This window comes from Rhodococcus sp. WS3 (assembly GCF_003797085.1).
Lineage (GTDB): Bacteria > Actinomycetota > Actinomycetes > Mycobacteriales > Mycobacteriaceae > Rhodococcus_F > Rhodococcus_F globerula.
The window spans coordinates 2,468,880-2,516,137 of sequence record NZ_RKMA01000001.1 but is presented as its reverse complement, the minus strand read 5'-3'; the positions used below and the strand labels follow the sequence as shown (position 1 = coordinate 2,516,137).

Below are 47,258 nucleotides of genomic sequence, written 5' to 3'. Positions count from 1 at the left end.
GAGGCGGGTAAGTCGGTTGTTCTGACCTACCAGGTGAAGATCAACGACGGTGTTGCCGGCGGCGTTCTGATCAACAACAAGGTCACGGGTACTGCGAAGCCGCCGACCGGTCCGGAGATCACTCCTCCGCCGGTGACGACCGAGCATCCGGTGAAGGTTCCGGGGTTCACGGTCGCGAAGACTGCGGATCCGGTGTCGGGTACCAATGTTGCTGCTGGTCAGACGATCACGTACTCGGTGACGGGTGCGAACACGGGTAACACGACCCTTGATCCGGTGGTGTTGACCGATGATCTGTCGAAGGTTCTCGACAACGCGGTGTTGGTGGACGGTTCGCTCAAGGCAACTGTCGACGGTGTCGACGCGACTGCTCCGACCCTGTCGGGTACGACGTTGAGTTGGACTGGTGCACTCGAGGCGGGTAAGTCGGTTGTTCTGACCTACCAGGTGAAGATCAACGACGGTGTTGCCGGCGGCGTTCTGATCAACAACAAGGTCACGGGTACTGCGAAGCCGCCGACCGGTCCGGAGATCACTCCTCCGCCGGTGACGACCGAGCATCCTGTGGTGTCTCCGAAGATCGCTGTGGTGAAGTCTTCTGATCCGGTGTCGGGTTCGAATGTTGTTGCCGGTCAGGACATCAAGTACACGCTCACGTTCACGAACACCGGTAACGGTGCGGGTGAGGTCGCGCACTTCGACGATCTGCGTGGTCTGCTCGACGATGCTGATCTGGTTGCGGGCAGCTTGACTGCTGATGCTCCGTTGACTGCTGCGATGGTCGGTGCGGATGGTTTCTCGGTGACGGGAACCCTTGCGGCCGGCGAGAGCAAGACGGTGACGTACACCGTCACGGTCAAGGCTGATGCCGATCGCGTTGCGGCGAATGCCGACAACACGGTGCTCAACTTCGTTGTTCCGGGTACGACTCCTCCGGTTGATCCTCCGGAGGTGTGTGATCCGGCGACGGCGCTGTGCACCGAGCATCCGGTGAAGGTTCCGGGGTTCACGGTCGCGAAGACTGCGGATCCGGTGTCGGGTACCAATGTTGCTGCTGGTCAGACGATCACGTACTCGGTGACGGGTGCGAACACGGGTAACACGACCCTTGATCCGGTGGTGTTGACCGATGATCTGTCGAAGGTTCTCGACAACGCGGTGTTGGTGGACGGTTCGCTCAAGGCAACGGTCGACGGTGTCGACGGTGCTGCTCCGACCCTGTCGGGTACGACGTTGAGTTGGACTGGTGCACTCGAGGCGGGTAAGTCGGTTGTTCTGACCTACCAGGTGAAGATCAACGACGGTGTTGCCGGCGGCGTTCTGATCAACAACAAGGTCACGGGTACTGCGAAGCCGCCGACCGGTCCGGAGATCACTCCTCCGCCGGTGACGACCGAGCATCCGGTGGAGGGCACTCCCGCAATTGAGGTACTGAAGTCCTCTGATCCGTCCACCACAAACCGTGTGGTTGGCGGCCAGGAGATCACGTACACACTCACGTTCAAGAATGTGGGCACCGCGGATGGTGAGATCAGCTTCTACGACGATCTGACCGATGTTCTCGACGATGCAGTAATGACGAAGGATCCGGCTACCACTTCCACGCTGGTTGTTTCGGGTGTCGTTGACAACGTCTTCACGGTCACCGGAAAGCTGGCCAAGGGTGAGAGCGCGACAGTGACATACACCGTCAAGGTCAATCCTGAGATCGGAACGTTGTCGGGTCCCGGATTCACTCCGGGTGTTCTGAACAACTACCTGGTGGTTGGTGGCGAGAACCCGCCGGTGGACTGTGTCCCGGGCGACGCTCTCTGCACCGAACACCCGATAGACCCGCCGGAGACCACCACTACGGTGCCGCCGACGACCACCACGACGCCGCCGGTCACGACGGAGCCTTGTGTTCCTCCGACGACGACCACGGTGGTTCCGACCACCACGGCTGCGACGACGACGGCTAGCGCGACCACTGCCGGTGATGCTGATGTGACCGGTACGGAGGAATCCACCACTACGGAGGAGACCACCACGGACGAAACCACGACAGAAGAAGTTGTCGCGGAAGAGATTGTGGATCCGTGTGGCGTGACGACAACTACGCCGCCGACGACACCGGTCACGACGGACCCGCCGACCACGACGCCGCCGACCACGACGCCGCCGACCACGACGGTGCCGGTTACGCCGACGATCATCATTCCCCCGATCGTCGTTGTTCCTCCGATCGTCATCCCGCCGACGGTTCCGGGTCAGCCGGTTACGACCACGGTTCCGGGACAGCCGAAGCCGCCGACAGCAACCCCGGGTCAGCCGAAGACGACGACGCCTGCTCCTAAGGGTGGAACGATCAACTCGGGTGGTGGCGCTGGTGAGAGTGGCGTGAACACCACGTTGCTTGCAGCGGGCGGATTGGTTCTGCTGCTGGCGCTGGGAACGGGTGTTGTTCTCCTGACGCGTAGGCGTCGCGAGGATGGTGACAACTGATTCTCGTGAGAATCTGAGGTAAACGACGTGGGGCAGATCGCAGAGTATGCGATCTGCCCCACAGTCGTTTTCGTGGAGTGTTACGAGCCGATCCGAGAGCCGTCCTTCTTCCAGGCGGCGACTACCGACGGGCGAGGCTGGGAGGCGCCGCCGTCGGGCCAATGGGAAGCGGGGCTTTCGATGCTGGCATCGTCGGTTTCACCGGGGTGCTGGACGCAGACGATGACGCGTTTCTCGTCCACGATGGGACCGCAGGTCTCGGCGCCGACGGGAACAGTGAGGAACTGCTTTGTCTCACCCCGATTTTCGCCTTCGAGGACGACGCTGAACAGTCCGTCGTTGGACTTCAGTGCATTACCGTCCGTCGAGATCCACAGGTTGCCGTGCGGGTCGAAAGCAAGGTTGTCCGGGCACGAGATCGGGCTGACCTTGCTCTTGTCGAATCCACCGAAGTAGGTATCAGCTGTAGCCGGATCTCCGCAGACGAGAAGAAGATTCCAGCCGAAGGTGGTGCCGGCGTGATCGTCGGCGATTTCGAGGACCTGACCGTTCTTGTTGTTGTTCCGGGGGTTTGCCTCATCGGCCGCTGCGCCGCCGTCGACTCCGCGCTTGGTATTGTTGGTCAGCGCGACGTATACCTTGCCGCTCTTCGGGTTTGCCTCGAAGTCTTCGGGGCGATCCATCTTCGTTGCCCCGACCTTGTCACCGGCCTGGCGGGTGAAAACGGCTACCTCTTCGGCGCTCATGCCGTCGACCAACGATTCGCCCTTACCGTCTTCGCCGGTCCGCAGGATGGCTACCCACTCGCCGGTTCCGTCGAACTTACCGTCCGACGGCAGCTTGCCGGTTCCGTCGATCTCGCCGGCAGAGTTTCCGCTGAGCTTTGCGACGTACAGTGTTCCGGCGTCGAGCAGGGTCATGTTGTGGCGCATGGCCGCTTGGCTCTTACCGTCCTGCATCTTTCGGCTCGAGACGAACTTGTACATGTAGTCGAAGCGCTCGTCGTCACCGCTGTAAGCCACGACTGTGCCGTCGGAGGTGATGTAGATGGTGGCGGCTTCGTGCTTGAAGCGGCCGAGCGCGGTGTGCTTGACGGGAGTCGAAGACGGATCCCACGGGTCGACCTCGACGACGTATCCGAAGCGGTTTACCTCGTTGGGTTCTGCCACCAGATCGAAGCGCTTGTCGAAGCGTTCCCACTTACGTTCAGACGCACCACCGGCCAGGCCGTATCGCTTCAAACGTGGCGCGACAATGGGATCGGTGACGGCCTCCGCATTGGCGAAGTACTGATTGAAGTTTTCTTCGCCGGAAAGAACGGTGCCCCAGGGGGTTACGCCGCCGGCGCAGTTGTTGAGCGTGCCCAGAACCTTGGTGCCGGTCGGATCGGCGCTTGTCTTGAGGAAATCGCTGCCTGCGGCAGGTCCAGTGAGAAGGAATTCGGTTGTCCCGGTGATGCGACGGTTGTTGGCGCCGATTTCGGGAACCAGCTTGCCGGACCCGGAGTCGCCCTTGACCTGTACGACGGAGAGTCCGTGGCTTGCGAGGCCGATCTTGACCTGCTCTTCGGTGGGGTTCTCGGCGTCGTAGCCGCGGAACATTGCCGGTTCGGTGGAGTACTCGTGATTGACTACGAGCAGATAGGTGTTCGGCTGCCCCTCGACGGGCAGGAGGCCGGCGAAGTCGTTGTTGAATCCGAACTGCAGCGCCTGTGCTGCCGCGGTCTGGTTCTCGAAGTCGAAGGCCGGTGCTCCGGCGAGAACGGCGTCACCCCAGCGGATGACGACGCCCTGTTCGTACCCGTCCGGGACGGTAACCGCATCGGCTTTGTTGGGGGCGACGGCGGTGAAGTTGGTGCCGGCCGGCGTGCTCCCGGTGCCACCGTCGCTGCTGCCTGCCGAGCCGGTTCCGGGCGCGGCTTCGGCTGTTCCGTCCGAGCAGCCGGCGAGTGCGCTACCCGCCCCGACTGCCAGCACAGCCATGCCACTGCCGCGCAACATGCCGCGTCGGCTCAGGGCAGCGCGGGCGATATCGCGGAAGTACGCACCTTCCGAGGTGTTGGGCACCTCGTGCGAGCAGGCGTTTCCACACTTGTACTGGCAGGTGATCGACGCGCGTGAGGACACACCGTCGTGTTTGACAAACAGTGCCAAAGGCTTGATAGCCACCGTGAACTCCCGAGATTCGTTGAATGGTCTCGGGAACCGTAGAAGCCGTAAGCGAGGGTAAAGGAACGTAATAATGAACGGCAAAACAACGAGGCGACCCTTACCTGTAATTCATGAGGCGTCCCCGCGGGGACGCCTCATGACATTTGTCATCGCCGATCCGTGACAGTGTCACCGTAGGTGATGATGCTCTGCACTGTTTTTGGCTCAGACTTTCCGCGAGGCTTGGTGGCATGAGAGAACCACATGAAGGAAGCCTCCTGACGGACCTGATGGACATCGGACCAGCGCCCACGATGGGCCGTGAACTTGTTGTGATCGTTGTGAATATCGCGCTCATCGGAGTGGTGTTCGCGATCATCGGCTCCAATCCCGTGTTCTGGATTCTTGTTGCTGCTCTTGCTGTCTATGCGGGTATCCGATTCGCCATCGGGCTGCGCGGCTGGAACCGATCGGAGGCTGCGCGATGAAGGGCGATCCGGTTATCGAGGTTGAGGCCATGTCCCGGCGCTACGGTTCCGGAAAAGACGCGTTCTACGCGGTCCGCGATCTCGAACTGACTGTCGCGGAGGGTCAGCTGTTCGGACTGCTCGGAACTAACGGCGCCGGAAAGACATCCAGTCTCGAAGTAATCCAAGGACTTTCGCGGGCAACGGACGGATCGGTGCGCGTGCTGGGTATGGATCCGGTTCGGGAGCGCCGAGAACTCCGTCCGAGCTTGGGCATCATGCTCCAAAAGGGCGGCCTCCCTCAAGATCTCACAGCTCGCGAGAGTCTGTCGATGTGGGCCGGAACCTGCTCGAATCCCCTGCCGGTCGACGAGGTGCTCGAGCGAGTCGACATGCGCGATCGCAGTGACACCCGCGTGAAGTTCCTCTCGGGCGGCGAAGCGCGTCGACTTGACTTGGCTTGTGCCATTATCGGTCAACCGCTGGTGCTGTTCCTGGATGAGCCGACGACGGGTCTCGACCCCGAAAGTCGGCGTAATACTTGGCAATTGATCGCGGAGTTGAAGTCCTCTGGCGTCACCATCATGTTGACGACGCATTATCTGGACGAGGCCGAGTCGTTGTGTGATCAGTTGGCGATCATGCACCGCGGAACCGTAGTGCGCAGTGGAACGGTTGCCGAGGTGGTGGCGGATCATCCGGCGCAGATCAAGGTGCGCAGGCCGGATCTCCTGCTTCCGAACCTGCCTGGTGCCGAGATGCGCGTCGAAGGTGACGTGGTAGTCATCACTACTGCCACCGTGCAGGAAACGCTCACCGATCTTCTGATCTGGGCTCAGCGCAACAACGTGGCTTTGTCCGGGCTGGATGCGCGGGCAGCATCCCTCGAGACCGTATTTCTGTCCATAGCAGATCAATTCGACCATCACGTCAAACTCGAAGGGGCGCCGGTATGAACCGCATAGCAACTCTCTCTCGTGCGGAGTTCACCCTTCTGGGCCGAAACCGTCTGTTGCTCTTCAACGCTATAGTCCTACCTCTGATCTTCCCGATCGGAATTCTGATCATCTCGCGTGAGGGTGGTCTGTCCGACACAGCGGTAGCGTCGGGCCTCGAGATCTTTGCTCTCTTCCTGCTCGTGTTTGTCGTGTTCTACAACCTGCTGTCGGTGTATTCGACGCGGCGCGACGAACTGGTGCTCAAGCGTCTGCGCACAGGGGAGTGCAGTGACGCCGAGATTCTGGCCGGCCCTGCAGTGCCGTCATGGGTGCTGACGGGCCTGCTGACGGTGGTTGTAGGGATTGCCGTGGTGGTTCTGGGTGGGCGTGTGCCGGCCAATCCCGTACTGGTGCTGGTGGCGTTCATCGGTGGCGCCGCCGTATTCACCGCGTTGGCGCTCATCACCTCCGCGGTAACACGCAATGCGGAAGCCGCGCAGATCACGTGCATGCCGATCCTCATTCTGGCAACTGCGGGGATGTCGAGCATCAGAAATGTCGTGCCGGACAACATCGCTCGCGTTCTCGACTTCACTCCGATGGCTGCGATTCTCGATCTCGTGAATCTGGGATGGGTGGGGCGTACGTCGTCCGAACTGGCTGACGACGGCGCCGTCGCAGCGAGTTTTGCAGACACTTTCGTATCGGCCGGTCAACCGCTATTGGTTCTGGTCGCGTGGATCGTCGGGTCGGTACTGATCGCCAATGTGTACTTCCGTTGGGAACCTCGCTCTTAGAACTCTGAGAAGGTAGTAGGCATGATTGCGGAGAGCTTCGGACGCTGGAATCCGACCCGAACGTGGCGAACGGCGTCCAGTGTCGACAAGGTTCGCCTGTACACGCGTCAGTCGTTCTTTGTCCTCGGCATTTTCTTCGGGATATTCGGCGGTATTACCGAAGCGGCCATGCATCGCTACCTCGGAGCGCTCTTCGTTGTGATCAGCGCGGCCGCAGCCGTTGTCGCAGTGGATCGCATCCCCGAGTTGGGTGGGACCAGCACCGCATCGGTGAAGGTGCCAGTGGTGGTCATGACCGTGGCGGCGCTCTGCTCTGCGGTTATTGCCTTACCGGCTGACGACGCGGGGCAGGGTCCGTATTTCTGGCTGGCGATGATCGTCCCGGTGCCGTTTGCGGCTTTGGTGTCGTGGCGATGGGTGATGCTGGGAGCAGCCGTTGCTGCCGGCGTGTGTGCGCTTGCCGGGCGACCCGAGATCGGCATCCTGGTGGCATGTGTGGCGGGTTTCATGACCTTCACGGTGCAGCTGTCGGTATGGCTTTTGCGGATGGTCACCGAACTTGACGAGGCACGCGGAGCCGCGGCCGCACTGTCGGTAGCCGAAGAGCGCCTCCGCTTTTCGCGTGACCTTCACGACGTGGTCGGTCGTGCGCTGTCGGCAATCGCGGTGAAAAGTGATCTGGCAGCTACATTGTCGCGTCGCGGGGACGATCGCGCTGCCCAGCAGATGGACGAAGTGCGTGATCTCGCACAGGAATCCCTCGCCGAGGCACGTGAGTTGGTGCGCGGCTACCGATCCATTGCACTGGCGTCGGAGCTGGCGGGTGCGCGATCACTGCTCGAGGCGGCGGGAATTACCACCGACATTCGCGGATCTGCAGATGCCCTGCCCATCGAATTGGCGGAAACCGCAGCGTGGGTTGTCCGCGAAGGCGTGACGAACATACTGCGTCATTCTTCCGCGCAGCAGGCAGTTATCGAGGTAACAGGTGAATCCGTGTCGATAGCCAACGACGGTGCAGTGCAACAACGCGCAGGTGACGGTACCGGTGTGAATGGGCTACGGGAACGCGTCACAGCTGTTGGTGGCATCCTCGAGGTCATCCACGATGAAGGTACCTTCACGCTGACCGCACATTTTTCTTCCCCGATCAAGGAGTCTCGGTGACCGAGCCGATCAAGGTATTGCTTGCCGACGACGAAAATCTCATCCGATCCGCACTTGCGATGATGCTCTCGCTCGAGGACGACATAGTTGTTGTGGCCGAAGCGGAATCGGGAGAAGCAGCCGTTGTCGCCGCTGTGGAATTTCAGCCGGACGTTGCCGTTTTGGATCTTCAGATGGCCGGTATCGACGGGATCGAAACGGCGCAGGAGATCGCACAATCCGTGCCGGGATGTGCGTCGATCATTGTGACGAGCCACGGCCGTCCGGGCTACTTGAAGAAGGCGCTCGCGGCCGGTGTCCGGGGATTCCTTCCCAAGACGACGTCGGCAACGACCCTCGCGGAAGTGGTTCGCAGCGTTCACTCCGGTGGACGATACGTCGACCCGTCGTTGGCAGCCGAAGCGATCGGCGCCGGTGATTCACCGCTGACACCGCGGGAAGCGGATGTGCTCGAGTACGCGGCCGACGGTGCATCCATAGAAGAGATCGCGACCCGCGCACACCTGTCGGCGGGCACCACACGCAATTACTTGTCTTCAGCCGTCACCAAACTCGGTGCGGCCAATCGACATGAGGCTGCGGTGATCGCCCGCCGACAGGGGTGGATTTAGGGCCGATGGCCCCTACAACACCTGCGACAAGAACGCCTGCAATCGTTCCGTTTCCGGATCGTCGAATAGCTGTTCCGGAGTTCCTGTTTCGACAACGGCGCCACGATCCATGAATAGCACCTTGTCGGAAACGGAACGGGCGAAGCCCATTTCGTGAGTCACGACCACCATCGTCATGCCGGATTTCGCGAGGTCTGCCATGAGGGCCAACACGCCCTTGACCAGTTCGGGGTCGAGGGCCGATGTCGCTTCGTCGAAGAACATGACCTCGGGCTTCATGGCCAAGGCCCGGGCGATCGCCACACGTTGCTGCTGGCCACCGGACAGGTTGCCCGGGCGGGAATCCGCCTTCTCCCGCAGTCCCACCAGTTCGAGCTGCTCGAGGGCCAATGCGCGAGCCGCGTCCTTGGACAGTCCCTTGAGCTTGTTCGGTCCTAGCGCGATGTTCTCGGCCACCGTCTTGTGCGGGAACAGATTGAAGTGCTGGAACACCATGCCGATGCGCTGTCGCAACTCGTCAGGGTTGTCCTTCAGGACGGACTTCCCGTCGAGGAGAACGTCACCCTGCTCGGGCTCGTGCAGGCGGTTCAGCACGCGCAAGAGCGTCGACTTGCCCGATCCGGACGGCCCGATGACGGTGACGGTATTGCCGGCGTCGACGTGGAGGTTGACGCCCCGCAGGACCTTGTTGGTACCGAAGGACAGGTGCAGGTCCGTGCCGGTGAGGGAGACGGATTTCAGTTCAGAGCTGGTCATGTCCTCAGCCCCTTTCCACGACGATGGCCTGCTCGAGCGGATCCAACGTGCCGGAAGTGTCGGCGCGTCCCGTCCGGAGGCGATTGTCGATGTAGTTGACGAGGTGGGTCAGCGGGATGGTCAGCGCGAGGTAGAACAGGCCGGCCGCGACGAGCGGTGACAGGTTTCCGGTCTGGGCGTTGAGGTCGCGTCCCACGGCAAAAAGTTCGCGCTGTGTGACGAGCAGTCCGAGGAAGTAGATCAGCGACGAGTCCTTGATCAGCGAGATGAACTGATTCATCAATGCAGGCAGAACGCGTCGTACACCCTGAGGAATGACCACAAGCGACATGGATTTGCGGTAGCTGAAGCCCAACGCGCGAGAGGCCTCGAGCTGGCCAGGTTCGACGCTCTGGATACCCGATCGGAAGATCTCGCCGATATACGCCGACGCGAGTAGCGACAGCGCCGCGACGCCCAGCCAGTACGGGTTGCTGCCGGTGATGTTCTTGACGATGGGGCCGACGCCCAGGCCGACGATCAAGATGATGACGACGGCCGGCAGGCCGCGGAAGATGTCCGTGTAGACGCGCGCCGGCCAGCGCAGCCAACGCGTCCGCGAGATTCCCGCGACTGCCAGCAGCATGCCTAATACGGTGCCGATAACGCCGGACGCGAGCGCCAGAATGATGGTGTTGGGCAGACCGGTCTTCAGGAGATCCGGGAACGCTTGCTTGTACAGCTGCCAGTCGAAGAACGTGTCCTTGAGCTGCTGGAACGTCGACTTGGGCTGGTAGGTCGTCGTCTCGTCCGTCGTGGCAGGCTTCTCGGCCGCGAGGGCGGCGAAGTCCGGCAATTCAGGCGTCGCGGCGGCCTTGGAGCCGGGCTTCCAACCCTCGGGAAGTTCGCGCGGAACCCAGTCGGAGTAAAGCTCGGCCCAGGTTCCGTCGGCGATGACGGCGTCGAGACCCGAGTTCAGGGCGTCGATGAGTGGTTGGTTTTCCTTGTTCACTGCCCAGCCGACAAAGTTGTTCACCGAGAAGGTGTTCTGGATGATCGACGTGGGATCACCCGGGGCGATGGCGCCTTCGGCCTGCTGTGACGGTGCGACCCAGGCGTCGATCTGGCCGGATTTGAGGTTCGCGTACGCGGTTGCGTAGTCGGGGAACTTCACCGGATCGAGCTTCAAGGTGTTGACGACGTAATCGTCCTGAACCGTTCCCTGTACGACGCCGATGCGTTTGGACGCGTCCAGATCGCCGAAGCCGGTGATGGGGCTGCCGTTGGGTACGACGAGGGAGAAGTAGCCGAAGTCGTAGCCGTTCGTGAAGCCGACGGTATTACGACGCTCATCCGTGGTGGTGATGGACGAGGAGCCGACGTCGAAGCGGCGTCCGGCGACCTGCGCGAGCAGACCGGCAAACTCGGTGCCGACAAACTCGACCTTCAGGCCCAGCTTGTCTGCGATGGCTTTGAGGAGCTCGTTGTCATAACCGGTGTACTGATTCTCGGAGTTGACGCAGATGCTCGGCGGCGCGTCGCCGAGCGTGCCGACGGTGATGACACCCGGTTTGATCAGGTTGAGTTTCGAGATGTCGATCTGGTCGATCGGGGTGACGGTGGCCGTGGTGTATCGGTCTTCGGCGCCTGCACCTGCGGCTGCGTCCAGGTTTGTGGGCGCTGCGGTTGCAGCTCCCACTCCGGGAGGCGCACACAGGTCTGTGGGGGCTGCCGATGATTCCGAACTGCTCGAGCACGATGACAGAGTTAGCGCCAAGAGTGCGGTGAGGAGCAGTGCCACCACCAAGCGGATCTTCGCTGCGACGGAGGAAAACATGCGAGCAGCGTAGTCCTAACCGTAGCGATCTCCGGGTGGAAGAACGCTTGCAGATTTCGGACATCAGGCTTCTGCACTGGGCGCACGCGTTCAAATCAGCGTGATTTTAAGTATCGGCAGGTGCGAGAAATGGTCAGACTGCTATCGACAGAGTATCCATTGCTTCGGTGAGGCGACGCAGGTGAGCGGGCGGCGACTCGATCAGTGGAAGGCGCACGCCGGAATACGGGATGATTCCGAGTTCTGCCAGGGCGGCCTTGGCCATGACCGCACCTTGGGACGTGCGCATGATGGCGTCCACGATCTCGAGTAGCGAGCTTTGGACAGCGTTCGCGGAGCTGAGGTCGCCGACCCGGACGGCGCTGATGAGTTCGGCGTTGCGGTCGGCGAGGACGTTGCCCACGACGCTGACCACGCCGGTGGCGCCACACGCGAGGTAGGGCAAGTTGAGTTCGTCGATACCGCAGTAATAGGCCAGGGATGTTCGGGACATGACCGTCATTGCTTCGAAGAGGTCCCCCTTGGCATCCTTGACCGCCCGGATCAGGGGGTGGTCGGAGAGTTCGATGAGTGTGGAGGTTTCCATGGCGACGCCCGTCCGTGCGGGAACGTCGTAGAGCATTACGGGCAGTTCGGTGGCGTCTGCAACCGCGACGCAGTGGGCCACGATTCCGGCCTGAGTCGGCTTGGAGTAATAGGGGCAGACGAGTAGCAATGCGTCCGCTCCCGCTGCCTCGGCGTCGCGGGCACGTCGGACGCTGTCGGCAGTGTTGTAGGTGCCGACACCAGCGATCACCCGAGCCCGATTGTTCGACTGTTCGCTCACTGCTCTGACCAATCGCGTCATTTCGGGTTCGGTCAAGGTGGGCGACTCGCCGGTGGTTCCACCGACGACGATGCCGTCACATCCGGTGCTCAACAGGTGGTCGACGAGACTGGTGATGCCCGTTTCATCGAGCGTTCCGTCGGGGCGCATCGGAGTCACCATGGCGACGAGGTTGGTGCCGAAGAGTAGTTCGGCGCGGTGCTGCGAGATGGTCATGAAGTGATCGTGCCTTTGGCGATACCTCCGGTCCAGCGATGGTTTTTTCGCGATATTGCGTAGTCTGGCTTCATGATCGATGTCGGAGCTTTGCGGGCGCTGCGGTCGGTGGCCGCTCTCGGAACGCTGGCGCGAGCCGCAGAGGAACTCGGGTTCACAGCGTCGGCGATTTCGCAGCAGATCAAGAGGCTCGAGCGTCAAGTCGGTGTACCGGTGCTTGCGACTGCAGGCCGCGGAGTTGTGCTCACTCCCGCAGGGCAGGCCATCGTCGATTCGGCGCCCGATGTGTTCGACGCACTGGAGCGTTGCGTCGAAGCGGCACAGTCGGTTTCGGACGGTGCGCCGCGTGGAGTACTCCGCGTAGCGGCATTCTCGACAGGAATCCGGGGGCTGCTTGCGCCGGCGATCGTGCGATTGTCGACCGAGTACCCGGACTTACAGGTGCGCGTCACCGAGCAGGACCCGGACCAGGCGCTGCACAGCGTCGACGCCGGTACCGCGGACTTTGCGGTTGTTCACGATGCCGATGGATTGCCGCCTTCGCTTCCTTCGTCGCTGGCCGAGCGTCACATTCACACTGATGTCGGTGATGTCGTGATGAATCGGACGCATGCACTTGCGCAGCTCGACCGACCTCTGACCAGTGCCGACCTAGCGGGTCACGCGTGGGTGACAAGTCCGCCGGGGACCGTGTGTCACCAGTGGTTTCGACGGTTGGTTGCCGACGTCGGTGAGGATGCCGACGTGCGACATCTGGTCGACGACTTTGCCACGCAGCTGTCGCTGGTTTCTGCGGGAGAGGTGATCGCTTTGATTCCTCGCCTTGCCCGTCCGCCGTTGGGGGAAGAATTGGTGTCGCGGCCATTGGCGCGGGCGCCGAGGCGTGAGATACACGCAGCGTGGCGCCGAAGCGCGGATTCCAGCCCGGCGATTCGGGTAGTGCTGCAAGCCCTTGATCCGGCAACCCTCGGTGACGGCTCAGGGGGCCGCAGCGGTTGACTCGCTGTGTCCGGCTCCGAGTGGGTCTTGCCACGTGGTCCACACGTCTGGCCCGAGTTCGATCTCCGCTGTGGTGAGTAGGCAGGCATCGAGTTCTCTGCGTAGTCGAACCGGGTCGATGCCCTGGCCGATGAAGACGAGCTCCTGCCGGCAGTCGCCGACGGGTTCTTCCCACTTGTCGAGGATTCCCGAACGACGGTAGTCATCGGCGGGCCAGAGATCGTCGGAAAGAAACTTCCACCATCGCCCGACGTATCCGTGCCGGATGAGATGTCCTGCCTGAGAAATACTCCCGATCTCGTTGAACCGGAAGGCATTCCAGAAATAGCCCTTGGCGCGAAGTAGCCTTCCGTTTGTCCACTCGCTCGTGAGGAAGTCGTGTAGCCGTTGTGGGTGGAAGGGTGCGCGCTCGCGGTACACCACCGAACTGATTCCGTACTCTTCGGTTTCGGGCGTGTGTTCACCTTGGAGTTCTTGTAGCCAGCCAGGGGCCTGCGCAGCGTTCTCGAGGGAGAACAAACCGGTATCGAGAATGGTGTCGAGTGGGATTCGGCCATGACTCATCGGCACTATCGCGGCGGTCGCATTCAAAGATCGTAGGACCGCTGTCAGTTCGATCAGGTGTTGTGGCGTCACGAGATCGGCTTTGCTCACCAGGATGACGTCGGCAAATTCGATCTGATCGACCAGCAGATCCGAGATATCGCGTTTGTCTTCCGGCGCTTCGGCTTCGACGCGACCCCCAGCTGCGTAGTCACGGAGAAAACTGTGTCCGTCGACGACGGTCACCATGGTGTCGAGGCGAGCGATGTCCGCCAGAGCGTGACCGTCGGTGTCGATGAAAGTGAACGTTTCCGCGACGGGCAGCGGTTCGGAAATGCCCGAAGATTCGATGAGAAGGTAGTCGAAGCGACCGTCGGCGGCCAGCGTCGCAATCTCAGCGAGAAGGTCTTCACGCAGGGTGCAGCAGATGCAGCCGTTGGTCATCTCGACCAATTTCTCCTGAGATCGACTCAGCGATATCTCACGCTCGACTTCTGCACTGTCGATGTTGATTTCGCTCATGTCGTTGACGATCACCGCCACTCGCCGACCCTCACGGTTACGCAGAATCTCGTTGAGGAGTGTCGTTTTCCCGGCTCCCAGGAAGCCTGAGAGCACCGTGACCGGAAGTCGTGTGTCGACCATGATTTCCAGAGTCCTTCCGGATGAGTGGATCGCTGTGGTTTGGCGGCGGTCGTGCAAAACGGTGCGATCGCATGACCGCCGCCTGGCGTTGCGGGAAGATCAGGGTTGGTGGAAATCAGGCCGTCGGCTCGAGGTACCCCTCGAAGAGATCGACAACGACGCTTCCGCCGTCGGTGTCGCGGCCGAACAGTTCCTCCGCGGCGAACTTCACGTGGTAAGTGGGTTCTTCGCCGGCGTCGTTGCGCCCGTGACCGATTGCGTCGGGGAACGGCCACTTCTGGGTGGTCCGATGAGAGATGGTTCCCACCCGTCCACGGCAGTACGCAGGCATTCGAATATGCCCCGGAACGTACTCGTCGCGCACGCGTACTCGCTGACCAACTTCGAAGGTGGTCGTCTCGACGGGTGCAGGCCGCCCTTCGGATTCGCTGGGTCGTGACAGCGGGAACGGTCCGCCTGCAAGAGTTTCGAGCTCGTCTTGCGTCAGGATCCCTTTTTCGACCATCAGAGTAGCGACGCCGATGACGTACCTCTCGTAGTACGGGGTCATCATGTAATGCCGGGGTTCCATCCGCTCGACGACGTATCGAACTTCGTCGACGCTGAATGCCCCGAGTTCGGCGACACCGGCGAACATCAGGCTGTACGGCAGGTGTTCCCACTCGGCATGGAATGTGGGGCCGATGTCGGCGTTGACGGTATGCGGGACTTTGCCGAAGCCTTGAACTCCGGCAAGATCGTGTACTCCATCCATGGTGTGCTTCTTTCTTGTCGGTGTGATCAGACGGTGGGGACCTGCGGGATTGCGACCCCGATCAGGCAGTCCTTGGTGACGATTTCCTGCAGCTGCGCCTGGCTCCAGCCCTCGGTGCCTGCGGGGCGTTGTGGGAGGACCATGTAGCGAGTTTCGGCGGTGGTGTCGTAGACGCGAACCTCGGTATCCGACGGGATCTCGGTTCCCATCTCGGAGAGAACCTTCCGTGGCTCACGGACCACCCGCGCACGGTATTCGAAACTCTTGTACCAGGTGGGCGGCAGACCGAGAATCGGCCAGGCGGTGCACGAACACAGTGAGCACACGATCACGTTCTTGAGCGTCGGAGTGTCTTCGACGGCCACGATGTACTCACCCTGAGGTCCGAGATAGCCGTACTGAGCCACTGCCGCAGTTCCGTCGGTGAGGAGTAACTGCCGGAATTCGGGGTCGGTCCAGGCTCGCGCGACCAACTCGGCGCCGCGCTTGGGGCTGAAGTCCTCTTCGAAGGTCTTCTTCCATCCCTCGACGTAACCGGCAGGGACCAATCCCTTGCCGTCGAGTGCGCGGAACAACGCCCACGCGCGATCGGAGACCGGTGCCTGGGCTGGTGCCGCATTCTCCGTTGTGTGGTCGATCGTTACTGACATTGTGTTTCACCTTTCCTGTGGGGGCTGATCACGTGTGAATCGGTGGAATAAGTTGGGCGACTCCGGATGCGTGGCGGGCCGGCACCGGAAATACACCGCGAATCTTCTCGAACGCGCGACCGACCTGTAGTACCTTTGCGTCGTCGAAACGCTTGCCGGTGATCATCATTCCGGTCGGCAGACCGTTCACCAGACTTGCCGGGACAGAGAGAGAAGGGTGGCCGGTGACGTCGAACGGTGCGGTGTTGGCGACCATGCCGAGGGCCTTGGTGATGAAGGTGGCGCGGTCGACATTCGCAGCGGGTAACTCGGATGCGACATACGGCAGAGTAGGCATCACCAGCACGTCGTACTGTTCCAGCGCGGCATCGTAGGCAGCACGGGCATGGGGCACCAGGTTGCGGGCTTTGCCGTAGGTGGCACCTGCAAGCGCGGTAATACCGTGATGTCCGGTCAACGCAACCAGTTTGACAGTTTCCGACAAGTCATTCGCGTGCTGGATACGGCGAGAAGCAAAGTGTGCCATCAGTTCCGGATCGTAGAGACCTTCGACATTGAGTCCGTATCCGTTGCCGTCGAGCATCTGGTAGGCGCCACCGTCAGTGGCAATCACATTCCAGATATGGAAGGCGTGCACGTGCCAGGGAATGCTCACTTCCTCCACAACGCATCCGGCCTCGGTCAAGCTGTACGCCGCTGAACGGATGGCGTCGTCGACCTCTGGTTGCGAGACGGCCTGACCGAATCCTTCTCGCACAACACCGATTCGCATCCCCGCTACGTCGGCACCGAGGTTGGACAGATAATCGGCCGTCTCGAGATTCTCGGGTTGTCGGGGGTCGTTGCCGTCGCGGCCTGCAATGACCGAAAGCATCAGTGCCGCATCGTCGACGCTGCGAGTGATCGGTCCGAGGTGGTCGATGGTGCGCTCGATAGGAAAAGCGCCCGTGTAGGGGACAAGTCCGAAAGTGGGTTTGTGTCCGACGACGCCACAAAATGCAGCAGGGATACGAATCGATCCACCCTGGTCTCCGCCGATGGCAATGTCGACGTCACCGTTGGCCACGAGAGCTGCACTGCCACCCGATGATCCACCGGCTTCACGGTGCGGGTCCCATGGATTGCGGACAGGTCCGCTAGCCGGGGTGAAACTGGAACCGGAGAAGCACAGGTCTTCGCACACTGCTTTGCCGGCAACCGTCGCCCCGGCTGCGAGTAGTCGAGTGACGACAGTGGCGTCGCGGGAGGGAACAAATCCTTCGACCGACCGTGACCCGTTCATCATCGGCACGCCCGCCACGCTGACGTTGTCCTTGATCGCTACCCGACGATCGCCCAGGACGCCGTCCGATGTCGGAAGAATCTCGGTTGTCACATACCAAGCGCCCAAAAGATTTTCGTCAGATTCGGGTGTCCGGTATTCGCGGGAGATCGGCGTTGGTGCTGCTTCGTCGGCATACAGTTGATCGACGGCATCGTAGGAGCCGAGCGCTCCGTCGATCAGGGCCGGCCACTCTCGCTTGGCTGTATCGTCTAGGACGATTCCGTAATGCTGTGCAGCAGAATCTATTGCGTTGTCATCTGGTCGAATTATTGCCATGAGAAGTGTGCTCCTGATCTGATCAGTGTGTGGCGTCGCGCAGCATTCCGGTGTGCGGATGACAGTTGATGTACTCGTACTGCTGTGCGTCCGCGTCGAATACCGAGACCTCGTGGTAGAGGCGGAGTTTCTCCAGATTTTCGGCTACACGAAAGAACGTGGTGAAAATGCGTAGGTGGGTCGGGTGGGACTCCGACCAGCGCTCGAGATTGTCGAGCGAGGCCCAGTGCCCGATGTTGTAACTCAGGTCGAGAAAGTTGCCGTCGATGTCGATGTTGCGCACAAACCTGTTGCTGTAGCAACCCACTGCCTGGCCGTTGTCGCGGAGGAAGTCCATTCCCGCTTCGAGAGTCGGCAGGATTTCGTCCAGGTACAGACTGCGTTCGTCTGCTTCGGCATCGGCCCAATCTTGACCGGATCGAATCAATGCGATGTTGTCGTGCCCGCGCACCACTACACGGCCACCTGCTGTGGGATCGCCTGCGATCACACGTAGTTCACCGGACGGCTGCATCCAGTCGGTCTGGGAGATCGGAAATCGTTCGCGCATCGAACCCCAGTAGCCGTGTTCGTTTATGTCGCCGCTGATGCCGTCCATCACCGCTCCGACACCGGGGAGATTATCTTGGAACGCGTACAGCGTTTCGAACTGCTCGGCCCGCGGTGCCACGATCTCGCGGAAGAAACCCAAGCCGTCAGACAGGCGGTCAGCAGATTCCCACCAGTCCGCCACCGCTCGGGAATTGCTCCAACGTTGTTGGGACACAGGGTCCGTCCAGTACCCTGCGACAATCAAGTTCTCGTAGCCTTGGTTGTCGAGGTGGTGGGTCAGATCGTGGTGCAGCGCGCCGTCAGCCAGATCGAGACTGGCGACTATGTGGCGCATGGCCGCCAGTGCGTCCGAACGCTGTTCGTCTCCCCTAAATTGCACGCCGAAGTAGCCCATCACCACTTGGTGCAATTTCTCGTCCGAGCGCCCCACCCACATGGGAAACGGCGGTGCGTACGTATCCGGAACCCTACGAGTCAAGGTCCGTGGGCATTTGAGATGTTCACTGATCGCAGATTCCATGAGCACTCCATCCGAGTAGGTCATCGGTTGCCTGCCGCTTCGGCAACGGCGTATCGAAAATCTACGCCCGCAACGCCCGGCAAACTTGACCAGAAATGCCAGAAACATGGACCACAGTGCCAAGAACCTCGGATTGTTCCTGCTGTGCCGGATTTTCGTGGCGATCTCGAATAGATAAGTAGCGCAGCAGGTTACGTGCGCGTTACCGTTTGTTACCGGGGTGAGGCAGGGTTCGCGGAATCGAGTGACGCAGCGAGTGATTCCGAGCGGTATCGGCGAGGACTCATCCCGAACTCGGCTTTGAACGCTCGACTGAAGGTAGAGGGGTCCGTAAATCCCCATCGGTGAGCAATTTGAGTCAACGACCGCTCTGCGGTCCCGTGTCGCACCATCTCTCGGCGACAAACTTCCAGGCGACGACGTCGAATCGAGCGTGAGACAGTCGTGCCGTGTTCGGCGAAGACCCGATGCAACTGTCGAATGGAAACCGCGACCGATTCAGCGATGTTTACCGGCGACAGCGACGGGTCCTCGATGCGGTCGTCGATGACCGAAAGTGCCATCTCGTAAAGGTCGTTGCGATACGAGGCGACCGGACGGATTGTGGTGTGCAGGAACGATTTCACCAAACCGCTGATTTCCTCGATGATCTCAGCCTCGGCTCCGGCGACATCAGAGGCCATGCGGACTGACGCAAGATCGTGAAGAAAGCGACCTAGAAGTCCACTCACGCCGGTGTGACCGTCAAACGCAACGGCGGTAAGGCTCCGGATTTCAGCGTCCGCGAGCGCCAGAGACGGCCTTGGCCAGGTGAAGACCTCGAGGCCCCAGAACCCGTCGTTGGGATGTCCCTCGAATTGCCAATCGAATGGACGGGTGGTGTCGTACAGCACGTAGTCACCGCATCGCAGTACGCATTCTCGCTCGTCCTGCCGCACTATCGCGCTACCGCGGCGGATCATCCCGATTTGCAGGTAGTCGGCGCCGTCGTCCCTGATCAAACTGTTGCTGCGCACTATTCGTTGTTCCATCGACTGAACGGCAGCAACCTTGACGTGGGCAAGCTGAGCCGATTGGACAGCGCCGGTGAAACGTGTGCGGTCGTCGATATCGGATACGTCCAGAGCGACAAAATGTTCGCGCAGCAGATCTGCCCAGTCCCCTGCGATAGTTGCCCGAGTGGCAAGCGGAACATCAGAATTCTCGAGCATTGACGGGCACCTCCTCGGAGAAGAATCGAGTTGTTCGGTTGGCTAAACATCGAATGTGCTTAGTCTGGCGTTCATCCCGATCGAGTAGGAACGGGCTTCGCTCTGTGGGAGAAGAGTAGTCCGCTGTGTGTGAGGTGTCGATCGACATCACTCGTAATTCTCACTCGGGCGTTCGCGTTCGCAAAAATTGTTTGCCATACAAACAACACCAAGTTATTGTTTGTCATACAAACAAGTAGGAGTGCGTCCATGGCCACCGAAGCAGTACCGGCAGCGCGAGCAACACGGCAATCCGGGAAGCAGACCCGTCAGGCTCTGTTCGACGCGGCCACGGAACTGTTTCTCGAGCATGGTGAGTGCGTATCCATCGCCCAGATTTGCGCGGCCGCCGGCGCTCATCCCAATCAGGTGACGTACTACTACGGATCCAAAGAGAAGCTTTTTGTCGAGGTCGCCTGCGCTGCTGTTCTCCGGGCAGGTAAACGCGCAGAGGTTGATGCCGCGGACGCCGCTACCGTCGGTGACTACACCGAGAAACTTGTCGGATCGCTGCTCGGTGCGGGAGCTCCGAGTGTCGAGATCTTTGTCGAAGCGATGATGATGACGGGCCGACGCGGCGAGCTACGCGATCTCATCTCCGAGACGCTCCGCACCTTGCACTCCTCAGGCGAAACTGCCCTCCTCCGAACTTTGGTCCGCACCGGTTGGCAGCTGCGCGCGGGCATCGACGTCGAATCGAAAGCCTTCTGGTCCGCGATCTTCGGCCTCGTCATTCAGAAGACCGCAACCGGCGAGAGCTTCGGCTACTCGCTCGAGGAAGCGGTAGCCGTCATTTTCGCCACCCTTCAGATACCCGACGCAGTACTGAACAGCTCGATGGATTGAAACTCTCTCTCCATCAGGACTTTTAAGGATTTGCCGATGAACATCGTTCGCGTATTCGACAGCAATGTCACCAAGACGCCCGACAAGCCGTTCCTGATCGCAGGCGGCCACGAACACTCGTATCAGCAGGTTCAGGACGGAAGCCGGCGTGCTGCCGCGTATCTGGAAGATCTGGGTGTGGGCCGTGGCGATCGTGTAGCTCTGATGTGCTTCAACACACCAGGTTTTGTCTACGCGATGCTGGGAGCCTGGCGTCTGGGCGCCGTCGTCGTTCCCATCAATCACAAGATGCAGACGCCCGAAGTCGCCTACGTACTTGGACACGCCAAGGTGTCGGTGTGTGTCTTCGACGGTGAACTGGCACCCGTCGTCAGTCGCCTCGAAACCACCGCAAAGTTGGTCAGTACAGACTCTGCCGCAGACGGTTTCGACTTCTTCGATGACGCCATCAGTAGCGTGGACGGTGTGGACGGCGTCGAGATCGACGAAAACGATCCGGCCGAAATCCTGTACACCTCGGGTACAACCGGCGCTCCGAAGGGCTGCGTCCACAGCCACCGCAACGTGGTCGGGGTGGCGATCACTGCCGGCCTTGCCGTCTCGACGACGCGGGATGAGCGGCTGCTCATGGCTGTTCCGATCTGGCACGCGTCACCGCTCAACAACTGGTTCATGTCCACGCTCTACATGGGCGGAACGGTTGTGCTGGTTCGTGAGTACCATCCGGTGACATTCCTGGAAACTGTTCAGGAACAACGTATTACGCTTTGCTTTGGTCCTCCGGTCATCTATACGACAGCCCTCAACATGGTGCCGAACTTCGCCGACTACAACCTCGGTAGCGTCCGTGCGTGGTTGTACGGCGGTGGCCCCATCGGTGCCGATGTTGCCCGCCGACTCGTGGAGTCCTACGGCACCACCGAGTTCCGCCAGGTTTACGGCATGACCGAGACCGGTCCTGTCGGCACGGTGCTGTACCCAGAAGAGCAGTTGACCAAGGCCGGGTCTATCGGCAAGTTCGCGCTTGCCGGTGTGGATCTGCGGGTCGTTGGTGACAATGGCATCGACGTGGAGCCCGAGCAGATCGGTGAGATCTGGTTGCGTGCCGACACCGTCATGCAGGGTTATCTCGATGATCCCGAAGCCACTGCGGCCGCGTTTGCCGACGGAGATTGGTACCGCACAGGCGATCTCGCGCGCACCGACGAAGACGGTTATCTCTTCATCGTCGATCGCGCGAAGGACATGATCATCACCGGCGGCGAGAATGTCTACTCCAAGGAAGTGGAGGACGTGATCTCCGGGCACCCCGATGTTGTCGACGTGGCCGTTGTCGGCAAGCCCAACGAGGAGTGGGGCGAAACCGTCGTTGCGCATGTCGTGTGGCGTGAACCTGGCGTCATCGATGCCGACGACATCAAGACCTACCTCTCGGACAAGCTGGCGCGCTACAAGATTCCGCGTGAGGTGGAATTTGTGACCGTGCTCCCGCGTACACCCACCGGCAAGATCCAGAAGCACCTCATCCGCAGCGCGAGCTGAAAGGTTTGTCATGACTGAACTTTCCGAAAACACCGTCACGCATCCGGCCCCGCATCGCACACATGCGGTGCTCAATCAGTCGGTGCCGCGTACCGACGTCAACGAGTTCCTTCTCGACACCGTGCTTGCGGAAGGCGTCGTACGCCATGATGCAAACTGGGCAACAGAGGAACTGACCGGAATCGGTGAACTTGTCGGCAGTGCTGGCTTCCAGCACGATGCCGAGTTGGCAAACACCGTCATCCCCGAACTGCACACCTTCGACCGGTGGGGTAACCGCATCGACGAGGTGGAATATCACCCGTCGTACCACCGCATCATCTCGGCCGCGGTCGCTCACGGAGCGCATACCTCGGCGTGGGAAAACCCCAAGCCCGGTGCCAATGTTGCTCGCGCAGCGGCATTTATGCTGTTCTCCCAGGTCGAACCCGGTCATGCGTGCCCCATCTCCATGACACATGCCGTAATCCCCTCGCTCGAGCTGCAGCCTGATGTCGCCGCCATCTGGACGCCGCGCGCACTCTCACGCAGCTACACGCCCGAGTTGGACGCCCCCGGAAAGGCATCCGCCATCTTCGGTATGTCCATGACGGAGAAGCAGGGCGGCTCCGACGTACGCGCCAACACCACCATCGCGAAGCCCGCGGGCCGCGGCGGTCCGGGTGCCGATTATCTGCTCACCGGCCACAAGTGGTTCTGCTCGGCACCGATGTCCGACGCCTTCCTCGTGCTGGCTCAGGCTGAAGGTGCTGCAGGCGAAGGTCTTTCGTGCTTCCTGCTCCCGCGCATCCTGCCCGACGGCACGCGCAACGTCTTCCGCATCCAGCGTCTGAAGAACAAGCTGGGAAACAAGTCCAACGCGTCATCCGAGATCGAGCTCGACGGCACCGTCGGCACCATGATCGGTGAGCCAGGCCGTGGTGTGCGGACCATCATCGAGATGGTGTCGCAGACGCGTCTCGACTGCATTCTCGGCAGTACCGCCGGAATGCGGCAGTCGGTCGCTGAGGCAGTGTGGCACGCACGTCACCGCAGCGCTTTTGGTGCCGTCCTGGCGGATCAGCCTGCCATGACGTCGGTGCTCGCGGACCTGGCGCTTGAATCCGAGGCCGCGACCATCACCGCACTCCGGTTGGCACGGGCACAGGACAACGACGCCGACGAGCAGGAAAAGGCGTTCCGTCGTCTCGCGACAGCCGTCGCGAAGTACTGGATCTGCAAGCGCGGCCCGCATCACTCGTACGAGGCTCTCGAATGCCTGGGTGGCAACGGGTACACCGAGGACTTCCCGCTGGCTCGTCGCTACCGCGAACAGCCCGTCATGGCCGTTTGGGAGGGTTCAGGCAACGTCATCGCGCTCGACGTATTGCGCGCGATGACTCGTGAACCCGATTCCGTCGCCGCCTTCGATCACGAGGTCAACCTCGCCCGTGGCAACAACCCGGTTCTCGATCAGCACCTCGACCGGGTACGACGCCAGCTCGGTGAGCTCGCCACGATGGCACCCGCTGACGCGCAGCTGAGGGCTCGGACTGTCGTCGAAGCCATGGCGCTCGCGTTGCAGGCGTCGCTGATGGTGCGTTACGCGCCGGCCGCGTCGTCGGAGGCGTTCATTGCCGCTCGACTGGGCGAGGATCGTGGTCACGAGTACGGAACCCTGCCGGTGGGAACAGATTTCGCAGGGATTCTCGCTAGGGCGTAACCGCCCCGTGCGCCTTTCTGGTAGTTCCCGCTACCAAAAAGGCGCACAGGCCTTCAGGCCAAACCACTCAACGCAGGAGCGGTGTTCTCATCGCGCCACCCGATTGCCTCGACGAGGGTTGTCAGGTCGTAATCCGGTCCGCTCGAACTGACTGTGAAGAGAGTGACGCCGTCGGCCACCAGGTCGGCGGCGTTCTCCAATCCGGGCCACGGGGCGGAATGCTCCACATCCAGGGGATTGCGTCCGACAGCGGCGCAGTGATCGGCCAGGATGTCGGACTTGCGCAGGTGCGTCTCGCGGTCGCCGAAGCTGTGCCACACATCGGCATACTCGGCGACCAGTCGCAGGGTCTTCTTCTCTCCGCCACCGCCGATCAGAACCGGGATATTGCGCGACGGCGGCGGGTTGCCACCGGCCAGTCGCCGTGTGATGCGAGGCAGGTACTCGCCGAGCAGTTTCAGCCGTGAACCTGGGGTGCCGAAGTCGTAGCCGAACTGGTCGTAGTCCTTCTGGAACCAGCCGGCGCCGATGCCGAGGATGAGGCGTCCACCGCTCATGTGGTCGACGGTTCGCGCCATATCGGCCAGCAGATCGGGATTGCGGTAGCCACCCCCCGTGACCAGGGCGCCGATCTCCACACGTTCGGTCTGCTCGGCCCAGGCCCCGAGCATGGTCCAGCATTCGAAATGGGCTCCGTCGGGATCGCCGGTCAACGGGTAGAAGTGGTCCCAGTTGAAGACGATGTCGACCCCCGCGTCTTCTGATCGCAGAACCGCGTCGCGGATCAGCCCGTAGTCGGGTGCGTGCTGGGGTTGGAGTTGAACACCGATGCGTACCGGACGAGTCATGCCGCGCTCCTGCCGAGAGGAAATGGTTACTCCCTTCATCATGGCCGGGAAGACCCGGTTGCCGCTACGTGTGGGCAGCACCAACCGACTCGTGGACCCCCAGTTCTTCGAGTAGGCGAGTGCGCAGAGCTGTATACCCCGGTTGCGCTGGATTGCGCGGCTGCGCGAACGAGACGTTTTCGAGGATGCTCAAACGACCGTCGCGCAACACCGCAATACGATCCGCGAGCAGGATTGCCTCGTCGATGTCGTGAGTCACCAGCAGCACTGCCGGACGATGTTTGCGGCACAGTTCCGCCACCAAGGCCTGCATGCGGAGTCGGGTGAGCGCGTCGAGTGCCGCAAACGGCTCGTCCAGCAACAACAATTGTGGGTTGCGTACCAACGCCCGGGCCAATGCGACGCGCTGCGCTTCGCCCCCGGACAAGGTTGTGGGCCAAGCCCGTTCGCGCCCGGCTAGTGACACCTCGGCCAACGCAGCGGTTGCGGCTTCGCGATTCTTCCGGGTAGCACGCTGACCCAGTATGACGTTGTCCTGGACGCGCTTCGACGCTATGAGGCGAGGCTCTTGGAAGACGACCGTCCGCGCATCTGGTGCCTGTACCTCTCCGGCGTCGTATCCCTCGAGGCCGGCAAGAATTCGCAGGAAGGTTGTCTTGCCACTGCCGCTGGCTCCGAGGAGTGCAACGAACTCCCCCGGTTGCACGTCGAGCGAGAAACCGTCCAGGATTGTGCGGTCACCAAAAGTCTTGACGATGCCACTGGCGCGTACACCGGTGTCTCGACTGCTCATGCGGACTTCCCCCATTGCTTGTACGGCATCAGGATTCGCTCGATAGCTCGAACGAGAAGGTCGACCGACAACCCCCAGATTGCGTAGATGATCACGACAACCACCAGGATGTCGGTCTGGAAATACTGCTGAGCTGAGGTCATCAGGAAACCCAGGCCCTTGGGGGCATTGCTCAACTCGGCGACGATGAGCGCGAGAAGCGACACCGACAGCGAGACCCGCAGTCCGACAAGCACCGACGGAATCATCTCCGGCAGAATTACCTGACGGATCAACCCGATGCCACGGAGCCCGAACACTCGTCCGGCTTCGATGACCTTGCGATCCACGTTTCGCACGCCGCTGTGAGTGTTGATGTACAGCGGAAACAGTGCTGCTGCTGCGATGATGATGATCTTGGGGCGTTCGTCGATGCCGAACCACAGGATCAGCAACGGAGTGATTGCGAGAAACGGGATGGTGCGGAGCATTTGCAGCGTCGGGTCGAGGAGTTTGTCGGCCAGAGCAAACAGGCCGGAGATGATACCGAGCGATAGTCCCAGTGCCCCGCCGATGGCAAATCCGATGGCAACACGGACAAGCGATACCGAAAGGTTCTCCCACAGAACCCCTGTCGTCAGCAGTTCGACAAATGCGGACCACACCGACCACGGCGACGGGAAGGTCTTCTCGTCGATCTTGCCGGTCGCCGATCCCACTGCCCATAAGGCGAGCAGTGCAACCGGGACGCTTGCGCGCAGCGCGACATCGGTCAATCGTGAGCGTCGTCGCCGACGGGTAGGTGCCGGCGCGAGATGCTCAGGTGCTCTCACCGTGGGCAGTGCCGGTGCTTCCACACTCATGACACTGCCCAGGTCGTGACGTCGAAGGCGTTGGGGGCCTTACCGGACTTGACCAGGAAGTCGAGCGTCGAACGCACCGTGTTCAATCCGTCCGGATCAACTGGTTCGCTCTGGAAATTCCACAGTGTTGCTTCCTTGACCACATCTACCGGTGAGCCGGTGGCATCAAAAACGAACTGAGCATAGCCGTCGTGGTTCGCATCGATTGCTTTGTCTCCGGCCTGAATGACCTCCCAGACCGCCTTTGCCAGTTCGGGATTCGCCGCAAAAGTCTCACGCGAAGTCAGGGCGACGCTGGTGGCCAGCAGATCGGGGTCGTCGACGCTCGCCTTGGACAGAATGGGGAAGTTGATCTGCTTGCGCCAGATGCCGGCCGTCGTCGCGGGAAGTGGAACGGCGTCGATATCGCCGCGCTGCAGGGCCGGAAGCGCGTCGGCGAAGAGCAGATTCACCAACTCCACCTGATCCGCGACACCGGCACGTTCGAGTACGGCGCGTCCGTACTTGTCGAAGTTGGAGCCGAATTGGAGTCCCACCTTCTTTCCGGCAAGATCTTCGATTTTCGATACTCCACCTTCTCGGCCGAGGAACCAGATATCGGACGCGGGCTTGTCGATCACCAAGGCGGGCACGTCGATTCCGCTGGCCTTGGCCTGAACGGCCGGTGTATCACCGATCAGGCCGACCTGTACGTCGCCCGTCTGCAATGCCTGCACCACCGGCGGACCGTTGTTGAAGCCGACGAAGGCTTTGTACTCGAATCCGTACTTCTCGAGAATCGGTTGTGCCAGACCCTCGTGGACGGCGTAACCGAACGAGGTTGTGTCCGTGGGGGATTTACCGGCCGCACCGTTCCACGGAGCGCCCACTGTCAACGGAACCAGTGACGCCGACGTACCCTCGGTGGCTTCCGAGGTCGACGAGCACGCGGTCACCGTTGCGAGAAGTGCGATTCCCAGCAGTGCGGCAAGGCTTTTGGTGCGAGTGCGGATGGTCATGGTGTTCTCCTGGCATTCTGGGCAAGCTGGTGATAGTCGGCTGTGGATTGTGTCGGGCGGGCGGACGATTTGCGCCACCCGACGCGTTCGCGGTACATCCCGAGCAGGTTCTGCCCGAGGAGGTGCTCTTCGTCGAGGAACTCGGAGCCCTGCGGTTCCGGTGTGCGTGAGGGCGAGACGAACATGGCGTCGGCCGGGCAGTACGCCTCACACTGGAAACACGTCTGGCAGTCCGAATGTCTGGCGATCACGGGAGGGGCGTCCGGGACGGCTTCGAAGACGTTCATCGGACAGATCCGGACGCAGATGTCGCACGTGGTGCAGCGGTCGGCGTTGATGATCTCGATCATGACGCACTCCCCTGCGTGGCCAATGTGATACCAACACGGGGTAATTCGGTATCCGGCTCCACCCAGATATCGTCAAGCCCGCCACTGAGTAGTCGGTGAGCTTGGCTCGAATCCGTGTCAGGGAAATCGGTGCGGGTATGCATGCCACGGGTTTCCGTGCGCGCCATGGCCGTACGTACCGCCCACCGGCCCATCGCCAGCATTCCGGCGCTCTCGCGTTGCGCGATTGCCTCCATGCCGGAGTATTCGACGATCGGGGCGGAAGATGCGCTCTCCCACAGTCGATCGAGGCGAGCAGCCGAGTCGGCAAGTCCGTCGTTGCTGCGGAAAACTGCCTTGTCGATCGGCAGCATTTCGGACTGGATCGAGTCAACAGCGTCGTCGACGCTGTTGACACCTCGACCACGAACACCGAGGGTTCCGGACGGTTCGACATCGAATCGGGTTGGTAATCCACGATGTGCGGAGAATCCGGCCGCAGCGCGTCCAGCCCACGTCCCGGTCGCAATGGCCCACGACAGGTTGGGGCCACCCGCTCCGGTGGCAGCGCCGACTATGCGGTCGCGCGCCGCGATATCGCCTGCCGCGTAGAGGCCGGACACTCCCGTCGACGCCTCGTAGTCGAGAATGTGTATTCCGCCCGTACCCCGGACAGTTCCTTCTTGGACCCAATCCATCGGGAACCGTTCGTTGAAGGGATCGATCCCGAGTTTGTCCGTCACCATGAAGAAGTTGGGCATCGCAGCGCGCAGCGCCGGCCACATTTCTTTGTCGAACTGAGTGAACTGTGCGGTGATCGTGCCGCGCAGAGAAGCACCGAGAAGCTCTGCGCGGCTTTGGTGAAGGTCGTGATACCGGATCGGTTCACCGCGGTGATCCCAGTACGACGCGGAGACGAAGAATCCGTTCTTGTCCATGCTTGTTCCGAAGGGCACCATTCCGTAGAAGTTCGAGAACTCCATGCTGGAGAGATGGGCGCCGACTTCGACGGCCATCAAGTGCCCCTCGCCGGTGTTCACGTCACCGCCGAGTGAGTGGCTCTTCCACGTGGTGCCGCCAGTCGCGAGGATCACGGCGCCGGCGTCGACGCGCCAGGGCCGTTTGACCTGACGCTGGTAACCCGTTGCCCCGGAGACAGTTCCGTTGGAATCCACGAGAAGTTCCAGTGCCGGGCTGTGGTCCAGTACATGGACTCCGGATTTCTTGACCTTCCCACGCAGGAAGCGGAGGTAGTCCGGGGCCGCGCCGGAAAATGATCGCTCGCCGGGACGCGCGCCGAACAGTGAGCCGGGACTGCGCGGCTTGGCGCTGGGCTTGTATCCCCATTCAGGGATGAGAGCTGTTCGCTCCCAAGCCTCGTCGAGAACCGCTTCGGTCCATACTCGATCGGTGATGAAACCACCGGAGCGTTCGCGCCGCGAGATTTCTTCGTCGCGACGCTCCGGAACCGGGGGCACGAGCCAATGGCCGACTCCCGCCGTCGCGGCTACACCGCTTGCGCCGACATAGCCTTTGTCTACCAACGTGACACTGGCGCCGGATTCCGCTGCGGCAACTGCCGCCCAGGTTGCCGCCGGTCCGCCGCCGACAATCAGCACGTCGGTCGACACATGCAGACTCTCGGAATCGTCCGTGACTATCTGTCCGTGAAAGCGAGGGAGTGAGCGCGCCATGACAGCGCACCTCCATTCTGGAATGCGTGAGAAGAGAGGGGGCTACGAGTTTTTCGCTCTAGCTACACGAAGACGAGAGAGAGGCCTCGAGGCGCGCGAGGCGGTCGGTGATCTTGGCGAGTTCCGTGAGGATCGCAGCTTGGCCGGCCGGTGCATATCGGTTTGTGTGGCCGACACCAACTTCGATCAAGCCGAGGGCTTGGTGAGTGGTCACCTGGAAGAATCCGAGGTGGTCCAGGACGTCGGCGGCATATCCTGTGGAAGCGTTTGCCAAGGCCCACACCAAATTTGCGCCGTTTACGACGGAGTTTCCGGCCAAGTGCGCATCGGCCACTGCTGCTTCGAGAATCACGCGGGCCGCGGGGCCGTACGTGACGTCGCTGTCGTCGACGGGTGCCTTGTCGGGTACCACCAGATCGAGAGTTTTCTGTATGGATGCGCGGGTCAGCCCGAGGTGGTCGAGACCGCGCAGTATGAGGTTCTCTTCCTCGTCGAGGAGAGCTTGCAGCAAGTGTTCGGAATCAACTGTCAACGAACCTTTTCTGGCCGCAGCGGCCGGAGCCAGGGATATCACCGATGCCAGGTGAGGGCTGAACGGCAGATCGGTCTCGATGTGCTCGGTGATGCGCACCGAAGAATCGGGTGCTTCGCGATCGAGTGCGCCGCGAAGCGCCATTTGGCAGATCGCCGAGATCGGGAGTTGTCGGGCACGTACCGCTGCCGCGAGGTCGTCCGGAACATAGACGTTGATCTTTGGCATCTGCCCCGGCCTCTCTCGCAACTCGACACCCTGACCTGCACTGATGTGCATAACCCCATATAACCCCCACTGCGTGGCGACGACAATGGCAGTTGCCGTCGATAAGGCGGAAAAGTGCTGCTCACGGGTTTAGTTCAGGCTGGTCCGAATCGTCGGGTTCAGGTCCGGGTCTGCCTACAGCAGACAATCTGGATTCCAGCGCCGCGGCGGCGGTAGGAATGGATTCATGACTACTCCAACCCTCACCGACACCGGATATCGTGACCTGCTGACAGACAGGCTCTTTCGTCAACGAACAATCTTGCTGACCGGCGAGGTGAACGACGACATGGCCGAGCGCGTGTGCTCGGAGTTGGTGCTCCTCGCCACTACCGACCCCAAGCGCGACATCGTGCTCTACATCAATTCACCCGGCGGATCGGTGTTTGCCGGTCTCGCCATCTACGACACCATGAAGCTCATCCCCAATGACGTCGTGACGGTAGCGATGGGATTTGCCGCCAGTATGGGTCAGGTGCTTCTCTGCTCCGGTACACATGGCAAGCGAATCAGCCTGGCGCACAGTCGCATCATGATGCACCAGCCGTCAGCGGGTATCGGTGGCACAGCGGTGGATATCGCGATCCAGGCCGAGAGCCTCGAGTTGATGAAGCGTCAGTCGCAGGAAATTCTGGCCGCCGAAACGGGCCGGACCGTCGAAGAGATCGAGATAGACAGCGACCGAGATCGTTGGTTTACCGCCGAGCAGGCACGCGAATACGGAATCGTCGACCGCGTCGTGACGACGTTCGCCGAGATCGCACCGCAGGCTACCTTCCCCAAGATCGGATTGTGAACATCATGTCCCAGTACACGATTCCCAGCGTCATCGAGCGAACACCAACGGGTGAGCGATCTTTCGATATCTTCAGTAGGCTGCTCAACGAGCGCATCGTCTTTCTCGGCACCGAGATCGACGACGGCGTCGCCAACGTCGTGATGGCTCAGATGCTGCACCTGCAGGCCGACAACCCGGATCGCGAAATCGGTTTGTACATCAACTCTCCCGGCGGTTCCACCACTGCGATGCTCGCGATCTACGACACGATGCAGTTCTTGAAACCCACGATTTCGACGTACTGCATGGGGCAGGCGGCGTCGGCTGCTGCGGTGCTGCTCGCCGCCGGTACTCCGGGCCATCGGCATGTTCTCGCCCATTCCCGGGTGCTGCTGCACCAACCGTCGACGCAAGGTAGCGGCACCATCTCGGACCTGGCGCTTCAAGCGGCTGAGATCCTGAGAATCCGCGAGCAGACGGAGACGATCTTGAGTAAGCACACCGGTCAGAGTGTCGAGCGACTTCGAAAGGACACCGATCGGGACCGGATATTCACCGCCCACGACGCGATTTCCTATGGCCTGGCTGACAGCTTGATCGAAGGGAACTGACTCAGGCCGCCATCAGGACGGGGCCGGAGATCGGTGCCGGAGAGTGCACGAAGGTGAGGGAATTGAGTGCAATTATCTTGTTGCCCGATCGGAACAGCAAGTGCTCCAGCGGCATCCCCAAGGCTTCACAGATCGCGCGCAGGATTTCCGACGACGGTTCCTTCTTGCCTCGCTCGATCTCGGACAGGTATTGCTTCGACATTCCGACCTGGGCGGCTACGTCGCCGAGTGTCCGGTCCTGATCGCGTCGGACCTCACGCAACACTCGTCCGTACGCTTCGCGGATCAGTGGGGGCTTACGCGCAGGTGCATCCGGGTTGGGCGGTTCCGACCCACCCTTGACCAGGACTAATCTGCGCTGCGCATCCATACGCCGAGTATTCCAGCCGACCAGTGCGGCCACTACCGGGTTCGCCGAGGGCAGAGAGGGCTCAGTCGGTTCGAACACCACCGGCAAGGAACATCGCACGCAGGACGAAGGCAGCCTCGGGCCCGATGATTTCGTCGACCAGCGTGAGGTATCGGTCGACGAACTCGGGCCCGTGGGAAGCCTCGTCGGAGTCGGGGTTGCCGAGGTGGTGTGCGAGTTCGTGCAGGACGACAAGTTCACGCAACGCCCAGCGCCCGTCTCGATCATCGGGGACGGCGATGGTGTCATTCGAGTAGTGAGCGGCAGTGTTTCCGGCGCGGGCGCGCACCATTACCGAAACACTTGCGCGGGGCCAGGTTTCCCCCACCCAGTTCAGTGCAAGAACCTGTTTGCAATACGTTTGTACCGACTCCACGGATCCGAATTTGCGCTCGACCGGCAGTGTGATGGTGGATCCCAGAACTTCGACGCTACGTGTCCCCCGCTGGTCCGCGCGGTCGAACATGGTGCGCACCAAGGTTTCTGCCTCGTAGACGGCGGACTGCTGCTTATCTCTCACCGCTCACCTACCCCCGTCGCTTCGCTCGCCCCGTCCGATCTGCCCCTTGACGCCACCGATCTCCGGGAGGTTTCCCAGCCGTGCTGATCTGGCCGCTTTGTCCCCTGCCTGACGTGCATGCGACGAATGCCCGGCACTTGCCCGGCCGCCGCCCTGCCATGTACCGCGTGCCTTGGAATTTGACGAATAGTAGTCCTTGAGTTCGATTTCCTTGTTACGCAACACCAGTGCGGTTTCCGAGGATGACGCAGTCGACACTGTTTCCGTCTCCTTCTTCGTTTCCGCCAACCGGGCACCGATGCGCGCCGCATAGGCCATCTGGAAGTTGAGCCGTGCGGTCACTCCGGCAACAGGCTTGCGGACCTGAGTGCTGACGCGTCGTCGTCCGCGAGTTTCGACGACCGTCCGCACGGACGTTTCACCGCGGTACGCACCGGAGCGCACATACGCGTCGGAATCTCGCACCATCTGGAACAGAAGGCTCGAGTACAGGGCCTCACACACGTCGATGTCGCCGGCAAATCCGTACGCGAAGATGACGGCAGACGTCTGCGCGATGTCGCACTGCACGTCGTTGGCGGCCGCGATGGCGATGAACAGCTGAGCGTAGGTGCGCAAGCCACGCTTGCCGGGCTCACCGATCGTGATGAGCCGTTGGGTGGGCGTCGCCCGTTTTTCGGACGACGCCGTGTGTGCACGGGCCACCGCCAGGTCGATGGCCGAGTTGGTGGCCAACCGCTGTGCGGCCGCCATGAAGGCTTCACCTTCGTGGGGATTATCGGTGGATTCTGCCTGACGAAGCAGAGCACCGATGCGGGTCAACATCTTCTCCGAACTCACCGCAGAAGGGTACTCCCGGATACCGACAGCGGCGCTTATGCTGCTGGGGCACACACTCACCCTCAACTTGGATCGTCCGGCACGTTCCTGCCGGTAGAAGGGATCAACCCGTCATGGCTTCAGTGACATTCGAGGGAACTACCTGTCTGTTTCCCGGATCGAATTCCCCCGCAGTCGACAAGCTCGACCTCCAGATCGAGGACGGCGAGTTCCTTGTTCTCGTCGGACCGTCCGGTTGTGGAAAGTCGACGACGCTCCGCATGTTGGCGGGTCTCGAGGAGGTCCACAGTGGCCGCATTCTCATCGGTGACCGCGACGTCACGGGTCAGGAACCCAAGGAACGCGACATCGCGATGGTGTTCCAGAACTACGCCCTGTACCCGCACATGACGGTCGCCGAGAACATGGGATTTGCGCTCAAGTTGGCGGGTACCAACAAGACGGAAACCCGGGCTCGCGTCGAGGAAGTTGCCAAGATGCTCGACCTGGAGCCGTACCTGGATCGCAAGCCGAAAGCGCTGTCCGGTGGTCAGCGTCAGCGAGTTGCGATGGGCCGCGCCATCGTCCGCCAACCGCAGGTGTTTCTGATGGACGAGCCGCTCTCCAACCTCGACGCAAAACTGCGGGTGCAGACGCGTACGCAGATCGCGCAATTGCAGCGACGCCTCGCGACCACGATGGTCTATGTGACGCACGATCAGGTGGAGGCCATGACCATGGGTGACCGCGTCGCCGTCCTCGACAAGGGAATCCTGCAGCAGTGTGCGTCGCCGCGGGAGCTCTACAACCGGCCGAAGAACGTGTTTGTTGCCGGCTTCATGGGTTCGCCCGCGATGAATCTCTTCACCCTTCCCCTCACCGATCGCGGTGTGGCGTTCGGTGACGTGGTTGTTCCTGTTTCCCGTGAAACATTGAACGGAACACCCGAGACCGAAGTTGTGCTCGGAATTCGTCCGGAACACCTCGAAATTGCCGCTGCGGGAATTCCGATGGACGTCGACGTCGTCGAAGAACTCGGGTCCGACGCCTACGTCTACGGCCGCACGACTATCGGCGGCAGCCCACAGCAGATCGTGGCACGAGGTGACTGGCGTAATCCGCCGCAGAAGGGTGATCGCGTGAATCTTCGAGTCGACCCGGGCAAGGTGCACATTTTTGCATCCAGCGACGGCCGTCGCCTCGGCTGATTCGACGTTCTAATCCGACACATGAACGATTCAGGTTCGCCGTAATACCAACAAGTAGGGGTGTCTCGTGCCACAGTAGGGGCCGATGCCGGGAGCCGGCACTCATGGCGCATGCCGTGACGTCGGCTACCGGGATGTCTTTTGTCGTATACAAGCGGGGAGCGAATCCATGGTTCTGAACTCGAAGGCGATGCGTCGGGCTGCAATTGCAGCGTCGGCAGTGTCGATGCTGGTACTGGCCGGTTGTTCGTCCGATTCGGACAACGGCGGCGACACCACCACCACAGCCGCATCCGGGGGATCGTCCTCCAGCGAAGGCCGCGGCCCCATCACGATCGTCGAGGGCCAGGATGCCCTGAATGAGGCGCTCGAAAACATCATCTCCGACTGGAATGCCGAGCATCCGGACGAGAAGGTCACCCTGAAGCCACTGGCGAAGGAAGCCAACGCGCAGGTCGACGACATCACCCAGCGCATGCAGGCCAAGAGCGACGAGTACGACCTCATCGGCGTCGACGTCGTCAACACCGCGCAGTTTGCTGCCAACGGCTGGCTGGCTCCGCTCGAGGGTGACCTGAAGATCGACACGTCGGGCCTCCTCGAGTCCACGGTCGCGTCGGGCACGTACAACGGCAAGCTCTACGCAGCGCCCAAGAACACCAACGCCGCGTTCCTGTACTACCGCAAGGACCTCGTCGAGAAGGCTCCCACCACGTGGGCCGAGCTCAAGGAAAACTGCCCGAAGGCTGTCGAAGCCGGCATCTCCTGCTACGTCGGTCAGTTCAAGAACTACGAAGGTCTGACGGTCAACACCACCGAGATCACCAATGCCTACGACGGACCGTGGGTCGCAGCTGACGGCATCACCCCGGCGATCGACGACAAGACGAAGGAAGGCGTGCAGTTCATCGTCGATTCCTTCGCCGACAACACGATCCCGCAGGAAGCACTGACGTACTCCGAGGGTGAGTCGCAGAGCGCCTTCGGTGAAGGCAAGGCCCTGTTCATGCGTAGCTGGTCCGGCTTCTCGGTCGACGGTGAAGAGACGTCGGTCGCCGGCAAGTACGGCTACACCGTCCTTCCGGGTGTCGACGGACCGGGCGCGTCGACGGTCGGCGGCTACAACGTCGGCATCAGCGCCTTCTCGGACGCTCCGGCCACGGCACGCGACTTCCTCGAGTTCATGCAGACCAAGAAGTCGCAGACGTACTTCACCGCGGTCGGCGGCGCGCCCGTCCTCTCGGCTGTCTACGACGACCCGGCAGTACTTGCAGAGTTCCCGTACTTCGCGACACTGAAGGAAGCGCTTGCCACCGCGCAGCCGCGTCCCGTCACGCCGTACTACACGCAGGTGTCGAAGTCGATTTCCGACAACACCTACGCTGCTATTCGCGGCGAGAAGACCGTCGAGCAGGCTTTGGCGGACACCAAGGCCGGCATCGAAACCGCCGGTAACTGATCTACCAGGAGCAATAAGCAATGGCAGAACCGCAGGATCCTTCCGCGGCTGTGCCTGCCAACCCCACGGTCGGGGCCGGGTCAACCGGTCCCGACCGTTCGGGCGTTGGTGGGAGACACCGAGCGCCGGAACCTCTCGAAGAGCCGTCGGTATCCGAGGGCACAGGGATGTCCCTGACCAAGGTTCTGCCTGACTCTGCAGATACACCTCCGCCCCCTCCGGATATGCCGGCGCCGCCGTCGGCCGACAAGCCGAAAAAGCGTCGACGCGTCCCGCCGTGGGCGTTTGTCGCACCGTCGTTGATCGTGCTCGCAGTCATCATCGTGTACCCGCTCGGGCGCGCGATCTGGATGTCGATGCACAGCGACGGCAAGAAACTCGATCCAGAGACCGGCATGTTCGTCACCGGTCAGTTCACGTGGTTCGACAACTACAAGAACTGGATCACCCAGTCCTGCAACACTGCGAACGGCGCGATTCCGTGTCCTCCCGGCACGCTCGGCTCGCAGTTCTGGCAGTCGATCGGCAATACCTTCGGTTTCACGATCGTGACGGTTCTGCTCGAGACGCTGATCGGCCTCTCGATGGCGTTGATCATGGCCAAGACTTTCCGTGGACGCGGTCTGCTGCGCGCCTCGGTCCTGATTCCGTGGGCCATCCCCACCGCTGTCACCGCGAAGTTGTGGTTCTTCATCTTTGCCAACGACGGCATCGCCAACAAGATTCTCGGCACCAACATCCTGTGGACGGCCGATCCGTGGCCGGCTCGATTCGCGATCGTCGTCGCCGACGTCTGGAAAACAGCGCCGTTCATGGCTCTGCTCATCCTCGCCGGTCTGCAGATGATTCCCGCAGACGTCTACGAAGCAGCCAAGGTCGACGGCGCAACGGCGTGGCAGCGCTTCCGCATGATCACGTTGCCGTTGGTCAAGCCCGCGCTCATGGTGGCCGTGCTCTTCCGCACGATGGACGCCCTGCGCATGTACGACCTACCCGCAATCATGATGGGATCCAATCCCGCCACGTCCACCATCTCGGTCCTGGTGGTCGATCAGATGCGCGTCGGCGCCAATTCGGCATCGGCACTGTCCACCATCACGTTCCTCATCATCTTCGCTGTGGCCTTCATCCTGGTCCGATTCCTCGGAGCCAACGCGGTCAGCACGCAGGAAAAGCAGCGGAAAGGGGAGCCGGTATGAACAAGGCACTACGCGGCAAGATCGGCACCTACATCGGCGTCGTCCTGATCATCGTGTGGGGACTGGCTCCTTGCTACTGGATGATCGTGACGGCTCTGCGTGACCCGTCTGAGACCTTCTCGACCTCACTGTGGCCCGAGAACCTCACATTCTCCAACTTCACGGCAGCGCTCGATCCAGACGCCAAGGTGAACTTCACCCGGGCTCTGATGAACAGCCTCATCATCGCCGGCGCTACCACTCTTGTCGCTCTGGTCGTCGGTGTCTTCACGGCGTACGCACTCTCGCGGTTCGACTTCCGTGGCAAATACTTCGTCACCGGAATCATCCTCGGCGCGTCCATGTTTCCCGTCGTCGCACTCGTGACGCCGTTGTTCCAGATGTTCACTGACCTCGGGTGGATCGGCAGCTACAAAGCGCTGATCATTCCCAACATCTCGTTTGTCCTACCGCTCACGGTGTACACGCTGACCTCCTTCTTCTCCGAACTCCCCTGGGAACTCGAAGAAGCCGCGCGCATCGACGGTGCCACCCGCGGCCAGGCTTTCCGGCTGATCATGCTGCCGCTCGCCGCGCCGGCACTGTTCACCACCGCGATCCTCGCGTTCATCGCAACGGTCAACGAGTACCTGCTGGCACTGCAGCTCTCGAGCGACAAAACAGCGCCCGTCACCGTGGCGATGGCCAAATTCTCCGGCACCGATCCCTTTGTCACGCCGTACACCTCCATCATGGCTGGTGGCACCCTCGTGATGATCCCCCTCGTGATCATGGTGCTGATCTTCCAGCGACGGATCATCGCAGGCCTGACCGCAGGCGGCGTCAAGTCGTGATGCGAGCTTCGCGCGCGTGGTGCATATGAGACGGGCTTCGCGCGCGTGGTGCATATGAGGCGGGCTTCGCGCGCCCAGCGAATGGAGCTCATCGCCGGCTTCATCTCGGTGTTTGCTCTCATGGCGTTGATCAGCGCTGTGGTCGCAATCGTCAAAGGTGACCCAGGGGTGACGCCGTCGCTGGTGCTGCTCGGTTGCGTCGTTGCGCTGGGCTTTGCGTACCGCGGATACCGGAAAGCGGTTCGCGCGGAGCGTCGGCAGTAGAGCTCCCGGTAGTGTGACGTTTCGGTATCGCAGTTGCCGGGAGTTATCTGATCGAGACAACACCCTGGTGCAATGATGCTGTGAGGTCATGTCCCCGACCGGGAGTGTGTAAGTGAGTCCATCGAACAGATCGAATGCGGCAGGTGGTGCTGCATCGACTTCGCGTCGCTCCGGCAACCCGGGGAAACCGGCCAAGAAGAAGCGCTCCAAGTGGCGGTTCGTCCGGCGGACGATCTACGTGCTCGTACTGCTCATGATCATCGTGCCCGCGTCGGTGTTTGCTGTTGCCTACAGCCGCACGGAGGTTCCTCGTCCCGCTGACATGCAGACCAAGCAGGTCTCCACCATCTACATGGCCGACGGCACCACCGTGCTCGGGAAGGTGGTTCCCCCGGAGGGCAACCGCACCGAAGTTGCGTTGTCGGCCATTCCGATTCATGTTCGCGACGCCGTCCTCTCCGCCGAGGACCGCAATTTCTACACCAACCCTGGCTTCTCGATTTCGGGATTCGCGCGCGCGGCCCGCGACAACATCATGGGCAAGGAAAGCGCCGGCGGTGGCTCCACCATCACCCAGCAATACGTGAAGAACGTGTTGGTCGGCGACAAGCGCAGTATCGACAGAAAGATGCGTGAGCTTGTCATCTCCGCCAAGATGGCGCGCGAGTGGTCCAAGGACGACATCCTCGCGGCGTACCTGAACACCATCTACTTCGGACGCGGTGCGTACGGCATCGCAGCGGCGTCGAATGCGTACTTCGACAAGCCGGTCAGCGACCTGACCGTCGGCGAAGGCGCTGTTCTCGCTTCCGTGATCCAGAGTCCCTCGTTCCTCGATCCGGAGACCAATCTGCCCGCGCTCGAAGCGCGATGGAACTACGTGCTCAACGGAATGGCCGACTTGGGGACACTCGCCAAGGCGGATCGTGAGGCGATGACGTTTCCCGTTGTCGCGGCGGCCAACCGCCCCACTGATCTGAATCAGGCTCCCGGCCCGGAAGGCCACATCAAGACGCAGGTCCTCAAGGAACTTGCCGAAGCCGGTATCAGTGACGAGACGCTGAACACGGCAGGCCTACAGATCACGACCACTATCGATCCTCAGGCGCAGGAAGCCGCGCTCAACGCGGTGAGCAAGAACCTCGACGGAGAACCGGAGGAACTGCGAACCGCGGCGGTATCCATCAACCCACGGACCGGTGGAGTTTCCGCCTACTACGGCGGCACGGACGGCGCTGGTTTCGACTACGCCCAGGCGCCGTTGCAGACGGGTTCGGCGTTCAAGGTCTTCGGACTGGTGGCCGCGTTGATGGAAGACATCCCGCTCTCGGCCCGCTTCGACAGTTCGCCGCTCACGATCAATGGTGTGACCATCGGAAACGTCGGCGGTGAATCCTGCGGAACCTGCACCATCGCGGAAGCGCTGAAGCGTTCGCTCAACACCAGCTTCTACCGCCTGATGCTGTCGATGGAGAACGGTCCGCAGAAGATCGCCGACGCGGCTCACCTGGCCGGTATCCCCGAGCGAATTCCTGGGCTCGACTACCCCACCCTGACCCAGGAGGGTGACCCGCCGGAGAACGGAATTGTGCTCGGGCAGTATCAGTCCCGCGTCATCGACATGGCGTCCGCTTATGCAACTCTTGCCAACTCCGGGGTCTACCAGCAGCCGCACTTCATCCAGAAGGTGGTGACGGCCGAAGGTGAAGTTCTACTCGATCGTCCGGTCTCCCCCGGTGAGCGTCGACTCGACGCTGCCGTCGCCGAAAACGTCACGCAGGCGATGCTGCCGATCGCGTCGTACTCCAATGGACACGCGCTGGCCGGTGGTCGCGCCGTTGCTTCGAAGACCGGAACCGCTCAGCTCGGTGACACCGGTCAGAACAAGGACGCCTGGATGGTCGGTTACACACCGTCCTTGTCCACGGCGGTGTGGATCGGCACTTCCGATGCCCAAGCCATCACCAACTACAACGGCGGCTTGATCTACGGTTCGGGGCTTCCGGCCGATATTTGGAAGAGCACCATGGACGGCGCTCTCAAGGGGTCCGACGTCGAGACCTTCCCGTGGCCGGATCCGATCGGTGGACAGGCCGGTGTTCCCGCCAACTCCGGTGCGACGTCGCCGAACGACCGCAGCACTGGGGCAGCTACCCCGCCTTCCACCACGCTGAACATTCCGGGGTTGCCGCCGGTCGAGATTCCGCAGATCCCGCAGCGGCCCCGTTCGATCGAGATCCTTCCCGGCATCGTCATTCCGTTGCCCGGCTGACCTTTTGCAGAGCGGCGATCTTCGCAGATCGCCTACCTGGCGACAGGCGGTGACGTAACGTGATGCGCGAGTTGCAGAATGCACTCGGGCGTCGTCGCACGGTCGAAGGAGCAGTCGAATGGGTCAGCTGGACGGCAAAGTTGCCTTCATCACCGGTGCCGCGCGGGGTCAGGGACGCTCTCATGCAACAACATTGGCGCAGGAGGGCGCGGATATCATCGCGATCGACCTGTGCGATCAGGTGGGATCAGTGGGATATCCCCTGGCCACTGCCGAAGATTTGAACGAGACGGTTCGGCAGGTCGAAGCACTGGGTCGTCGAATTATTGCCACCCACACCGATGTTCGTGATTCAGCCGGCTTGAGAGCCGCAGTCGACGAGGGCGTTTCGCAACTCGGACGCCTCGACATCGTGCTCGCAAACGCGGGCATCGCGAGTTTCGCTCCGGCCGAGAACCTCACCGACGACATGTGGGACGACATGATCGCGATCAACCTCACCGGTGTGTTCAAGACAGTGAGGGCCGCGCTGCCGCATCTCGAGGCACACGGCGACGGTGGCGCGATCGTCCTCACCAGTTCCACTGCCGGGATCAAGGGCCTGGGAAACCTGGCACACTATGCCGCTGCCAAGCACGGCGTGGTTGGCCTGATGAAGTCGCTGGCGAACGAGCTTGCGCCGCACATGATCAGGGTCAATTCGGTACACCCGACGGGCGTCAACACCGACATGATTCACAACGAATACACGTACGCGCTTTTCCGCCCGGACAAGAAGCCATCCGAGATCACTCTCGATGATGTCAGTGACGCGTTCCGAAGTTCGAATGCGCTCCCTGTCCGGTGGGTCGAATCAAGCGACGTCAGCAACGCCATTCTGTGGTTGGTCAGTGATGCCGCACGCTACGTCACCGGGGTTCAATTGCCGGTTGACGCTGGTTCGGTCATCAAGTGATTCCGTCTGAGTTACTGCGTGCCGCTACCTTTTCGCGGAAGAACGACAACGCGCAGTGCTTGGCGTAGGTGGGCAATCGTATTAGTCCACGCGAGTTTCTCGCCGGTGCACAGTTCGATATCTTCGCCGCCGACTGCGACAGCGTTTGTCAGGGCGTTATGCCACTCGGCTTCCTGTTCCTGACTGATGCGCAGATACTCGAGGATGGTGTCGCGGTCGCGTCCGCAGATTTCTGCGACGTCGTCGGCGGTGAGTCCCCCGCTTTGGTCGGCGTCGAGTTCGAGGATGGACATGAGTGCGGGCGGAAACTCGAAGCACTCGTGCCATTCGACGGCCGATCCGTCAAAAACCGCGCTGAGTCCGTCGCTGTCCGATCCATCGGTGGCGGCGAACTCCCCGTCTGCTCGAATAGGTTGCCCGCCAAGCTCTTCGGCGAGCTCTTCCGATGCGTCGGCCAGTTCGGCAAAGGATCGGATCGTTCGCAGTAGATGATCGGGTGCAAACGGAGCAGCATCGACCCTGGCGACGCCGAGGACGCTTTGTTCCACCAGGATGAGCTTGATGGTGGGCCACTGTCGATTGAGCTGGGACAGAACAAGAGCGGCATGGTTTGTGTCGGGTATCGAGTGAACAACCCGCGAAAACACTTCTACGTACTGGTCGTCTTCGAGCACGCGGATATACGTGATCTGCTCGCCGCGAACGAGCGGGATGTCGCCGTCGTCGTCACGCTCGGGGGTGTAGTCGAGAAGCCGGCCAAGGGCGTTGTCGACCAACTCGTTCAGCGAATCGTATTCGCTGGCCTGAGTCTGACCGCTGTCGAAGGCTGGAATATCTTCGCGGCCGCTCACCTGTACACGGAGAAAACTTGGGTGCGCGATGCTCCACATGTCACCGAGCACCCGCAGTGCTTGGGCGACCACGCCGTCGGGCCGGGAACGATCGACGTCGACGTAGAAGGACATGGAGCCGTTGCCGGTGGCGTCGTGCTCGCATTGGTCGGGGCGATTGAATCCCCAGCCGATCAGCGACTCGTGATCCTCGGGTTCAAGCATCCGCAAGGGGTGCAGGAACTGATTGGACGGTACCTCGCACCTGACGCGGGTCTGGTCCCACGCGAAGAACTGAATGCAGGCGGGGGCGTAGTCGAGGTTGTCTTGCGAGTCGTCCTGCGACTCCACGACCAGGGTGTCGTTGTCTTGCATTGCCGCGATGTATCGAGACACACGAGCCCCGAATGCAGTCCACGCGGCAGTGATCTCGAGATCGAAAGTGTGCTCCGACATCGACGCTCCTTCACGGGTGGGGTTCTTACCGGTCAAGGGGCTTGCCGACGTTTTGTGAACCCCTGCCGTCAAGCCCTTGGCGTGAGAGTAGCGGTTGAGGCCGACAACTTCAGCGAGGCGCTTAGTCCATCCGAGAAAATTTTTCGGTTTCGTTGTCGAATCGTTCTTTGTAGGCCGTCGCCAGATCGTGGAGGGCGCCGACGCAGTCGCCGTAGAAGGTCGGTGCGTGCATGGTGGCAAGAATTCGTGGTTCGAGGTCGGCGAGGGCGCGGATGGTGGGTGCGAGCGCCGGCGTCAGGGCTGTTGCATGCCCCAGATCCTCGGCCGCAAGTGCGGGGCCGACGATTTCCTGTTCGGTTGTTGCGGGCGGGGGTCCGAACGCGGTGAACAGGTCACCGCAGAACAACGTCGACGTTGTCTCCTCGAACATCAGACCTGCGTCCCAGCCGTGCGGGACGTGTGGAGTGTCGATATGGCGTACGCGTCGGCGGCCTGTTTCGAGAACATCGCCGTCCTGCAACGGAACTGGCATTCGGTCGGCTAGATCGTTGACCTGGACGAAGCACCCCATTGCGCAATGCGCGACCTGCGCGCCGGGGGCTGCGGCGAGCCACGAATTCATCGCCCCACACTCGTCGGCTTCGACATGACCGAACGTGATCCATTTCAGCCGGGCTGGGTCGAGGAGACGGGACAGTGCGTCGGACGACGATGTGAACAGCGCTCTCTGCCCGGTGTGGAAGAGCAGTGGTTCTTCACCGTCGACAAGAAATTGGTTCATCGCGAGGTTCGCTTCCGGAACGAAGGTCGAGAGTCGGTAGATATCCGGGGCGATCTCGGTGATCGTTGTGCTCATCGCTGTGCTCCGATCAGGGCTGTAATTCCGTGATCTCCAGCTTTCTCGCCGCTCAGTCCGGGCACAAGGCTCTGGAATAGTGGAGGATGTGTATGTACTGCTGCTGACAGGCCCGCCGGGCGCGGGGAAGAGTTCCGTCTCGACCGCGCTTCACGATCGACTCGGCGAGGCCGGCGTGAGAAACGCGATGATCGAGGTTGACGAACTGGAGCGGTGTTACCCGCCACTGGGACCCGAACGAGCCATCGCGCACGTCGAAATGCTCTGCACGTCGTACCGTGAGGTGGGTTATGAACTCCTGTTCCTCACTGCTACCGTCGAAGACGACGACTACGGGCGTGCTCTGCTGGCCGCGACCGCGGCTGACGGGCACCTGCTGGTACGGCTAGAGGCCGATCCGGATACGTTGCGCAACAGGATCATCGAGCGTGAACCGGCCAACTGGGCAGGGTTGGAGCAGCTGGTGGAAGCGTCACGACTCCTGGCCGGTTCGATGCCGTCGTTGATCGGAGTTGACCTGGTTCTCAGCACCGAAGGTCGAGACCCCGAAAGTGTTGCCGATGACGTGGAAGCGTCTCTGCGAGAGCATTATCCGTCGTTACGGGCGCTCAGTGTGCAGAGCGGTGACCACTGAAGCGAACATCGTCGATTTGATGGAGCCAAGTGTGCCCGGATTCTTCGGGCCGATCGGTGCGACGATGTCGATTGCCTTGGTGGTCAGCGCTTCGGCGGAAGCCGTGGCGTCCACCAGACCTGCAGCAAGCGCGTCGCTTCCGCCGTACCGCCGCCCGGTGGTCATGGCGACGACGGCCGATGCAGGACTGAGTTTGGCCTGAATGAGCGCTGCCATTCCTTCGGTGAAAGGGATGTTGATGTCAACTTCCGGGAAGCAGTAATAGCCTCGATCGTCGCGCATGACGCGGTAGTCGTGCGCGACCCCGAGCATCGCGCCCGCTCCGAAGGCATGACCGTTGACTGCAGCGACGGTCGGCATCGGGAACGTCAGCATCCGCGCGAACAATGATTGCACTTGCTGCACATACCAATTTGCCTTGTCAGTGTGTGCGCCCAGCCAGTCGAGGTCGAGTCCGTTGGAATAGAACTTACCCGTAGCCGTGGTGACCAGGGCGTGTGCGCCTTCGCCCAGAGCCTGGTCGAGCAGCTTGTCGACGGAGTCGAGCCAATCCGGGGAGAAGCGATTTTCGTCGTCGCCGAGATCGAGGACGGCGATCTTGTTTTCGAAGCCGAGCGTAGGGGTCATGATTGACCTTTCGTGTTGCGGGACTTGGGAAGTGGTGGGTCGAGACGCAGAACGGCTCGAACAGCAGCATCCAACCGCGCGCGTGCTGCTGTATCGGGTACTCGCCAACCGTCGGCGCGTTTGGCCGGGTGGATGAGCAGTCCGGTAGGTAGGCCGACAACACAGGCTTCGATTGCTTCGACTGCTCTTCCGTCTTTACGGCCCCAGAGTGCCGTCGACAACCGGATGAACAACTCGACGAGCGCCCGGTCGAGTTGTGTGAGTTGCTCTGCGATATCGGCAGGGACGTCGGTGCCGAGTAGTTCGTCGCGCCTGATCGTCAACAGAAGTAGTGCGGAATGTGGGTAATCCAGCGCGAAGATCGCCGGCACTTCCGCGGCGGCGACCACTGCGTCGACTGCGGCGGGCGGTGAGGGATTACGTAGGGTGTCATCCACTCTCGACTGCTGGAGTGCGAGAAATCGCTGTGCGGCGCGTAGCCACGCGCTACCGACCAGGCCACTGCGAGAGCCGAATGCGTGATAGATCGCGCCGTTGGAAACGCCGGTTGTATCGGATACTGCTCTGACCGTGACTGCGGCCGGCCCGGCAGTGGCGGCGAGATTTTCGGCAGCATCGAGCAGTGTGTCGAGATCGTGGACGCGTGGCCGAGGCATGAACGCACAGTAACAGAGCGTCTGCTCTGTTACTAGTGCGTGGTCGGATCATCCAGCCGTCAGAGCCTGCTGAAGTGAGCACCCCTTCTGTAAAGCTCACACCCCTTCCAGAGCCCTGGAAGGGGTGCGAGCTTGATGAAAAGGGTGCTCACTCGACCAATCAGCGCTGGCCAATCGCGCTGGCCGTGCGCGGCTAACTAGTCGTGGTCGTGAACGGAAGCACGAGCCGTGAGCGATGCGCCGCGTCGCGGTAGATCTTATGAGTGACGGGACGACCGACGGGCAGGTGGAACGCGTCCGGCGGGAGCAGCGCGTTGTGCTCGTCGGCCAACGGCTCTGCGTTGGACAACTCCACTGTGAGCTTGTGGCCCGGCTTGAAGGTATTCGCGAACGGGTAGAGGCGCAGCACGTACTCCTCGATCTTGCCCGGCTCGACCGGCACCGCACGGGTGTGTGGGTGGTGCGGGTTGCCCTCGGTGGTTCGCTCGTCCAACTCGCGGTGCGAGGCCTTCAGATAGCCGGAGGTGATCAGCTGACGCTTTCCGTTCGGTGCGTAATCCCACAGGCGCAGAATGAAATTCGAATCGCTCTGGTCGATCTCCGCAAAGATGTGCGCGGCTCCGGTGCCGATCATCTCCGTGGACTCCTCGAAAACCGGTGTGCTCCAGGCCAGGATCTCGACCTTGTCGGTCACGGTGAGTGGGGCCTGGTAGAAGCCGTCAGGGGCGGCGTACTCGGCGCCCATCGGCTCCGGTTCGGTGGCGAGTTTGTGACGCGGGCGCAGGTACAGCGACTTGTACTCGATATCCTTTGGTGGCCACTGGTTTCCGGTGGCCACCTCGCGTGAGCCTTCGACGAAGACGCTCACGGCTGGCTCGTCCATGACACCGTTGTCGATGCCCTTGATCCAGTAGTCGTACCAGCGGAACATCTTGTCGTGCTCTTCGATGAAGGGGCGCGACTGCATCGGAGGGTATGGGCCGATATCCAGCTTCTTGGGACCCTTCAACGCGTCGAAGAGCTCGATCGTGCCGTCCATCGTCCAGCCGCGGCCCTGGTCGATCTGCAGGTAAACCGGGATATCGATGTTGGGGGCCAGGGTGATCGGGTTGCGCTCTTCGTACCAGTCGCCGTCCAACTCGTTCATCACGATGTCGAACCAGGCTTCGTGGTTCTTCGGATAGTTCAGCACGTGAACCAGATTCGGCCAGGCGGCGACGTCGGGATCCTGGAGGCGCTCGGCGACGCGCTTCTTGACCTCTTCGGGGCTGTACGCCTCGAGCATGCGGGACTTGACGTTGTCGGTGAATGCCCAGCCGGAGTCGCCGCCGCGACCTTCACGGGCTGCGCGCGGCATGAACCACATGATGCCACCGTGGTAGGTGGTCTCGTAGAAGTCGTAGTGGCCGCCGCTCACGAAGATCGCCTTCAGATGCGGCGGACGCTCGGCGGCGGCCAGCACCTGCATCGAGCCGAAGTACGAGATGCCGACCATGCCGACGTTTCCGTCGCACCACGGCTGTGCCGCAACCCATTCGATGAAGTCGTAGGCATCCTGTCCGAGCGAGACGCCACCGGCGTTGTAGTTGCCGATGTGCTCGCCTTCGGACGCACCGGAGCCGCGTAGGTCACCGATGACGTGAACGTAGTCCTCGCTGACGATGCGCGCGATGTCGCCGGCTTCGATGCAGCCGTCCCACATCGGACTGGGGCGTCGTTGCGGCGGCGTGGTCAGGGC

General features: G+C 61.5%; 45 protein-coding genes (1 of these 45 only partly in view). 20 read left to right on the top strand and 25 right to left on the bottom strand.

Features of this window, described 5'->3' with window-relative positions; genetic code table 11:
* On the top strand, window positions 1-2,484 hold a 2,484-nt coding region (locus tag EEB13_RS11415), incomplete at its 5' end, for an isopeptide-forming domain-containing fimbrial protein (RefSeq protein WP_141485593.1).
* Window positions 2,485-2,564: 80 nt separating this feature from the next.
* Here the strand turns inward: EEB13_RS11415 and EEB13_RS11410 are convergent.
* Entirely contained in the window at window positions 2,565-4,652 is a 2,088-nt protein-coding gene (locus EEB13_RS11410) for a PhoX family protein (protein ID WP_033237035.1), read from the bottom strand.
* A 233-nt stretch (window positions 4,653-4,885) separates the two neighbouring features.
* On the opposite strand from EEB13_RS11410, the gene EEB13_RS11405 reads away from it, so the two are divergent.
* Genes EEB13_RS11405 through EEB13_RS11385 form a run of 5 tightly spaced genes read left to right on the top strand, consistent with a single transcriptional unit; the run spans window position 4,886 to window position 8,614 of the window.
* Window positions 4,886-5,122 carry a hypothetical protein gene (locus EEB13_RS11405; RefSeq protein WP_239654660.1) on the top strand — a complete coding sequence of 79 codons (237 nt, stop codon included), beginning with the start codon at window positions 4,886-4,888 and terminating at the stop codon, window positions 5,120-5,122.
* Complete coding sequence (locus EEB13_RS11400; protein WP_033237037.1) at window positions 5,119-6,057, top strand: ABC transporter ATP-binding protein; 939 nt, start codon at window positions 5,119-5,121, stop codon at window positions 6,055-6,057. The genes EEB13_RS11405 and EEB13_RS11400 overlap by 4 nt, the downstream gene beginning before the upstream one ends.
* Entirely contained in the window at window positions 6,054-6,836 is a 783-nt protein-coding gene (locus EEB13_RS11395; protein WP_033237038.1) for an ABC transporter permease, read from the top strand. The genes EEB13_RS11400 and EEB13_RS11395 overlap by 4 nt, the downstream gene beginning before the upstream one ends.
* A gap of 21 nt (window positions 6,837-6,857) precedes the next feature.
* Entirely contained in the window at window positions 6,858-8,003 is a 1,146-nt protein-coding gene (locus EEB13_RS11390; protein ID WP_141485286.1) for a sensor histidine kinase, read from the top strand.
* Window positions 8,000-8,614, top strand: coding sequence for a response regulator transcription factor (locus EEB13_RS11385; protein ID WP_033237040.1), 615 nt, complete (start codon window positions 8,000-8,002; stop codon window positions 8,612-8,614). The genes EEB13_RS11390 and EEB13_RS11385 overlap by 4 nt, the downstream gene beginning before the upstream one ends.
* A 12-nt stretch (window positions 8,615-8,626) precedes the next feature.
* On the opposite strand, the gene EEB13_RS11380 is transcribed toward EEB13_RS11385, so the two are convergent.
* The 3 genes from EEB13_RS11380 to dapA all read right to left on the bottom strand — a co-directional run bounded on the left by EEB13_RS11380 (window position 8,627) and on the right by dapA (window position 12,228).
* Entirely contained in the window at window positions 8,627-9,370 is a 744-nt protein-coding gene (locus EEB13_RS11380) for an amino acid ABC transporter ATP-binding protein (protein WP_033237041.1), read from the bottom strand.
* Window positions 9,371-9,374: 4 nt separating this feature from the next.
* Complete coding sequence (locus tag EEB13_RS11375; protein WP_033237042.1) at window positions 9,375-11,186, bottom strand: ABC transporter substrate-binding protein/permease; 1,812 nt, start codon at window positions 11,184-11,186, stop codon at window positions 9,375-9,377.
* A gap of 133 nt (window positions 11,187-11,319) precedes the next feature.
* A complete protein-coding gene (gene dapA / locus EEB13_RS11370) occupies window positions 11,320-12,228 on the bottom strand; it encodes a 4-hydroxy-tetrahydrodipicolinate synthase (RefSeq protein ID WP_141485285.1) in 909 nt (302 codons plus the stop codon).
* Window positions 12,229-12,300: 72 nt separating this feature from the next.
* Between dapA and EEB13_RS11365 the strand changes: the two genes are divergently transcribed.
* A complete protein-coding gene (locus EEB13_RS11365; protein ID WP_141485284.1) occupies window positions 12,301-13,227 on the top strand; it encodes a LysR family transcriptional regulator in 927 nt (308 codons plus the stop codon).
* Here EEB13_RS11365 and EEB13_RS11360 read toward each other — a convergent pair.
* From EEB13_RS11360 to EEB13_RS11335, 6 genes are all read right to left on the bottom strand, one after another.
* Entirely contained in the window at window positions 13,207-14,415 is a 1,209-nt protein-coding gene (locus EEB13_RS11360; protein WP_141485283.1) for a GTP-binding protein, read from the bottom strand. The two genes, EEB13_RS11365 and EEB13_RS11360, sit on opposite strands and share 21 nt — an antisense overlap.
* Window positions 14,416-14,530: 115 nt before the next feature.
* Entirely contained in the window at window positions 14,531-15,169 is a 639-nt protein-coding gene (gene nthB, locus EEB13_RS11355) for a nitrile hydratase subunit beta (RefSeq protein WP_092805235.1), read from the bottom strand.
* Window positions 15,170-15,195: 26 nt separating this feature from the next.
* Complete coding sequence (nthA, locus tag EEB13_RS11350) at window positions 15,196-15,819, bottom strand: nitrile hydratase subunit alpha (protein WP_116104676.1); 624 nt, start codon at window positions 15,817-15,819, stop codon at window positions 15,196-15,198.
* Between the two features lie 28 nt (window positions 15,820-15,847).
* Entirely contained in the window at window positions 15,848-17,419 is a 1,572-nt protein-coding gene (locus tag EEB13_RS11345; RefSeq protein ID WP_141485282.1) for an amidase, read from the bottom strand.
* A 22-nt stretch (window positions 17,420-17,441) separates the two neighbouring features.
* A complete protein-coding gene (locus EEB13_RS11340; protein ID WP_045066813.1) occupies window positions 17,442-18,491 on the bottom strand; it encodes a phenylacetaldoxime dehydratase family protein in 1,050 nt (349 codons plus the stop codon).
* Window positions 18,492-18,703: 212 nt separating this feature from the next.
* A complete protein-coding gene (locus EEB13_RS11335; RefSeq protein ID WP_141485281.1) occupies window positions 18,704-19,702 on the bottom strand; it encodes a helix-turn-helix domain-containing protein in 999 nt (332 codons plus the stop codon).
* A gap of 249 nt (window positions 19,703-19,951) precedes the next feature.
* On the opposite strand from EEB13_RS11335, the gene EEB13_RS11330 reads away from it, so the two are divergent.
* From EEB13_RS11330 to EEB13_RS11320, 3 genes are read left to right on the top strand one after another with little or no spacing between them, the layout of a single operon-like run.
* Complete coding sequence (locus EEB13_RS11330; RefSeq protein WP_138871125.1) at window positions 19,952-20,587, top strand: TetR/AcrR family transcriptional regulator C-terminal domain-containing protein; 636 nt, start codon at window positions 19,952-19,954, stop codon at window positions 20,585-20,587.
* A 36-nt stretch (window positions 20,588-20,623) separates the two neighbouring features.
* Window positions 20,624-22,129, top strand: coding sequence for a class I adenylate-forming enzyme family protein (locus tag EEB13_RS11325; RefSeq protein ID WP_045065964.1), 1,506 nt, complete (start codon window positions 20,624-20,626; stop codon window positions 22,127-22,129).
* 10 nt (window positions 22,130-22,139) lie between these two features.
* On the top strand, window positions 22,140-23,831 hold the full coding sequence (locus EEB13_RS11320; protein ID WP_141485280.1) for an acyl-CoA dehydrogenase family protein: 1,692 nt from the start codon (window positions 22,140-22,142) through the stop codon (window positions 23,829-23,831).
* Between the two features lie 53 nt (window positions 23,832-23,884).
* On the opposite strand, the gene EEB13_RS11315 is transcribed toward EEB13_RS11320, so the two are convergent.
* The 7 genes from EEB13_RS11315 to EEB13_RS11285 form a co-directional block, all read right to left on the bottom strand.
* Window positions 23,885-24,679 (bottom strand): LLM class F420-dependent oxidoreductase, encoded by a 795-nt coding sequence (locus EEB13_RS11315; protein ID WP_141485279.1) that lies wholly within the window; start codon window positions 24,677-24,679, stop codon window positions 23,885-23,887.
* 64 nt (window positions 24,680-24,743) lie between these two features.
* Complete coding sequence (locus EEB13_RS11310) at window positions 24,744-25,472, bottom strand: ABC transporter ATP-binding protein (protein WP_141485278.1); 729 nt, start codon at window positions 25,470-25,472, stop codon at window positions 24,744-24,746.
* Complete coding sequence (locus tag EEB13_RS11305; RefSeq protein ID WP_045065957.1) at window positions 25,469-26,314, bottom strand: ABC transporter permease; 846 nt, start codon at window positions 26,312-26,314, stop codon at window positions 25,469-25,471. The genes EEB13_RS11310 and EEB13_RS11305 overlap by 4 nt, the downstream gene beginning before the upstream one ends.
* Window positions 26,311-27,312 carry an ABC transporter substrate-binding protein gene (locus tag EEB13_RS11300; RefSeq protein WP_141485277.1) on the bottom strand — a complete coding sequence of 334 codons (1,002 nt, stop codon included), beginning with the start codon at window positions 27,310-27,312 and terminating at the stop codon, window positions 26,311-26,313. Before EEB13_RS11300 ends, EEB13_RS11305 begins: the two co-directional genes overlap by 4 nt.
* Complete coding sequence (locus EEB13_RS11295; RefSeq protein WP_033237056.1) at window positions 27,309-27,662, bottom strand: ferredoxin family protein; 354 nt, start codon at window positions 27,660-27,662, stop codon at window positions 27,309-27,311. Before EEB13_RS11295 ends, EEB13_RS11300 begins: the two co-directional genes overlap by 4 nt.
* Complete coding sequence (locus EEB13_RS11290) at window positions 27,659-29,335, bottom strand: FAD-dependent oxidoreductase (protein ID WP_141485276.1); 1,677 nt, start codon at window positions 29,333-29,335, stop codon at window positions 27,659-27,661. The genes EEB13_RS11295 and EEB13_RS11290 overlap by 4 nt, the downstream gene beginning before the upstream one ends.
* Before the next feature lie 58 nt (window positions 29,336-29,393).
* Window positions 29,394-30,095 (bottom strand): Clp protease N-terminal domain-containing protein, encoded by a 702-nt coding sequence (locus EEB13_RS11285; RefSeq protein ID WP_033237058.1) that lies wholly within the window; start codon window positions 30,093-30,095, stop codon window positions 29,394-29,396.
* A gap of 226 nt (window positions 30,096-30,321) precedes the next feature.
* Between EEB13_RS11285 and EEB13_RS11280 the strand changes: the two genes are divergently transcribed.
* Both EEB13_RS11280 and EEB13_RS11275 read left to right on the top strand, forming a co-directional pair.
* Window positions 30,322-30,930 (top strand): ClpP family protease, encoded by a 609-nt coding sequence (locus EEB13_RS11280; RefSeq protein WP_033237059.1) that lies wholly within the window; start codon window positions 30,322-30,324, stop codon window positions 30,928-30,930.
* 5 nt (window positions 30,931-30,935) lie between these two features.
* A complete protein-coding gene (locus EEB13_RS11275; protein WP_033237105.1) occupies window positions 30,936-31,523 on the top strand; it encodes an ATP-dependent Clp protease proteolytic subunit in 588 nt (195 codons plus the stop codon).
* 1 nt (window position 31,524) lies between these two features.
* On the opposite strand, the gene EEB13_RS11270 is transcribed toward EEB13_RS11275, so the two are convergent.
* From EEB13_RS11270 to EEB13_RS11260, 3 genes are all read right to left on the bottom strand, one after another.
* Window positions 31,525-31,893, bottom strand: coding sequence for a helix-turn-helix domain-containing protein (locus tag EEB13_RS11270; protein ID WP_045065952.1), 369 nt, complete (start codon window positions 31,891-31,893; stop codon window positions 31,525-31,527).
* Between the two features lie 61 nt (window positions 31,894-31,954).
* Window positions 31,955-32,398 (bottom strand): TIGR04338 family metallohydrolase, encoded by a 444-nt coding sequence (locus EEB13_RS11265; RefSeq protein ID WP_233366399.1) that lies wholly within the window; start codon window positions 32,396-32,398, stop codon window positions 31,955-31,957.
* Window positions 32,399-32,455: 57 nt separating this feature from the next.
* On the bottom strand, window positions 32,456-33,292 hold the full coding sequence (locus EEB13_RS11260) for a DUF2786 domain-containing protein (protein ID WP_033237062.1): 837 nt from the start codon (window positions 33,290-33,292) through the stop codon (window positions 32,456-32,458).
* A gap of 113 nt (window positions 33,293-33,405) precedes the next feature.
* On the opposite strand from EEB13_RS11260, the gene EEB13_RS11255 reads away from it, so the two are divergent.
* From EEB13_RS11255 to EEB13_RS11225, 7 genes are all read left to right on the top strand, one after another.
* Window positions 33,406-34,479 (top strand): ABC transporter ATP-binding protein, encoded by a 1,074-nt coding sequence (locus EEB13_RS11255; protein ID WP_033237063.1) that lies wholly within the window; start codon window positions 33,406-33,408, stop codon window positions 34,477-34,479.
* Window positions 34,480-34,648: 169 nt separating this feature from the next.
* The gene (locus EEB13_RS11250; protein WP_033237064.1) at window positions 34,649-35,938 is read left to right on the top strand and encodes an ABC transporter substrate-binding protein; all 1,290 of its coding nucleotides are present in this window, start codon (window positions 34,649-34,651) and stop codon (window positions 35,936-35,938) included.
* 20 nt (window positions 35,939-35,958) lie between these two features.
* Window positions 35,959-37,137, top strand: coding sequence for a carbohydrate ABC transporter permease (locus EEB13_RS11245; RefSeq protein ID WP_033237065.1), 1,179 nt, complete (start codon window positions 35,959-35,961; stop codon window positions 37,135-37,137).
* Window positions 37,134-37,970: a carbohydrate ABC transporter permease gene (locus EEB13_RS11240; protein WP_033237066.1), complete on the top strand. Its 837-nt coding sequence runs from the start codon at window positions 37,134-37,136 to the stop codon at window positions 37,968-37,970. The genes EEB13_RS11245 and EEB13_RS11240 overlap by 4 nt, the downstream gene beginning before the upstream one ends.
* A 54-nt stretch (window positions 37,971-38,024) precedes the next feature.
* Entirely contained in the window at window positions 38,025-38,234 is a 210-nt protein-coding gene (locus tag EEB13_RS11235) for a hypothetical protein (RefSeq protein ID WP_045065941.1), read from the top strand.
* A 112-nt stretch (window positions 38,235-38,346) separates the two neighbouring features.
* On the top strand, window positions 38,347-40,506 hold the full coding sequence (locus tag EEB13_RS11230) for a transglycosylase domain-containing protein (RefSeq protein WP_141485275.1): 2,160 nt from the start codon (window positions 38,347-38,349) through the stop codon (window positions 40,504-40,506).
* Between the two features lie 118 nt (window positions 40,507-40,624).
* Window positions 40,625-41,461 (top strand): mycofactocin-coupled SDR family oxidoreductase, encoded by an 837-nt coding sequence (locus tag EEB13_RS11225; protein WP_033237069.1) that lies wholly within the window; start codon window positions 40,625-40,627, stop codon window positions 41,459-41,461.
* Window positions 41,462-41,472: 11 nt separating this feature from the next.
* Here EEB13_RS11225 and EEB13_RS11220 read toward each other — a convergent pair whose 3' ends face one another.
* Window positions 41,473-42,747, bottom strand: coding sequence for a T3SS (YopN, CesT) and YbjN peptide-binding chaperone 1 (locus EEB13_RS11220; protein WP_141485274.1), 1,275 nt, complete (start codon window positions 42,745-42,747; stop codon window positions 41,473-41,475).
* Between the two features lie 121 nt (window positions 42,748-42,868).
* Complete coding sequence (locus EEB13_RS11215) at window positions 42,869-43,603, bottom strand: MBL fold metallo-hydrolase (protein WP_033237071.1); 735 nt, start codon at window positions 43,601-43,603, stop codon at window positions 42,869-42,871.
* Window positions 43,604-43,691: 88 nt separating this feature from the next.
* Between EEB13_RS11215 and EEB13_RS11210 the strand changes: the two genes are divergently transcribed.
* On the top strand, window positions 43,692-44,237 hold the full coding sequence (locus EEB13_RS11210; protein WP_257013276.1) for an AAA family ATPase: 546 nt from the start codon (window positions 43,692-43,694) through the stop codon (window positions 44,235-44,237).
* On the opposite strand, the gene EEB13_RS11205 is transcribed toward EEB13_RS11210, so the two are convergent.
* From EEB13_RS11205 to EEB13_RS11195, 3 genes are all read right to left on the bottom strand, one after another.
* Entirely contained in the window at window positions 44,202-44,864 is a 663-nt protein-coding gene (locus EEB13_RS11205; RefSeq protein WP_045065928.1) for an enoyl-CoA hydratase-related protein, read from the bottom strand. The two genes, EEB13_RS11210 and EEB13_RS11205, sit on opposite strands and share 36 nt — an antisense overlap.
* Window positions 44,861-45,520: a TetR/AcrR family transcriptional regulator gene (locus tag EEB13_RS11200; protein WP_141485273.1), complete on the bottom strand. Its 660-nt coding sequence runs from the start codon at window positions 45,518-45,520 to the stop codon at window positions 44,861-44,863. The genes EEB13_RS11205 and EEB13_RS11200 overlap by 4 nt, the downstream gene beginning before the upstream one ends.
* A 193-nt stretch (window positions 45,521-45,713) precedes the next feature.
* Window positions 45,714-47,258, bottom strand: the 3' portion of a protein-coding gene (locus EEB13_RS11195; protein WP_141485272.1) for a CocE/NonD family hydrolase. The gene runs 177 nt beyond the window's last position; 1,545 of the gene's 1,722 nt are visible here — the last part of the coding sequence; its start codon lies off the right edge, out of view; it ends in the stop codon at window positions 45,714-45,716.

What these genes read in the sequence shown, in the direction of transcription:
- EEB13_RS11405 (WP_239654660.1), top strand. Translation starts at nt 4,886, where the DNA reads ATGAGAGAACCACATGAAGGAAGCCTCCTGACGGACCTGATGGACATC.
- EEB13_RS11400 (WP_033237037.1), top strand. Translation starts at nt 5,119, where the DNA reads ATGAAGGGCGATCCGGTTATCGAGGTTGAGGCCATGTCCCGGCGCTAC.
- EEB13_RS11395 (WP_033237038.1), top strand. Translation starts at nt 6,054, where the DNA reads ATGAACCGCATAGCAACTCTCTCTCGTGCGGAGTTCACCCTTCTGGGC.
- EEB13_RS11390 (WP_141485286.1), top strand. Translation starts at nt 6,858, where the DNA reads ATGATTGCGGAGAGCTTCGGACGCTGGAATCCGACCCGAACGTGGCGA.
- EEB13_RS11380 (WP_033237041.1), bottom strand. Translation starts at nt 9,370, where the DNA reads ATGACCAGCTCTGAACTGAAATCCGTCTCCCTCACCGGCACGGACCTG.
- EEB13_RS11375 (WP_033237042.1), bottom strand. Translation starts at nt 11,186, where the DNA reads ATGTTTTCCTCCGTCGCAGCGAAGATCCGCTTGGTGGTGGCACTGCTC.
- dapA (WP_141485285.1), bottom strand. Translation starts at nt 12,228, where the DNA reads ATGACCATCTCGCAGCACCGCGCCGAACTACTCTTCGGCACCAACCTC.
- EEB13_RS11365 (WP_141485284.1), top strand. Translation starts at nt 12,301, where the DNA reads ATGATCGATGTCGGAGCTTTGCGGGCGCTGCGGTCGGTGGCCGCTCTC.
- EEB13_RS11360 (WP_141485283.1), bottom strand. Translation starts at nt 14,415, where the DNA reads ATGGTCGACACACGACTTCCGGTCACGGTGCTCTCAGGCTTCCTGGGA.
- nthB (WP_092805235.1), bottom strand. Translation starts at nt 15,169, where the DNA reads ATGGATGGAGTACACGATCTTGCCGGAGTTCAAGGCTTCGGCAAAGTC.
- nthA (WP_116104676.1), bottom strand. Translation starts at nt 15,819, where the DNA reads ATGTCAGTAACGATCGACCACACAACGGAGAATGCGGCACCAGCCCAG.
- EEB13_RS11345 (WP_141485282.1), bottom strand. Translation starts at nt 17,419, where the DNA reads ATGGCAATAATTCGACCAGATGACAACGCAATAGATTCTGCTGCACAG.
- EEB13_RS11340 (WP_045066813.1), bottom strand. Translation starts at nt 18,491, where the DNA reads ATGGAATCTGCGATCAGTGAACATCTCAAATGCCCACGGACCTTGACT.
- EEB13_RS11335 (WP_141485281.1), bottom strand. Translation starts at nt 19,702, where the DNA reads ATGCTCGAGAATTCTGATGTTCCGCTTGCCACTCGGGCAACTATCGCA.
- EEB13_RS11330 (WP_138871125.1), top strand. Translation starts at nt 19,952, where the DNA reads ATGGCCACCGAAGCAGTACCGGCAGCGCGAGCAACACGGCAATCCGGG.
- EEB13_RS11325 (WP_045065964.1), top strand. Translation starts at nt 20,624, where the DNA reads ATGAACATCGTTCGCGTATTCGACAGCAATGTCACCAAGACGCCCGAC.
- EEB13_RS11320 (WP_141485280.1), top strand. Translation starts at nt 22,140, where the DNA reads ATGACTGAACTTTCCGAAAACACCGTCACGCATCCGGCCCCGCATCGC.
- EEB13_RS11315 (WP_141485279.1), bottom strand. Translation starts at nt 24,679, where the DNA reads ATGACTCGTCCGGTACGCATCGGTGTTCAACTCCAACCCCAGCACGCA.
- EEB13_RS11310 (WP_141485278.1), bottom strand. Translation starts at nt 25,472, where the DNA reads ATGAGCAGTCGAGACACCGGTGTACGCGCCAGTGGCATCGTCAAGACT.
- EEB13_RS11305 (WP_045065957.1), bottom strand. Translation starts at nt 26,314, where the DNA reads ATGAGTGTGGAAGCACCGGCACTGCCCACGGTGAGAGCACCTGAGCAT.
- EEB13_RS11300 (WP_141485277.1), bottom strand. Translation starts at nt 27,312, where the DNA reads ATGACCATCCGCACTCGCACCAAAAGCCTTGCCGCACTGCTGGGAATC.
- EEB13_RS11295 (WP_033237056.1), bottom strand. Translation starts at nt 27,662, where the DNA reads ATGATCGAGATCATCAACGCCGACCGCTGCACCACGTGCGACATCTGC.
- EEB13_RS11290 (WP_141485276.1), bottom strand. Translation starts at nt 29,335, where the DNA reads ATGGCGCGCTCACTCCCTCGCTTTCACGGACAGATAGTCACGGACGAT.
- EEB13_RS11285 (WP_033237058.1), bottom strand. Translation starts at nt 30,095, where the DNA reads ATGCCAAAGATCAACGTCTATGTTCCGGACGACCTCGCGGCAGCGGTA.
- EEB13_RS11280 (WP_033237059.1), top strand. Translation starts at nt 30,322, where the DNA reads ATGACTACTCCAACCCTCACCGACACCGGATATCGTGACCTGCTGACA.
- EEB13_RS11275 (WP_033237105.1), top strand. Translation starts at nt 30,936, where the DNA reads ATGTCCCAGTACACGATTCCCAGCGTCATCGAGCGAACACCAACGGGT.
- EEB13_RS11270 (WP_045065952.1), bottom strand. Translation starts at nt 31,893, where the DNA reads ATGGATGCGCAGCGCAGATTAGTCCTGGTCAAGGGTGGGTCGGAACCG.
- EEB13_RS11265 (WP_233366399.1), bottom strand. Translation starts at nt 32,398, where the DNA reads ATGTTCGACCGCGCGGACCAGCGGGGGACACGTAGCGTCGAAGTTCTG.
- EEB13_RS11255 (WP_033237063.1), top strand. Translation starts at nt 33,406, where the DNA reads ATGGCTTCAGTGACATTCGAGGGAACTACCTGTCTGTTTCCCGGATCG.
- EEB13_RS11250 (WP_033237064.1), top strand. Translation starts at nt 34,649, where the DNA reads ATGGTTCTGAACTCGAAGGCGATGCGTCGGGCTGCAATTGCAGCGTCG.
- EEB13_RS11245 (WP_033237065.1), top strand. Translation starts at nt 35,959, where the DNA reads ATGGCAGAACCGCAGGATCCTTCCGCGGCTGTGCCTGCCAACCCCACG.
- EEB13_RS11240 (WP_033237066.1), top strand. Translation starts at nt 37,134, where the DNA reads ATGAACAAGGCACTACGCGGCAAGATCGGCACCTACATCGGCGTCGTC.
- EEB13_RS11235 (WP_045065941.1), top strand. Translation starts at nt 38,025, where the DNA reads ATGAGGCGGGCTTCGCGCGCCCAGCGAATGGAGCTCATCGCCGGCTTC.
- EEB13_RS11225 (WP_033237069.1), top strand. Translation starts at nt 40,625, where the DNA reads ATGGGTCAGCTGGACGGCAAAGTTGCCTTCATCACCGGTGCCGCGCGG.
- EEB13_RS11220 (WP_141485274.1), bottom strand. Translation starts at nt 42,747, where the DNA reads ATGTCGGAGCACACTTTCGATCTCGAGATCACTGCCGCGTGGACTGCA.
- EEB13_RS11215 (WP_033237071.1), bottom strand. Translation starts at nt 43,603, where the DNA reads ATGAGCACAACGATCACCGAGATCGCCCCGGATATCTACCGACTCTCG.
- EEB13_RS11205 (WP_045065928.1), bottom strand. Translation starts at nt 44,864, where the DNA reads ATGACCCCTACGCTCGGCTTCGAAAACAAGATCGCCGTCCTCGATCTC.
- EEB13_RS11200 (WP_141485273.1), bottom strand. Translation starts at nt 45,520, where the DNA reads ATGCCTCGGCCACGCGTCCACGATCTCGACACACTGCTCGATGCTGCC.